At 60.6% G+C, this 57671-nt stretch carries 49 protein-coding genes, 1 tRNA gene and 1 pseudogene (1 of these 51 cut by a window edge); 30 read left to right on the top strand and 21 right to left on the bottom strand.

Annotated features, from left to right (window positions below; all coding sequences use genetic code 11):
- The 7 genes from NKG99_RS00575 to NKG99_RS00545 all read right to left on the bottom strand — a co-directional run.
- Positions 1–689, bottom strand: the 5' portion of a protein-coding gene (locus NKG99_RS00575) for a ThuA domain-containing protein (RefSeq protein ID WP_352863203.1). 97 nt of this gene lie to the left of the window's left edge; the window shows 689 of its 786 coding nt (coding positions 1–689); it begins with the start codon at positions 687–689; its stop codon lies off the left edge, out of view.
- A 76-nt stretch (positions 690–765) separates the two neighbouring features.
- On the bottom strand, positions 766–993 hold the full coding sequence (locus NKG99_RS00570) for a hypothetical protein (protein WP_352863202.1): 228 nt from the start codon (positions 991–993) through the stop codon (positions 766–768).
- A 59-nt stretch (positions 994–1052) separates the two neighbouring features.
- Positions 1053–1637 carry a sarcosine oxidase subunit gamma gene (locus NKG99_RS00565; protein WP_352863200.1) on the bottom strand — a complete coding sequence of 195 codons (585 nt, stop codon included), beginning with the start codon at positions 1635–1637 and terminating at the stop codon, positions 1053–1055.
- A complete protein-coding gene (locus NKG99_RS00560; RefSeq protein WP_352863198.1) occupies positions 1630–4623 on the bottom strand; it encodes a sarcosine oxidase subunit alpha in 2994 nt (997 codons plus the stop codon). The genes NKG99_RS00565 and NKG99_RS00560 overlap by 8 nt, the downstream gene beginning before the upstream one ends.
- On the bottom strand, positions 4620–4931 hold the full coding sequence (locus tag NKG99_RS00555; RefSeq protein WP_352863197.1) for a sarcosine oxidase subunit delta: 312 nt from the start codon (positions 4929–4931) through the stop codon (positions 4620–4622). Before NKG99_RS00555 ends, NKG99_RS00560 begins: the two co-directional genes overlap by 4 nt.
- Before the next feature lie 11 nt (positions 4932–4942).
- Positions 4943–5365 carry a hypothetical protein gene (locus NKG99_RS00550; protein WP_352863195.1) on the bottom strand — a complete coding sequence of 141 codons (423 nt, stop codon included), beginning with the start codon at positions 5363–5365 and terminating at the stop codon, positions 4943–4945.
- A complete protein-coding gene (locus NKG99_RS00545; RefSeq protein ID WP_352863194.1) occupies positions 5365–6618 on the bottom strand; it encodes a sarcosine oxidase subunit beta in 1254 nt (417 codons plus the stop codon). The genes NKG99_RS00550 and NKG99_RS00545 overlap by 1 nt, the downstream gene beginning before the upstream one ends.
- Before the next feature lie 218 nt (positions 6619–6836).
- On the opposite strand from NKG99_RS00545, the gene NKG99_RS00540 reads away from it, so the two are divergent.
- The 5 genes from NKG99_RS00540 to NKG99_RS00520 all read left to right on the top strand — a co-directional run bounded on the left by NKG99_RS00540 (position 6837) and on the right by NKG99_RS00520 (position 9467).
- Positions 6837–7205, top strand: a complete 369-nt coding sequence (locus NKG99_RS00540; RefSeq protein WP_352863192.1) for a YrdB family protein — start codon at positions 6837–6839, stop codon at positions 7203–7205.
- 196 nt (positions 7206–7401) lie between these two features.
- Positions 7402–7788, top strand: a complete 387-nt coding sequence (locus NKG99_RS00535) for an SET domain-containing protein (RefSeq protein ID WP_352863191.1) — start codon at positions 7402–7404, stop codon at positions 7786–7788.
- A gap of 152 nt (positions 7789–7940) precedes the next feature.
- Positions 7941–8213, top strand: a complete 273-nt coding sequence (locus NKG99_RS00530) for a hypothetical protein (protein WP_352863190.1) — start codon at positions 7941–7943, stop codon at positions 8211–8213.
- A gap of 4 nt (positions 8214–8217) precedes the next feature.
- Positions 8218–9075, top strand: coding sequence for a DUF4118 domain-containing protein (locus tag NKG99_RS00525; RefSeq protein WP_352863189.1), 858 nt, complete (start codon positions 8218–8220; stop codon positions 9073–9075).
- Complete coding sequence (locus NKG99_RS00520) at positions 9072–9467, top strand: MAPEG family protein (protein WP_352863187.1); 396 nt, start codon at positions 9072–9074, stop codon at positions 9465–9467. The genes NKG99_RS00525 and NKG99_RS00520 overlap by 4 nt, the downstream gene beginning before the upstream one ends.
- 170 nt (positions 9468–9637) lie before the next feature.
- Here the strand turns inward: NKG99_RS00520 and NKG99_RS00515 are convergent, their stop codons facing one another.
- Together NKG99_RS00515 and NKG99_RS00510 are read right to left on the bottom strand one after the other, a co-directional pair.
- On the bottom strand, positions 9638–10807 hold the full coding sequence (locus tag NKG99_RS00515) for a RelA/SpoT-related domain-containing protein (protein ID WP_352863186.1): 1170 nt from the start codon (positions 10805–10807) through the stop codon (positions 9638–9640).
- A gap of 59 nt (positions 10808–10866) precedes the next feature.
- Positions 10867–11040: pseudogene (locus NKG99_RS00510) on the bottom strand (helix-turn-helix domain-containing protein); the annotation flags it as partial.
- Positions 11041–11223: 183 nt separating this feature from the next.
- Here NKG99_RS00510 and NKG99_RS00505 point away from each other — a divergent pair.
- The 4 genes from NKG99_RS00505 to NKG99_RS00490 are packed head-to-tail and all read left to right on the top strand — an operon-like array spanning position 11224 to position 15413.
- Positions 11224–11763, top strand: coding sequence for a hypothetical protein (locus NKG99_RS00505; RefSeq protein ID WP_352863185.1), 540 nt, complete (start codon positions 11224–11226; stop codon positions 11761–11763).
- Positions 11760–12974 carry a glycosyltransferase family protein gene (locus tag NKG99_RS00500; RefSeq protein WP_352863183.1) on the top strand — a complete coding sequence of 405 codons (1215 nt, stop codon included), beginning with the start codon at positions 11760–11762 and terminating at the stop codon, positions 12972–12974. The genes NKG99_RS00505 and NKG99_RS00500 overlap by 4 nt, the downstream gene beginning before the upstream one ends.
- A 1-nt stretch (position 12975) precedes the next feature.
- Complete coding sequence (locus tag NKG99_RS00495; RefSeq protein ID WP_352863182.1) at positions 12976–14220, top strand: glycosyltransferase; 1245 nt, start codon at positions 12976–12978, stop codon at positions 14218–14220.
- Positions 14217–15413: a glycosyltransferase family protein gene (locus NKG99_RS00490; protein ID WP_352863180.1), complete on the top strand. Its 1197-nt coding sequence runs from the start codon at positions 14217–14219 to the stop codon at positions 15411–15413. The genes NKG99_RS00495 and NKG99_RS00490 overlap by 4 nt, the downstream gene beginning before the upstream one ends.
- 1 nt (position 15414) lies before the next feature.
- On the opposite strand, the gene NKG99_RS00485 is transcribed toward NKG99_RS00490, so the two are convergent.
- Positions 15415–16086: a class I SAM-dependent methyltransferase gene (locus tag NKG99_RS00485; RefSeq protein ID WP_352863479.1), complete on the bottom strand. Its 672-nt coding sequence runs from the start codon at positions 16084–16086 to the stop codon at positions 15415–15417.
- 83 nt (positions 16087–16169) lie between these two features.
- Here NKG99_RS00485 and NKG99_RS00480 point away from each other — a divergent pair, with 83 nt between their 5' ends.
- From NKG99_RS00480 to NKG99_RS00465, 4 genes are all read left to right on the top strand, one after another.
- Entirely contained in the window at positions 16170–16340 is a 171-nt protein-coding gene (locus tag NKG99_RS00480; protein ID WP_352863179.1) for a hypothetical protein, read from the top strand.
- A 17-nt stretch (positions 16341–16357) separates the two neighbouring features.
- Positions 16358–19072 carry an ABC transporter transmembrane domain-containing protein gene (locus NKG99_RS00475; protein WP_352863178.1) on the top strand — a complete coding sequence of 905 codons (2715 nt, stop codon included), beginning with the start codon at positions 16358–16360 and terminating at the stop codon, positions 19070–19072.
- Between the two features lie 83 nt (positions 19073–19155).
- Positions 19156–19605: a cyclic nucleotide-binding domain-containing protein gene (locus NKG99_RS00470; protein ID WP_352863176.1), complete on the top strand. Its 450-nt coding sequence runs from the start codon at positions 19156–19158 to the stop codon at positions 19603–19605.
- A gap of 193 nt (positions 19606–19798) precedes the next feature.
- Positions 19799–20650 (top strand): MBL fold metallo-hydrolase, encoded by an 852-nt coding sequence (locus NKG99_RS00465; protein WP_352863478.1) that lies wholly within the window; start codon positions 19799–19801, stop codon positions 20648–20650.
- Position 20651: 1 nt separating this feature from the next.
- On the opposite strand, the gene NKG99_RS00460 is transcribed toward NKG99_RS00465, so the two are convergent.
- Positions 20652–21413, bottom strand: coding sequence for a polysaccharide deacetylase family protein (locus NKG99_RS00460; protein WP_352863175.1), 762 nt, complete (start codon positions 21411–21413; stop codon positions 20652–20654).
- Positions 21410–22498 (bottom strand): glycosyltransferase family 4 protein, encoded by a 1089-nt coding sequence (locus NKG99_RS00455; protein ID WP_352863174.1) that lies wholly within the window; start codon positions 22496–22498, stop codon positions 21410–21412. Before NKG99_RS00455 ends, NKG99_RS00460 begins: the two co-directional genes overlap by 4 nt.
- A 74-nt stretch (positions 22499–22572) precedes the next feature.
- Between NKG99_RS00455 and NKG99_RS00450 the strand changes: the two genes are divergently transcribed.
- From NKG99_RS00450 to NKG99_RS00415, 8 genes are all read left to right on the top strand, one after another.
- Complete coding sequence (locus tag NKG99_RS00450) at positions 22573–23751, top strand: DUF3095 domain-containing protein (RefSeq protein WP_352863172.1); 1179 nt, start codon at positions 22573–22575, stop codon at positions 23749–23751.
- Positions 23752–23865: 114 nt separating this feature from the next.
- A complete protein-coding gene (locus NKG99_RS00445; RefSeq protein WP_502910869.1) occupies positions 23866–25209 on the top strand; it encodes a nucleotide sugar dehydrogenase in 1344 nt (447 codons plus the stop codon).
- A 258-nt stretch (positions 25210–25467) separates the two neighbouring features.
- On the top strand, positions 25468–26808 hold the full coding sequence (locus tag NKG99_RS00440; protein WP_352863477.1) for an adenylate/guanylate cyclase domain-containing protein: 1341 nt from the start codon (positions 25468–25470) through the stop codon (positions 26806–26808).
- A 160-nt stretch (positions 26809–26968) separates the two neighbouring features.
- Positions 26969–28864 carry an ABC transporter ATP-binding protein gene (locus tag NKG99_RS00435; protein ID WP_352863475.1) on the top strand — a complete coding sequence of 632 codons (1896 nt, stop codon included), beginning with the start codon at positions 26969–26971 and terminating at the stop codon, positions 28862–28864.
- Positions 28861–30759: an ABC transporter substrate-binding protein gene (locus tag NKG99_RS00430; RefSeq protein WP_352863170.1), complete on the top strand. Its 1899-nt coding sequence runs from the start codon at positions 28861–28863 to the stop codon at positions 30757–30759. Before NKG99_RS00435 ends, NKG99_RS00430 begins: the two co-directional genes overlap by 4 nt.
- 2 nt (positions 30760–30761) lie before the next feature.
- Positions 30762–31760, top strand: coding sequence for an ABC transporter permease (locus tag NKG99_RS00425; protein ID WP_352863168.1), 999 nt, complete (start codon positions 30762–30764; stop codon positions 31758–31760).
- Complete coding sequence (locus NKG99_RS00420; protein WP_352863166.1) at positions 31757–32938, top strand: ABC transporter permease; 1182 nt, start codon at positions 31757–31759, stop codon at positions 32936–32938. Before NKG99_RS00425 ends, NKG99_RS00420 begins: the two co-directional genes overlap by 4 nt.
- Positions 32939–33112: 174 nt before the next feature.
- Positions 33113–33592 (top strand): class I SAM-dependent methyltransferase, encoded by a 480-nt coding sequence (locus NKG99_RS00415; protein WP_352863164.1) that lies wholly within the window; start codon positions 33113–33115, stop codon positions 33590–33592.
- A 51-nt stretch (positions 33593–33643) separates the two neighbouring features.
- Here NKG99_RS00415 and NKG99_RS00410 read toward each other — a convergent pair whose 3' ends face one another.
- The gene (locus NKG99_RS00410) at positions 33644–35059 is read right to left on the bottom strand and encodes an adenylate/guanylate cyclase domain-containing protein (RefSeq protein ID WP_352863162.1); all 1416 of its coding nucleotides are present in this window, start codon (positions 35057–35059) and stop codon (positions 33644–33646) included.
- A 195-nt stretch (positions 35060–35254) separates the two neighbouring features.
- Here NKG99_RS00410 and NKG99_RS00405 point away from each other — a divergent pair, with 195 nt between their 5' ends.
- The 3 genes from NKG99_RS00405 to NKG99_RS00395 all read left to right on the top strand — a co-directional run bounded on the left by NKG99_RS00405 (position 35255) and on the right by NKG99_RS00395 (position 38155).
- Positions 35255–36079 carry a hypothetical protein gene (locus tag NKG99_RS00405; protein ID WP_352863161.1) on the top strand — a complete coding sequence of 275 codons (825 nt, stop codon included), beginning with the start codon at positions 35255–35257 and terminating at the stop codon, positions 36077–36079.
- A 74-nt stretch (positions 36080–36153) separates the two neighbouring features.
- Positions 36154–36678 (top strand): GNAT family N-acetyltransferase, encoded by a 525-nt coding sequence (locus NKG99_RS00400; RefSeq protein ID WP_352863160.1) that lies wholly within the window; start codon positions 36154–36156, stop codon positions 36676–36678.
- Positions 36679–36775: 97 nt separating this feature from the next.
- Positions 36776–38155: a hypothetical protein gene (locus NKG99_RS00395; protein ID WP_352863159.1), complete on the top strand. Its 1380-nt coding sequence runs from the start codon at positions 36776–36778 to the stop codon at positions 38153–38155.
- A 22-nt stretch (positions 38156–38177) separates the two neighbouring features.
- Here NKG99_RS00395 and NKG99_RS00390 read toward each other — a convergent pair whose 3' ends face one another.
- The gene (locus NKG99_RS00390) at positions 38178–39950 is read right to left on the bottom strand and encodes an adenylate/guanylate cyclase domain-containing protein (RefSeq protein ID WP_352863157.1); all 1773 of its coding nucleotides are present in this window, start codon (positions 39948–39950) and stop codon (positions 38178–38180) included.
- A 240-nt stretch (positions 39951–40190) separates the two neighbouring features.
- Here NKG99_RS00390 and NKG99_RS00385 point away from each other — a divergent pair, with 240 nt between their 5' ends.
- Both NKG99_RS00385 and NKG99_RS00380 read left to right on the top strand, forming a co-directional pair.
- A complete protein-coding gene (locus tag NKG99_RS00385; protein WP_352863156.1) occupies positions 40191–43490 on the top strand; it encodes an ATP-binding protein in 3300 nt (1099 codons plus the stop codon).
- Between the two features lie 19 nt (positions 43491–43509).
- Positions 43510–44190, top strand: coding sequence for a redoxin domain-containing protein (locus NKG99_RS00380; RefSeq protein WP_352863154.1), 681 nt, complete (start codon positions 43510–43512; stop codon positions 44188–44190).
- 142 nt (positions 44191–44332) lie between these two features.
- Here the strand turns inward: NKG99_RS00380 and NKG99_RS00375 are convergent, their stop codons facing one another.
- From NKG99_RS00375 to NKG99_RS00360, 4 genes are read right to left on the bottom strand one after another with little or no spacing between them, the layout of a single operon-like run.
- Positions 44333–45403 carry an adenylate/guanylate cyclase domain-containing protein gene (locus NKG99_RS00375; RefSeq protein ID WP_352863152.1) on the bottom strand — a complete coding sequence of 357 codons (1071 nt, stop codon included), beginning with the start codon at positions 45401–45403 and terminating at the stop codon, positions 44333–44335.
- A 3-nt stretch (positions 45404–45406) separates the two neighbouring features.
- Positions 45407–45901: a Rab family GTPase gene (locus NKG99_RS00370; RefSeq protein WP_352863151.1), complete on the bottom strand. Its 495-nt coding sequence runs from the start codon at positions 45899–45901 to the stop codon at positions 45407–45409.
- A gap of 6 nt (positions 45902–45907) precedes the next feature.
- Complete coding sequence (locus tag NKG99_RS00365; RefSeq protein ID WP_352863149.1) at positions 45908–48565, bottom strand: OmpA family protein; 2658 nt, start codon at positions 48563–48565, stop codon at positions 45908–45910.
- 7 nt (positions 48566–48572) lie between these two features.
- On the bottom strand, positions 48573–49238 hold the full coding sequence (locus NKG99_RS00360) for a hypothetical protein (RefSeq protein ID WP_352863147.1): 666 nt from the start codon (positions 49236–49238) through the stop codon (positions 48573–48575).
- Positions 49239–49364: 126 nt separating this feature from the next.
- On the opposite strand from NKG99_RS00360, the gene NKG99_RS00355 reads away from it, so the two are divergent.
- The 4 genes from NKG99_RS00355 (at position 49365) to NKG99_RS00340 (ending at position 55495) form a co-directional block, all read left to right on the top strand.
- The gene (locus NKG99_RS00355) at positions 49365–49610 is read left to right on the top strand and encodes an IS66 family transposase (RefSeq protein ID WP_352863146.1); all 246 of its coding nucleotides are present in this window, start codon (positions 49365–49367) and stop codon (positions 49608–49610) included.
- A gap of 178 nt (positions 49611–49788) precedes the next feature.
- Positions 49789–49965 carry a glycosyltransferase gene (locus NKG99_RS00350; protein WP_352863144.1) on the top strand — a complete coding sequence of 59 codons (177 nt, stop codon included), beginning with the start codon at positions 49789–49791 and terminating at the stop codon, positions 49963–49965.
- A 6-nt stretch (positions 49966–49971) separates the two neighbouring features.
- On the top strand, positions 49972–52869 hold the full coding sequence (locus NKG99_RS00345; RefSeq protein ID WP_352863143.1) for a glycosyltransferase: 2898 nt from the start codon (positions 49972–49974) through the stop codon (positions 52867–52869).
- Positions 52870–53269: 400 nt separating this feature from the next.
- The gene (locus NKG99_RS00340; RefSeq protein ID WP_352863142.1) at positions 53270–55495 is read left to right on the top strand and encodes a mechanosensitive ion channel family protein; all 2226 of its coding nucleotides are present in this window, start codon (positions 53270–53272) and stop codon (positions 55493–55495) included.
- Between the two features lie 300 nt (positions 55496–55795).
- Here the strand turns inward: NKG99_RS00340 and NKG99_RS00335 are convergent.
- The 3 genes from NKG99_RS00335 to NKG99_RS00325 form a co-directional block, all read right to left on the bottom strand.
- Positions 55796–55886: transfer RNA gene (locus NKG99_RS00335), tRNA-Ser, on the bottom strand.
- Between the two features lie 337 nt (positions 55887–56223).
- Positions 56224–57291 carry a cyclic nucleotide-gated potassium channel gene (locus tag NKG99_RS00330; protein WP_352863141.1) on the bottom strand — a complete coding sequence of 356 codons (1068 nt, stop codon included), beginning with the start codon at positions 57289–57291 and terminating at the stop codon, positions 56224–56226.
- A gap of 191 nt (positions 57292–57482) precedes the next feature.
- Entirely contained in the window at positions 57483–57647 is a 165-nt protein-coding gene (locus NKG99_RS00325) for a hypothetical protein (protein WP_352863139.1), read from the bottom strand.
- Between the last annotated feature and the right edge of the window lie 24 nt (positions 57648–57671).

Genomic DNA, 57671 nt, shown 5'->3' with positions numbered 1-57671 from the left:
ATGCCGGACCATGCCGGCGCCGGGTTGTGCGCCCAGTGCACCGCATTGCGCAGCACCTGCTGCACGCCCTCATTGTGATAGATCGGATAGGTCTCGTGGCCGGGCGAGAAGTAGAAGATCCTGCCGGCGCCGCGCTGATAGGTCAGCCCGGACCGGAACACCTCGCCGCCCTCGTACCAGGAGACGAACACCGTCTCGAGTGGCTCCGGCACCGCGAACGGTTCGCCATACATTTCCGTCTCGCCGATCTCGAGGCACTCGCCTATGCCTTGCGCGATCGGGTGGCCGCGGTTGATCGCCCAGACGCGCTCGCGCTCGCCCGCCTCGCGCCATTTCAACGAACAGGGCGTGCCCATCAGCCGCTTGAAGATCTTCGAGTAGTGGCCGGAATGGAGCACGATCAGCCCCATGCCTTCCCACACACGCTTCTGCACCCGCTCGACGATCTCGTCCTTGACCTCGCCATGCGCCGCATGGCCCCACCACAACAGAACGTCGGTGGCCGCCAGGCGTTTCTCGCTCAAGCCATGTTCGGGCTCCTGCAAGGTGGCGGTGGTCGCCTCGATGCCCTTGTCTCGGTTCAGCGCAGCGGCAATGGTGCCATGCATCCCCAAGGGATAGAGGTCGCGCACGGCGGCATTGGTCTGCTCGTGGACGTTCTCGCCCCAGACGATTGCTTTTGTCGGCATTTTCATCTCCCAAAGCGCTTTAAATAGCATGTCCAATGGGATTGAGAAGGTCCGGTTCGATCTGGCCCGATGGAAATTACGTCTTGCGCCTCTTGCGCCCGGCAACGGTCTTGGGCTTGCCCGGTCTTGCGGGAGAGCCTGGAATGGCCGTGCTGGTGATCGATATAGGATCGCTGGCCGGGAACGTGTCCTCGAGGCCTTCCTCGAGTTCCTCTTCGGCGCTCGGCGCTTCTTGCCGCTCATGTTCGAGCGAGCGGACGGCCGCGGTTTTCCTGGCTGACTTCGGCGCGGAATTCGTCGGCATCGGCATTCTCCCTCGGCGTGAGGATGCAGAACGAGCCTGCCCTGCAAAACGTTCCGGGTTTAGACCGCTGCGTCGCGCGAGCCCTCGGACAGAAAAGTAAAGACATAGTCCGAGAAGGAACGCCAGCATTCAACCCTGAAGGCGTCCGGCGCCGTGCGCAGCAGCACGATCTCGGTCTTGCCGAGGATGGTTCGCGACGCCGATCCAACCGGGAAGGCATCGAACGACAGGTCCTGCGGGCAGCCCGCATTGATCGTCGCCGCCGCCCCGGTCCCCGTCACGGCGATAGCGACGTTGCGATGCGAGATGCCGACCGCCGAGTGCAAGGCGGAAACCCCGGCACGATCGGCCAGCGGATCCTTGCCCGCCTCATCGATAACCAGCCATTCGTCGGGGCCGAGCCACAAGGCGGTTCGCCCGCCCTTCGAAGCGGACGTCTTCGGCTTTTTCGGCAAGGTCACGCCGAGCGCCTTGGAAAGCGCTGCGAGCGAGGCCTCCGGTGCACGCAATGAAATGCGCTCAGCCGGCGGCAGCACCTCGACCTTGACGCCGGTAGAGGTCGTGCTGCGTCCGGCCAGCGCCGGACGGCGTTCTACCGAAGGCGATGCGGCCGATGCCGTCTTTCTTGCAGCAGCCTTAGCCATTGAGGCGCCCTCCCGTCTCGTCGAAGAACACCATGCCGGTAACCTCCACCTCGATCACCCCGTGCGGCATCGGCACATAGAGCGTGTCGCCCATGCGGTCGCGGCCACCAGCGACCAGCGCCAGCGCGATCGACCGGCCGCAATTTTCCGACCAATAGCTCGAGGTGACATGGCCGATCATCTTCATCGGGATCGCCTGCTTCGGATTTTCGACGATCTGCGCGCCCTCTTCCAGCACCACCTTCGGGTCTTTCGTTTTCAGCCCGACCAACTGCTTGCGGCCCTTGGCGACAAGGTCGGGCCGCGTCAAGCCGCGGATGCCGACGAAGTCCGTCTTCTTCTTGCCGACCGCCCAGTCGAGACCGGCATCGTTCGGCGTCACCGTGCCGTCGGTGTCCTGGCCGACGATGATGTAGCCCTTTTCGGCGCGCAGCACGTGCATGGCCTCGGTACCGTAGGCGGCAGCGCCATGCTTCTGGCCTTCGGCCCAAAGTGCTTCCCAGACGGCCTGGCCGTAGTCGGCCGGCACGTTGACCTCGAAGCCGCGCTCGCCGGTGAACGACATGCGGAACAGCCTGGTCGGCACGCCGCAGATCTTACCTTCGCGCACCGACATATGCGGCAGCCCCTCGTCCGACATGTCGATGCCTTCGACCAAGGGCTCTATAATCTTCCGCGCGCTCGGCCCCTGCACGGCAATGACCGCCCACTGCTCGGTGATCGAGGTCAGCCAGACATTGAGATGCGGGAACTCGGTCTGGAGATAATCCTCCATGTGGTTCATGACGCGCGGCGCGCCACCAGTCGTCGTCGTCACGTGGAAACGATCGGGCGCCAGTCTGCCGACGACGCCGTCATCGTAGATGAAACCGTCCTCGCGCAGCATGATGCCGTAGCGGCAGCGGCCGGGCTCCAGCTTCTCCCATGGGTTGGTGTAGAGCAGTTCCATGAATTTCGCCGCATCCGGACCGACCACTTCGATCTTGCCCAGCGTCGAGGCATCGAACAGGCCGGCCGTCTTGCGCACCGCGACGCATTCGCGGTCGACCGCGGCGTGCATGTCCTCGCCTGCCTTGGGGAAATACCAGGCGCGTTTCCACTGGCCGACATCCTCGAACACCGCGCCTTGCGCCTCTGCCCAGGGATGGATCGCAGTCTTGCGCGTCGGGTCGAACAGCGGACCCCGCGCATGGCTGACGATCGCGCCGAAGGTCACCGGCGTATAGGGCGCCCGGAACGTGGTCAGGCCGACCTCGGGGATCGGCTTGCCCAGTGTCTCGGCGGCAATCGCCAAACCGTGCATATTGGAGGTCTTGCCCTGGTCGGTCGCCATGCCGTTGGTGGTGAAGCGCTTGACGTGCTCGATCGAGCGCATGCCTTCATGCACCGCCTGGCGGATATCCTTGGCTGTGACGTCGTTCTGGAAGTCGACGAACGCCTTCACGGTCGTGTCCGGCCCGGCGCCGGGGGCCGCACCCAGCATGCCGCGCGACCAACTCTCCGAGGCGTCGACCTTCGGCTTCGTACCCTTGGCGGTTTTCGCGCCCGCATCCTTGGCCGCCTTGGCGCCCGCCGCATAGGCCTCGTCGACCGTGGCGGACAGCCCGTCGGTGCCGTTGCAGGCGCCGACAGAGACGCAGTCCTGCGCATAGGTGCCCGGCACGAAGCGCTTGGTCTCGTCGTTGAAAGCCACCTTGCCGCGCGACTGCGAGAACAGATGCACCGACGGCGTCCAGCCGGCCGACATCAGGATCGCATCGACCGGAATGGTGCGTTCGCCGCCGCCATTCTTCGGCTGCACGGTCATCGACGACACCCGCAACTTGCCGCCTGCGCGGATCACCGCGCGGCCGAAATTGACCTCGATGCCGAGCGCCCTCGCCTCGTCGATCACCGGCCCGGTCGGGTTGTCGCGCAAATCGACGATCGCCGCCACGTCGACGCCGGCCTTCTTGAGGTCGATTGCCGCTGCATAGGCGGAATCATTGGCGGTGTAGACGCCGACATTCTTGCCGACCGCGACGCCATAGTGGTTGAGATAGGTGCGCGCCGCTCCTGCCAGCATGATGCCCGGCCGATCATTGTCGGCGAAGACCATGTGGCGCTCGATGGCGCCGGAGGCCAGCACCACGCGCTTGGCCCTCACCTGCCACAGCCGCTCGCGCGCCAGATCGTGGCCGGGAGCCTTCAGATGATCGCTGACTCGCTCGACCAGCCCGACGAAATTCTGCGCATAATAGCCGAACGCCGTCGTGCGCGAGAGCACGCGGACATTGCCCATGGCGGCGAGCTTGGCCACCGCACCTTGAGCCCAGGCAAAGCCGTCCTGGCCTTCGATTTTCGCACCGCTCTCGAACCGCAGGCTGCCGCCGAACTCGGCCTGCTCATCGGCGAGGATGACGCGCACGCCGGTCTCGGCTGCGGCAAGCGCCGCCGCGATGCCGGCGGCACCGCCGCCCAGCACCAGCACCTCGCAATGCGCATAGCGCGACGAATAATGGTCCGGATCCGGCTTGTCCGGGGAAACGCCAAGTCCGGCCGCGGCGCGGATCTTGGGTTCGTACAGGCTCTTCCATGCAGCCTTCGGCCACATGAAGGTCTTGTAGTAGAACCCGGCCGAAAACAGCGGCGAAGCAAGGTCGTTGACCGCGCTGACGTCGAAGGACAGCGACGGCCAGCGGTTCTGCGACTGCGCGTCAAGCCCGTCATAGAGTTCCTGCACCGTAGCCCGCACATTCGGCGTCTTGCGTGCCGCGTCACGCTTGATCTCGACCAGCGCGTTCGGTTCCTCGGCGCCCGCCGACAGGATGCCGCGCGGACGATGGTACTTGAACGAGCGGCCGACAAGATGGACGCCATTGGCGAGCAGGGCCGAAGCCAGCGTGTCGCCCTCGATGCCGGCATAGGACTGGCCATCGAAGCTGAACCGCGCGGTCTTCGCCTGCTTGAAGCGACCGGCGCCGGGAATGCGGAACGCGCCGATCATTTGGCACCCACTTCGTTGGAGTTTTTGGGTAGCTTGGAGGGTTTCGGCTCGCCGGCCTTGTAGGTCATGACGAACTTGTCGGTGACGGTGTCGCGCACGGCGTTGAAGAAACGCGCGCAGCCATGCATGTGCCGCCAGCGCTCATAAATGATGCCCTTGGGGTTCGAGCGGATGAAGAAGAATTTTTCGAAGTCGTCGTCGCTCTCGCCGGCCATGTTGGCCGAGCGCGCTATGTGCGCCTCGCCGGCGTTGCGGAACTCGAGCTCCGGGCGCTCTTCCTCGCAATAGGGGCAACGGATGAGAAGCATTGTCCTGGTTCCTACAATTCGCCGTGGCCGACGCGGGCGCCCGCCGGTTGATCGCAAAGCTTCTGTCCCAACGTCGCGAACGGCGCGACGAGCCGGATGCGCTCTTCCACGCTTGCAGCGGGACGAAACAGATCGCGAGACGCCATGTTGCCAAGGGTGAGTTGCATCGGATCGGTTGTGACGATCACTTGACGTGGCTGGAACGTCTCGTCCTCCTCGAGCCCTTCGGGTCGTCCCTCGAAGAACATCACCACCTTCTGACCGCCGCTCCAGACGCAGGCCAGCGTGCCGTCGTCGACCGAAAACGGCCAGCCGGCCTCGTTGCCGGCGCGACTGATCGGCTGCAGCCGCACCTCGTCCGCCGAAGGAAAATGGAACATGCCCTGTTCCCCCGCCAGCATCAGCGGCATCGCGACAGCCATCTGCGCCATCATCAATGCGCCACCGCCGCCGCCGCCGCCTCGTCGATGAGGCGGCCGGTGCGGAAGCGCTCGATGGTGAAGGGCGCGTTGATCGGATGCGGATCATCCCTGGCGATGGTGTGGGCGAAGACATGGCCCGAGCCCGGCGTTGCCTTGAAGCCACCCGTGCCCCAGCCGCAATTGACATAGAGGCCGGGCACCGGCGTCTTGGCCAGGATCGGCGAACGGTCGGGTGTGACGTCGACGATGCCGCCCCAGGAGCGCAGCATCTTCATGCGCGTGAAGATCGGGAACATCTCGCAGATGGCGTCCAGCGTATGCTGCAATATGTGCAAGCCGCCCGTCTGCGAATAGGAGACGTACTGGTCGGTGCCGGCGCCGATCACCAGCTCGCCCTTGTCGGACTGCGAGATATAGGCGTGCACCGTGTTCGACATCACCACGCAAGGCACCACCGGCTTGACCGGCTCCGACACCAGCGCTTGCAACGGATAGCTCTCCAGCGGCATGCGCACGCCGGCCATGTTCATGATCACCGAGGAATGGCCGGCGGCAACGACGCCGACCTTCCTGGCGCCGATGAAGCCGCGCGTCGTGTCGACGCCCATGACCGCGCCATTGGCGGCGCGCTTGACGCCGGTGACTTCGCAATTCTGGATGATGTGGACGCCCCGCGCCGAGGCGCCGCGCGCATAGCCCCAGGCAACCGCATCGTGCCGCGCCGTGCCGCCGCGCCGCTGCAAGGCCGCACCGACGACCGGATAGCGTGCATCCTTGGAGGTGTTGAGCGGTGGACAGAATTCCTTCGCCTGCTCCGGCGTCATCCATTCATTGTCGATGCCGTTCAGCCGGTTGGCGTGGACGTGGCGCTTCAGCACCTGGACGTCGTGCACGTTGTGGGCGAGCATCATGACGCCGCGGGCCGAATACATGACGTTGTAGTTGAGCTCCTGGCTCAGCCCATCCCACAGCTTCAGCGCGTGGTCGTAAATGCCGGCGCTCTCGTCATAGAGATAGTTGGAGCGGATGATGGTGGTGTTGCGGCCGGTGTTGCCGCCGCCGAGCCAGCCCTTTTCCAGCACCGCGACATTGGTGATGCCGTGCACCGTGGCGAGATAGTAGGCTGTGGCCAGGCCATGGCCGCCGGCGCCGACGATGATGACGTCGTATTCCTTCTTGGGCTCAGGCGAGGACCACTGCTCCTCCCAGCCCTTGTGGCCGCGCATGGCCTCGCGGGCGATGGCGAATACCGAATATTTCTTCAACGTCCCAACCTCGCCCCAGAAAAGGCCTCGCGAATAACGGCCGGGCGTTCATTCGATCCCGGCGCGCGAGGTGTATCACTAGCGAAACGGCGCTTCCACCCTTGCGCTGTTTGCGACGGCGCTTGCCGTTTTGCGCCACGGCGAAAAAGCCGCATGCGATCTGGCAGCTAAGGCCCCGTTCGGTCACACTGCCTGTCGCGAGGCTCTGGAGGATCATTATGGGCAATGCCTGGTGGAATCTGACGTTGCGCTTCCTGCTGGAGCTTGCCGCCTTGCTCGGGCTCGGCATCGCCAGCTGGCGCCTCTCACACGATTGGTGGCGCTGGGTCGCTGCGTTGGCCATACCGCTCGTTGCTGCTGCGCTGTGGGGAACCTTCGCCGTGCTCAATGATCCGAGTCGGTCGGGCCGCGCCCCTGTGCCGGTTCCGGGGGCGGTGCGGCTGGTGCTGGAACTCGTCATCCTGTTCGGCGGCGCGGCTGGGTTCTACCTGGCCGGCCAAACGACCACGGGCATCGTCATGGCCCTGCTGATCGTCATCAGCTACGCATTCTCGCTCGATCGCCTGGCGTGGTTGTTGCGGCGATAATTCGCCCCACTGGCCTCCCTGTTTGGCGAGTGACGAGGAAGGCGCGGCGTATCGATCAACCGCACGTGAAGTCTTTTTGCGGCCAAGACGCATGTTCATAGCCGCAAGGCGGGCGGCCGGTCTTGCTTTTTCCGCTCGATTTGGCAATGCCGTTTCCTGTCGAAACGGGTCTTCTTGCCAAACCGGTCCTGCAAACATGATGCTGATCAGAACCTATGTGGCTGCGAGCGCGATCGAGGGTGTCGGTGTGTTCGCCGCCGAGCCGATCGGGAAAGGCGCTTCGATCTGGCGGCTCGATCCGGATTTCGACCGGCTCATCCCGATGGAAAAATACGAGGCGGCGCCCTCGCATCTCAGGGAACTGCTTGACCGCTATGCCTATCCGAGCCCGGACCGGCCGGGTTTCATGGTCTATGAAGTCGACAATGGGCGCTTCATGAACCATTCCGGCAACCCAAACACGGATTTTTCGAAATATGGCGGGGCAACCGCGACCCGCGATATCGCCGAGGGCGAGGAGATCACCTGCGACTACGGTGAGTTCTTCGAGGATTTCGAGCGGCTGCATTTGGCGACGGCATAGAGATCTGCTGGAGAGTGCGAGGCAAGCTGGCCTCGGCTTGGCCGCCATCATTCGTCTGAAGCGACTGCCTTGCCGCCCTGGCCCATGGGGTGGAAATATTGAGGCAGAGCGAGCATACTGCTCCATGTGTTCCTTTGATGAGGAATATGCCGATGCGTCTCGGGGCAAGAAGCGTTCCGATCGAGTACTATGTTCTCAGGATCGCCGCACCCGCCGCCGGCCGACCCAGCGAAAGCAAGGTCGTCGGCCACTTTGCTGAACGGCCAATTTTTTCCGAGGTCATAGATACCTTCGGCGACCACTATCACTACGTTGGACTTGCGCCACGGCTTGCAGATGGCCGGTTCGATGTCGAAGCGCTCTCGCCAGGTGAATGGATTGTCGAGCCAGGATTGATCTACAGATCAGATAACTGGAGGAGTTGAGCCAATGGCCGGTGCTACATCGAAGCTGCGAGGGAAAATCCCGCCGTTGCCGGATGCCGATTCGCTTTTGGCCTCGGCACCAGAGTCTGCGGCTCTGGTGCGTTACCTTGCCTCCTTGGCAATGACCGCCGTCGCCACGGTCGTGGCAGTTGGTGTCGACAGTCGCGTGGCGATCCCGAACATCTCCCTCGTGTTTGTGGTGCCGGTGATTGTAGCGGCCATTAGCTTAGGCTTAGGCCCCTCCCTCTTTTCGGCAATACTTGGTGCTCTCGCCTACAATTTCTTTCTCACAGAGCCTCGCTACACACTGATCGTCGACGACCCGGCAAACGTCTGGGCGATCGGGCTGCTTTTTGTAGTCGGACTAATCGTGAGTGCCGTTGCATTCACTTCCCAGCGCAGTGCAGCCGATGCGTCGCTCCTGAGAAGGCAGGCAACGGTGCTGCAGGGCTACGGCCGCGACGTCGCGGCCGCTGACAATGCGCAGGCGATCGTCTCGATCACCGCCCGTGCTCTTGCAGCGCTTTTTCAAGTCCCTGTCGTCGTCGTTCTCGTGATGGAGAGCAAGGTGATTTCCGTCGAGAGAGTCGGCAACCTAGAGCCCCTGGACGCGGAAATCGAGGCGGCGCGATCGTCGTTGGCCACGGGGCTGTTCTCGCCCTCTGGCGTTTACCCGGCCTTAGCCTCGCGCTTTGACTTCTGGCCTGTGGTGACAGCTGAAGGCCAGGGTGCCGCCATTGGACTCGCATTCGACCCCGATGAACGTCCGTCGGCGCCTGCCGCGGTCGTCGACATCGTAGGGCGTTTTCTGGCCCTGGCCCTTGACCGTCAGCTGCTGCGGGCCAGCAGCGATATTCGATGACGTTCGAACTCGCAATGCTGGCCGGGGGTTGCGCTCTCGGGCTGTTCCACATTGTCCTGGCATCGCATTCGGCTAGCCTCCAGCGCAGCTACCGCTGGACCGCTAGCGCGCGGGACGCGCCGCAGTCACCGCTCACGGGCGTCGCCGGTCGTCTCTCTCGCGCTTCCGCCAATTTCGGCGAGACCTTCCCCCTGTTCATCGCGGCGGTGGTGCTGGCGCACCTCGCGAATGCCCACGACGGTCGAACGATCTGGGGCAGCGCGCTCTATCTCGGTGCCCGACTCGTCTATCTGCCGCTCTATGCAGCAGGCATCTGTCTGGTGCGCTCACTGGTGTGGAACATCGCCGTCGCAGGCATCGCGCTGCTGATCTGGGCAGCGGCGTTGCCTTGACCCAATCACGACCGTCGACCCGGCCCCTTTGACCGCAACGATCGCCCGGTTCAGCGTCTCCTCTCCGGCAGCATCGAGGCTGGAATTCGGCTCGTCCAACACGACAAGGGCGGGCCAGAGGGAAGCGACGCTTAAGCCAACCATAGCGGGCTTTTCGTAGGGCTTCGGAGCTACCCTGTTGCGGGGCTAGACTTATTCGATAGCACCTTTCCCGTGCAGATGGATTTCAGATCACGAACAAATAAGGAAACATCTCCGAAGTAATTCGGATACATTTCAACAAGCTTTTCGACCTTATCAACCTCGACCAAGACAGCCTTTGCACCAATGCCCCTTAGCTCGATTTTCTGCTCTATCTCTTCCAATGTCCGCGCACCCAACATAAGCGTCCAAAATGGTTGGATGGTCACGCTGTGATCTTTGTGATATTGGATCAAATAGTATCGATATTTTTCCGCTGGCTGTCCGGGATATTCCGAGTAACGGGTAAGATTCTTAATGTCTTCTAGTATGCTGGTCGCACCTATACGCTTGTTGATATCCCGCAATTCTCGCACCCGGTCATTGTGATCCGGAACACCGATATGATCGGGACACTGCTCAACGTGCGCGAATTCCGCGGACATAAGCTGGAAAAGGCGTAACCAATCCTGCTCGCCCTTTCCGTGCTTCAAATCCTGGCCCAGGAATAGCCCGACAGCCTCAACTGCGGTCGCCCATGAGTGCTGAAGTTTGGTCCGAACTTGCAATTCGATGCGTCGTCCCTCGAAAGCCTCAGTGTCGGCATCCCTAGGTCGGTACTGGAAAACAATATGGTGACTTCGATAGCCGTCCGGCTTCGGCTCATCGATATAGTTGAATTCTCGCGAGTGGATCTCATGAGGGAACTTGTCTCGCATCGATGCGAGAAGCGAGCGAACACCTTTGATGTCGGCCATGATCGCTCGGCAACCGCCGATGTCGTTCATGGTGTCCAATTTGGTGGTGGACTCTCGAAGCTTCCGACGAATGGATGCCATACGCTTCGGACGGGATGCCATGTCGCCCTTCAGTCGCAGGGCTCTCATGTGGTGACCGACAGAGAACCGAACGCTCCGCATGGGCAGAAAGTGCGAGTCGCGCCAGCTATTGGCGATCGAGAAGATTTCAAGTGCGTCCACGTACTGGCCGGCAGTGATGTCTCGTCCGAACTGAATAGGTTTTGCCAGCCGGTCGCCTGCCTTGCGAACGGCTCTCATGCTGTAGGCAAGGCGCGGGTACTCAGTCATTGGACCCATGAAGTCAAGGTAATCCGCCTCATTCTGTACTGGCGGGACTACCGCAAGGGAATCAAATCTCATGGGTCGTATCCCTTTGGGTAAGCGAAGTACAACATACGGTTATATTCCTGGGTTGCGGCGACCATGCCGGCGCGCCCTTCGGCCTTATAGCGCTCGACCCAACGCGCCACGATCTTGGCCGACACGCCGTAGACGCGCGCCGCATGGGCTTGGGAAAAAGCGCCTTCTATCACCGAAAGCGCCATCTCCTCTCGACGCAAAGGCGTGAGACGGGCATTCTTGTGGATGTTCATTCGGATCCTCCGGTGAGTGCTGCAGCTTGGTAACTCCAGTCTCCTCGGTCCGATCCGAACGGACAACCCTCTGAAAGCTCACATCTAGAGCACGGCCAGAGGCCATAGCGATCGCCAAGCAACTGGTCTTGCATACGCCCTCCCGCGGGCGGTGCGTTGTAAGCGCTGGCATCCACTCGATTCTTGCTGAAATTCCAGCTAGCTTGGGGAAAGATGGCTCAGTTCTGGTCGGTGAATCACAATCAGACCGCCCGTCAAGAGATTGATGGGCAGCACCTTTGGTCCCCCAAGACCGAGAGCAATGGCGCGCGAAATGAGTTCTACAACAAGATGGGCCATGCGACGCCCGGCGACCGATCAATTGGCTATATGGGCCGGGATAGCGGAAATCGCCTTCACCGCTCCGAAACCAATGGAGTTCGGAGACACCGGAACTTATTGGAATCAAGAGGGATGATTTCTGCCGATCTTTTGGATACCACTTTGCCCTTCGATCCATCCCAAAACAACAACAGCGAGTCTCGGCCCGCTCCCGCCGAGGCGATATTCGCCGATCCATCAAGTTTCGGACTCAGGCAATCAGAAAGCCTATCCGACAGGCATTCCACAGAAGTAATACAGATTGAAAATCGCGGCCTCATTTTTCAAAACCAGGATGGTTTCGAAGCCGGAGCGTCGCTCACGGTCCTCAAGGCGAGAATTCTAAGAGACGTTCAACAATGACCCAGCACGCAGAAAACGCTCGAATTCTCATGTACAGCCACGACACGTTCGGGCTCGGCCACTTGCAGCGCTGCCGGACTATCGCGCATTCGCTGGTCGAGGATTTCCGCGGACTTCAGGTGCTTATCATTTCGGGTGCGACAATCGCTGGCGCCTTCGACTACCGCGCCCGTGTCGACTTCGTGAAGATCCCCAGCGTCATCAAGTTGCGCAACGGCGAGTACACCTCGCTGGAAAAGGACATCGATCTGCATGAGACCCTAAGGATGCGCCAGTCGATCATCCGGCACACTGCCGAGACCTTCCGGCCGGATATCTTCATCGTCGACAAGGAACCGCTAGGCCTGCGCGGTGAGATCGAGGACACGCTGTCCTACCTCAAGACGCGGGGCACAACGCTGGTGCTCGGCCTGCGCGAGGTGATGGATGCGCCGCACCTGCTCGAAGCAGAATGGGCACGCAGGGATGTGATGCGCAAGATAGGCCTGTTCTACGACAAGGTCTGGGTCTATGGCCCGCCGGATTTCTATGATCCGTTGACCGGCTTGGATGTGCCGCCGGCTGTCAGGGCAAAGATGAAGTTCGTCGGCTTCCTGCAACGGAGCCTGCAAAAGAACGAGTTGCCCGGCCACCGGCCCGAGGGCGACTATATCCTCGTTACCACCGGTGGCGGCGGTGATGGCGCCGAACTGATCCACGACGTCATCGATGCCTACCAGCAGGACCCGCAATTGCAGCACAGGGCGCTGATCGTGCTTGGACCTTACATGCCGGCGCGCAAGCGCAACAAACTGCTCAAAAAGGGGTCCAAGATCCCCTACATCAAGATCATCGAGTTCGACAACCGCATGGAGGACCTGATTGCCGGCGCCAAGGCGGTGGTGGCGATGGGCGGTTACAACACCTATTGCGAGATACTGTCTTTCGACAAGCCGGCGCTGATCGTGCCGCGCGTCAAGCCCCGCGAGGAACAACTGATCCGAGCACGGCGCGCAGCCGAACTCGGCCTCATCGAGATGCTCTTGCCGGAAGAAGCCGAGGATTCCCAGCGGTTTGCCGATGCACTGAAGGTGCTGCCGGACCGGGCCCGCCCATCGCAGAGCAATCCGCATCTGACGCTGGAAGGGTTGCCTCATATTTCCGAAATCGTCGCGGAACTGCTCGACCGGCGGGCCGGCCATCACCTTTCGGTCATTGAAGGCATGAACTGACTTGCAAAATCGCAAGATCGTCGTGGTTCTGAAGGGCTATCCGCGGCTGTCGGAAACCTTTATCGCACAGGAACTGCTCGGTCTGGAGCGTGCGGGGTTCGACCTGATACTCTTCGCGCTCAGGCGGCCGACCGACGCAAAACGCCACCCCGTGCATGACGAGATCAAAGCGCCCGTCCATTATCTGCCGGAATATCTGCATGAAGAGCCGCTGCGCGTGCTTCGCTCGCTGTTTGCTTGTCTGCCGCGGCCGGGCTTCTGGCGCGCTCTCGGATCGCTGGCGGCCGATCTCCCCCGCGACTTTACGCGCAATCGCGCGCGCCGCTTCGGGCAAGCGCTCGTGCTGGCGGCCGAATGGCCGGAAGACGCGGGCTGGCTGCATGCACATTTCGCGCACACGCCGGCATCGGTGACGCGCTATGCCAGCCAGCTTCGTGGCCTGCCCTGGAGCTGCTCGGCCCATGCCAAGGACATCTGGACTTCGGCGGACTGGGATTTGGCTGGCAAGCTTGCCTCGGCGCGCTGGACGGTCACTTGCACGAAAACCGGCTTCGACCGTCTGAAAAAACTCGCTAACGGCAACTCGTCCGTGCATCTGAGCTATCATGGGCTCGACCTTCATCGCTTCGGCATTTCCGGCGAAGCGCGAAAACAGCATGACGGCTCGGCGCCGGACGAACCGGTTATCGTTCTGAGTGTCGGGCGCGCCGTTGAAAAGAAAGGTTACGATACCTTGCTGGAGGCCCTTGCCCTCTTGCCTGGTGATTTGGCGTGGCGTTTCGAGCATATCGGCGGCGGCGAGGAACTGGAACGGCTCAAGGCGCTGGCGCAAAAGCTCGGACTGGATGGTCGCGTCTCTTGGAAAGGCGCGCTTGCGCAGGAGGAGGTGCTTTTGCAGTACCGCTGCGCCGACATCTTCGCCCTGGCCTGCAGGATCACCGCAAATGGCGATCGGGACGGTCTGCCGAATGTTCTGGTGGAGGCGGCTAGCCAGCGGCTTGCCTGCGTGTCGACCGATATTTCTGGCGTGCCGGAGCTTATATCGCCGGATGAAACCGGGCTGCTGGTTCCGACGGATAGCCCAATTGCCCTGGCACAGGCGCTGGAGCGCCTGATCCGTGATCCCGTGCTGCGCGCCCGCCTCGGCGACGCCGCGGAGCGGCACGTGCGCGGCAATTTCGATCATATTGCGAGCATTGGACAGCTCAAGGAACTGTTCGAGCGCGAGTGGCGGGCCGCCGATTGAAGCGACTGCGCGCCTTCCTCTATGTCCAGCACCTGCTCGGCATCGGCCATCTCGCGCGCTCCAGCCGGGTCGCGGCGGCTCTGGTCGATGACGGGTTTGACGTAACCGTCGTGACCGGCGGAGCGCCGGTCGCGGGATTTCCGGGACCGGGGGTAAAATCTGTAACCCTGCCGCCTGTCACCTCCGGTGATGAAGGATTTTCGGGACTTGTCGACCTGCTGGGCAAACCGATCGACGATGATTTCAAGAAACGGCGTTCAGAGATGCTGCTGCAGGCATTCCGGGACTGCAGGCCTGATATCGTCATTGTCGAGGCGTTTCCATTTGGACGCCGGCAGATGCGTTTCGAACTCTTGCCGCTCATCGAGGCCATCGACGCGGCGTCGCCCAGACCGCTGCTGGCGACGTCCGTCCGTGATATCCTTCAGGAGCGCGTCAAGCCGGGCCGAAACCAGGAAACGGTCGATTTGATCAACAGGCATTTCGACCTTGTTATGGTCCACGGCGATCCGGCTTTCGCAACCATCGACAAGACATTTCCACTGGCCGGGGCGATCAGGGCCGAGGTCGTCTACACAGGGCTCGTTGCCGCGCCGCCATCGCCCGCGGCGTCCGAGCGCTTCGACATTCTGGTGTCGGTTGGCGGCGGAGCTGCCGGAAAGAGGCTTGTCAGTTCCACCGTCGCAGCGGCACGGAATGCCGACAACGGTTGGAAATGGTGTTTGATCACCGGCCCAAACCTGCCCAAGGACGAGTTTGACGCGATCGCCGGCTATGCCACGCCGGGCCTGTCCATCTTCCGGTTCCGCGAGGATTTCGCCAGCCTGCTGACCGGCGCCCGCCTGTCAGTGTCGCAGGCGGGTTACAACACCGTCTGCGATGTCCTGCGCGCGGGTTGTCGCTCCCTGCTCGTCCCATTTGCAGCTGGCGGGGAAACAGAACAAACGGTTCGCGCCCTAATGCTCGAAGAACTCGGTCTTGCAACGGTGCTGATGGAAAAGGACCTAACGCCTGAAGGCTTGGCGCAAGCCATCGAAGAGGCGCTTGTGGCACCGACACCATCCGCGCATCGTCTCGATCTGGAAGGCGCGCGTCATTCGGCGCAAATCCTGCGCGAGCGGTATCGAACATGGTCCCTAAAAATGGAGCCCGGTTTCGGAAAAGCTCCTGATCAAACAGACGACGAATCCTAGTCTAAACAGCTCCAATCAGCATGAAGCGCGTATAATTTTTTGTCGGCAGTTCGCCGGAGAACCGCACCTCCCGTAGCGCCGCCATTGCTTCGAAGGCTGCCAGTGAAGCCACGCAGTTGATGTGCGTCGGCTCGCTGAAATAATCGTTCGATTGCAGCAGAACATTCGTGCCCCGCGGAAGCAGAGCAAGCCAGGCGCGCAGATCGGCTATGTGTTCGCAGCTCGTATTGACCGTCAGGTCGGGCCGCCCGGCCGCATAGTCTAGTGCGTACATATCCGCCGTCAGCGCCCGGAACCGGTCGCCGGCTTCCCGGTTGAGGGTCACGGCGACCGGCGCGACTTCGGGATCGATGTCGATGCTATCCACCGCCGCGATATCGAAGCGGGCGTCGTTGAAAAGCATTGCCGGCAATACGCCGTACCAACCACCCAGAACCCATATGCGCCCGAACCGGCCGCCGCAGCTTTCGAACAGCCTGTCGAGCGCCCACACCTTGCAGGCGACCTGTTTGTGGTTGAAGGCGTTGCCTATATCGGCGTTCGGATGCTTGGCGATGACGCGCGCCAGCCCCGCCACGAGAGGGCGGTCGACATAGGCAGCAATTCCCCGCGTGAGGTCCAAGGCTTGATCGTGCCAGTCCATGCCGGCATTGCGTGGTTGCGTGACATCCATCATATTCGTCTTGTATGGTGGGATGTCGGGCGACACAACGCAATCTTGCCCCCCGCAAGGCCGTTTGATCCGCGGATTTGATTATGCTGTTAGCCGCTTCGCCATTGCCCGGTGCCGGAGAGAGCCGGTTGCATCTATGGGGACCATCGGTGTCCTTCGTGCACCGCAGCTTCGAGCTTGTCATTGGCGACGAAGAAATTGCCTATACGCCATGCGCCAGCAGCCGCTTTTTTATCCCGCATCCTTCCAACTGAAGGATCCACAGTCGCATATGGAACCCAGCCTAGCCCGCTATATCTGGACCCACACCAAGAAGCAGCAGCTTTGGATATTGATGATCGTCGTGCTTTCGATGATCCCGTATTTCATGTCCTTCGACCTGCCGAAGCTGATCGTCAACGGCCCGATTCAAGGCAAGGGCTTCGAGCAACCGGGCGCGACCCTGCCATTCATGAGGCTACACTATAACCTGCCGTTCATTGGCGAGGTCCTGTTCTTCTCCGGTTTTCAGCTAGGCCGCAAGGCGACGCTGTTTGCTCTGAGCGTTGTGTTTCTCTTGCTGGTTGTCATCAACGGCCTGTTTAAACTCTACATCAACACCTACAAGGGCCGTCTTGGTGAACGCATGCTGCGGCGTCTCCGCTTCGATCTGGTCGATCGTGTGCTGCGGTTCCCGCCGGTTTATTTCAAGCGGGTGAAATCCGCCGAAGTGGCGACCATGGTGAAGGACGAGGTGGAGCCGCTGGGCGGCTTTATCGGCGATGCGTTCCTGCAGCCGGTACTGCTCGGCGGCCAGGCGCTGACGGCCATGCTCTTCATCATGGTCCAGAACGTCTGGCTCGGAATGATAGCGGTCGTGATCGTGGTGATCCAGATCGTCCTCATCCCGCGAATGCGGCGGCGGCTGATCGTGCTCGGGCGCCAACGGCAATTGACGGCGCGCGCACTTTCGGGGCGGGTTGGCGAAATCGTCGACGGCATCGGCGCGGTTCACGTCCACGATACATCAAACTATGAGCGCGCCGACATAGCTGCCCGGCTCGGGCTCATCTTCAAGATCCGCTTCGATCTTTACCAATGGAAATTCATGGTAAAGTTCCTCAACAATTTTCTCGCGCAGCTCACGCCCTTTCTGTTCTACATGATCGGCGGGTACCTGGTCATTCAGGGCCGGCTGGACGTCGGCCAGCTCGTGGCCGTGATCGGCGCCTACAAGGACCTGCCCGGACCGATGAAGGAACTTATCGACTGGGATCAGGATCGGCAGGATGTCCAGGTCAAATATCAGCAGGTCGTTGAACAGTTCACCGTGGAGGGTCTCATTGCGCCTAGAATCGGGGCGTTGGCGATCGACGATCCAGATCCGATGACCAACCCCCTGTCGGCGATCGGTCTGTCCATAGCAGACGATGGCGGTGCGATGCTTCTCAACCGTGTCTCCCTCCAGGTCAAGCCGGGTGAGACGGTGGCGCTGGTCAGTACCGCGACAGGTGGAGCCGAAGCGCTTGCAGAAGCCTTCGCGCGGCTGAGCTGGCCCGACAGCGGAAGGATCGCTTCGGGCACCGACGACCTGCTTGAACTCCCCGAAGCAGTGACCGGACGGCGCATGTCCTACGCCTCGTCGGATGTTTTCCTGTTCCAGGCAAGCCTCCGCGATAACCTGCTCTACGGGTTGAAGCATGCGCCGCTGACACCGGTGACTTATGACGGTGCCGCGGCAGACCAGCACCGCTGGAACATCGACGAGGCGCGCCGGTCGGGCAATCCGGATTTTGATATTCACAGCGACTGGATCAACTATGCTTCCGCCGGCGCCACCGGCCCGCACGACCTCTTTGAAGCCGTGCGCCGGGTGCTCGACGCGGTTGTTCTGTCGCGCGACATTCTGGATCTTGGCTTGCGCTCTTCGGCCGACCTCAAGCGTCACACGGAACTTGCCAGGCGGATCGTCGAACTGCGTGCGGCGCTGCGAACCCGGCTGGAACAGGAAGGGCTGAGCGGACTGGTGGTTCCTTTCGAACCGGGCGCCTACAACAAGGAAGCGACGATCGGCCAGAACCTGCTCTTCGGCGCTGCCGCCGGCCCCGAACTGGCCGACAGGGCCCTGGCGGCCAACCCCTATTTTGCTTCTGTGCTGAAGCAAGCCGGCCTCGACCGCACGCTCTACGAAATGGGCATGGAAATCGCCCAACAGGCGATCGAGCTGTTTGCCGACTTGCCACCCGATCACCAGTTCTTCCAGCAGCTTGCCTTCATGAGCGCCGAGGAGATACCGGCCTACGAAACCTTGCTGCAACGGCTCAAGAACCGTCCCTATGAGGCGGTTTCGGAGAACGACCGCGCCATGATCGTTAGCTTGAGCTTTGCCTATATCGAGCCCCGGCACCGCTTCGGCCTGCTGAGCGATGAGCTGATGAGCAAGATCGTCGCTGCCCGCAACCGGTTCTATGAAAACCTGCCGCCCGAGCTGCATAACGCGATCGAACGGTATGATCCTGCCAAATACATTGCCGCGGCTACCGTCATGGATAATGTCCTGTTCGGGCGTGTGGGCAACAACCATCCCGACGCGCCGGACCGCATACGCTCCATCCTCTATGACATTCTTGACGAGCTGGGGCTTTATGGCGAACTTCTCGATGTCGGCCTGGATTTCAACGTCGGCGCCGGCGGCAGGCGGCTGACCGGTGGACAGCGACAGAAGCTCGATGTTGCCCGAGCCCTGCTCAAGCGTCCCGATTTTCTCATTCTCAACCGGCCGCTATCGGCGCTCGACCAACGCATGCAGGATAGGGTGCTGCGAAACGTGCTCGAGGAAGCCAGGAGCGACGGCCATTCGCCGGCAATTGTGTGGGTCGTGACGAATCCGTCAATGGCGATGATGTTCGATCGCGTTATCGTCTTCGACTCGGGTCAATTGGTGGAAGACGGAACACACGAGACACTTTTGGCAGAGAACGGTATCTTCAAGGAACTGGTGTCGTAGAGTGACGTCCCGGAGACGGAATTAATTCCATCCGGGCGCCCGTTGCTCTAGTCTGGCAAACGCGAATTTTGAGGTTTGCGACAATGCTGCTCAAGGATGAAGTTGGAATGCTGCAACGCGTTCCCTTGTTTTCTGGCATCGAGTTGACAAAGCTCAAACTGCTTGCGTTCACATCCGATCGCGTGAGCTACAGCGCCGGCCAGATCCTTTTCCGGCAGGGCGACGAGGGAGATGCCGCCTATGTCATCCTTTCAGGCAGCGCGGATATTCTGGTCGATTCCGACAGCGGACCGATAAAAGTTGCCGAAATGGCCCCAAATTCGATTGTTGGCGAGATCGCCATACTGTGCAACAGCTCCCGCACTGCAACCGTCAGAGCGGCAAGTGAGCTGGAAGCCTTAAGAATCCGCAAGGATCATTTCCTGAGGCTTATGAAGGAGTCTCCGGAAATGACCATTGAGATATTGAGGGTTCTTGCCGATCGCCTAAGCCATACCACTGCGGATCTGATCGACGCACGAAGCGCCAAATAGCGAATGACGTGCGGTCGATCCTCCCCGTCGTGACAGCACCGGCCTCTTGCTGAGAAGGTCACTGGAGGAAACCTGTCTCGCCTCTTGGTTGGACGCAAATTCCGGACGGAAAACCGGTTCACACTTTTCCTGGAATTGCTCTAGCAGCAGTTGTTTGGCTACGATGAGCGACGGGAACCGCGAAGGGGCTACCATGGACGACGTTTTCCTGGTCAGGTTTTGGGGTGTGCGCGGCAGCATTCCGGTATCGGGGCCAGAATTCTCTCGCTATGGCGGCAACACAAGCTGCATTGAGTTGCGATGCGGTAAGCATACGCTTCTGTTCGACGCGGGCTCTGGCCTGCGGCCTGCCGGCGGCGCGCTTCGGACGTCGGGCGTGACCGATTTCGACCTCTTTTTCACCCATTGCCACTACGATCACATTATCGGGCTGCCGTTCTTTGCGCCGATCTACGACCGGAGCGTCAAGGTTACGCTTTGGTCCGGGCATCTTGCAGGACGCATGACGACCCGGCAGATGGTCGATGAGTTCATGCGGCCGCCGTGGTTTCCGGTGAAACTGGAGGTCTGCAAGGCAAGCCTCGACTGCCGCGATTTCGTATCCGGAGACGTGCTTCGGCCGCGCGAAGGGGTGGTGGTCCGAACCGGCAGTCTTGTTCACCCAGGCGGCTGCATCGGCTACCGGGTCGAATGGGGAGGCCGCGTCGTGGCGGTGATCACAGACACTGAGCACGAGCCGGACAAACTCGATCGCGCGGTGCTCGGCCTGATCGAAGATGCCGACCTCGTCATCTACGACTGCACCTACACCGAGGAGGAAATGGAACGCCGCCGCGGTAACGGGCACTCGACATGGCAACAGGGCGTCAAGCTCTGTGAGGCGGCCGGTGCGCGAGGGCTTGCGCTGTTTCACCACGATGCGACACGCACCGACAAGGAACTGGATGAGATCGAGAAACTGGCCAAAGACAGGTTTGCCGGCGCTTTTGCCGCGCGGGATGGCCAGACGCTCGAATTTCCAGTCTCATTGCACAAAAAGCGCTGAGCTATTTTTCCTCTACCGCGCTGCGCCCGATCAATGTCCTGATTGGAAGCCATGCGCAGGAGTCAGTCTGTGCGGTGACTGTGAACAGCCGTTCGAGGAAAAGCCAGGCCGATTCATCATGTACGAGATGGTGGGTGAGCAGGCCGACCGGTTCGTCGTCGAATGCATGCTGCAAGTGCGCGATGATAGCCTGGACCAATAGGCCATGATCGCGGCAGCCGCGCGTGCCATGCCAATCCATGATGTCGACATTGCTGTTGATGACCGCCAGTGAAGCCGGCTTCGGCAGCCCATAGACCGACAATGCCGCAAATCCTATCGATCCAAGGTCGGATACCAGGCCGGCGTCGATCCTGTTCCAGGGGGGGACCAGCATCGGAACGGTGCGCGCGCCGTGCAGGCCGGTTACGTGCGACAGCCCGCCAGCCAGTTCATCGAGCACCGCCTCGCGTGGCCGATGGGCGCCGAGTTCCTGCTTTTTGTGACCCTCGGGCGCATGATTTCGGTGCACCCAGCCATGGATGGCGACCCTGGCATGCGGCGCCTCGTCAAGCCGGGCGACAAGCTTCTCATCAGTGAGGGCCGGAATGACGGCCAGAGTGACCGGAACCGCGAATTCACCGGTGAGGTCGAGCAACCGATCAAGCGCGGGTGTCGGATCCACGGCATCATCGTCGCGCAGCCAGAACTCTGTCTTACGACCCGCCCGTTGCCGGCCCGCCAGCTCTTCCACCAAGGGCTGCCAGATCCGATCGGATGTCATGAAACGGAGACCTTCGGAAGAAGCTCGGCCAGACGCGCCGCTGCAACGCCGAGGGAACGCTCTTCAAGGATGAAACGTCTGGCTTCCGCGGCCATGATGGTTCTTTCGTCGTTACGGACCAGAAGCCTTTCAATGGCGGAAGCGAACGCCGCCACATCGCGCGGCGGGGTGAGAAACCCGGTCTGGCCATCTCGCACGACTTCCGGCACGCCGGCGATGTCCTGAGCCACCACCGGAAGGCCGGCGGCCTGTGCTTCAAGATAGGCAACGCCATAGGCCTCGCCATGACCCGGCCAGACGTAAATTCCTCCACCATAGAGGACATCCGGCACGGCGGCTGGCTCAATCGCGCCAAGCCATTCGATACGGTCGGCGGGCAAGCCGGCGAATTGCGCCTTGACCTCGTCACGGGCGGGCCCGTCGCCGACGACCGACATGGTCCAGGGCAGGTGGCCGATCACACCGAGCGCTTGCGCCAGCATGCGATAGCTTTCGACTTTGTCGCCCGGGCGCATCATGGCAACGGTAACGAGGCGCGTCGGACAACCTCGTGCCGGCATTTCGCGGAATGCCGATGTGTCGATAAAGGGCGACAGCATATCAAGAGCGACGTCCGGTATCGCATCTGCCAGTCCCTGACGGTCCCTTTGCGTGAAGCAGATGTTCAGCGCCGCCTGTTCGACGGCGCGCACCACCAACTCTTGCGTATCGGCCCACAAACCGGCATTGCGCCGGCTCGAATAGGAAGCTTCCGCCGTCACATATGGGACAGCAAAGGTCGACGCCAGCTCAGGCCCGATCACGTCGGGCGCTTTGTAATAGGGATGATAGCAGAACCATAGATCGGGCTTGCCGTCACGATTCCAAAGCCTGGTCAGCCGCGCGGCTTCCCCTCGGGCCTCTATCTTGAGCGCATCGAAACTTTTCGGCTCCGGTTCGCGTAGATAGAAGCGCAATTCGGATGCCAGTTCGACGCTGTGTCCTCCATGCTCCAGCGCCTTGACTAGCGTGCGTGCCATCTGGCGGTCGCCGGAGGCAACGGAATGATTGGGTGACTTCAGCGGCGCGTAGAAGGCAATTCGCATCGCTCGACCCTATCATCGGAAAGCATGCGCAAGTCAATTTAAAGGCATGATCGACTTCACCTTCAAGCAGTGGAATGTGCTATCTGATGCTCATGGAAACAGCTGCCGCGTCCGACCCGTTTGTCGCTTCTCTGCCGGTCTTCGCAAAGTTCGAAAGCGTTGCCGATATCGACAACTATCGGCCTCTCCCCGATGGCTGGGCGCTGGCCACCGCCGACATCGTCGGCTCGACCAAGGCGATCGAGGCTGGGCACTATAAAACCGTCAATATGGCCGGCGCCAGCGTCATTTCGGCGCTGCTCAATGCGCTGGGCCGGCAAGATCTGCCCTTTGTCTTCGGCGGCGACGGCGCGCTCGTCGCGTTTCCCGGCTCGGCGCTGGAGATCACCCGCAACGCGCTGGCGGCTGTCCAGAGATGGGTGGCGGACGAACTGGGCCTAACCCTGCGTGCCGCGATCGTGCCGATAAAGGATATTCGAGCGCAAGGCCTCGACGTTCGCGTGGCGAGATTCCAGGCCTCCGATGCGGTCTTCTATGCCATGTTCGCCGGCGGTGGCGGCAGTTGGGCGGAAGCCGAGATGAAAGCGGGGCGCTACCGCATCGATCCTGCGCCGGCAGGCGCTCGGCCGGACCTGACCGGCCTCTCCTGCCGCTGGAACCCGATCGAAACCCGGCATGGCGAAATCGTCTCGATCATAGCCATACCGGGGGTGTCGCGCGACCTGCGCGGTTTTCAGTTTCTGGCATCCGACATCATCGCCCTTGCCGGCAGGCAGGAACGCGATGGCCACCCGGTGCCGGTGAACGGGCCGGGCTACAGCTTGCTGCCCGCCGGCCTGGATATCGAGGCGCGGGCCACGGCGCCGGCAGGACGGCGGTGGCTGTCGAAGGTGTGGATAGTGTTCCTGATGACGCTTACGGCCGTCGCCGATAGATATGGCTGGACGATCGGCGGTTTCGATCCGAAGATCTACAAGCGCGACGTAGCCAGCAATTCGGATTTCCGGAAATTCGACGACGGTTTGAAGATGACCATCGACGTTGACACGGATTTGCTGCAACGGATCGAGAACCGGCTGAAACAGGCGGAAGAGGCGGGCATCTGCAACTATGGCCTGCACCGCCAGAAATCGGCCTTGATGACATGCCTCGTCGCCTCGCCTCTGCAGCGCGATCACGTTCATTTCATAGATGGTGCCGCCGGCGGCTATGCGATGGCTGCCGCAAGCTTGAGGGCAAAGTTGCCGGTCTGATGACGGCTTGCGAGAATCCATTTTCCGCAATATGCCTCGGCCATGGTTCCTGGGACCATGGTAAGCCGCGCCATGGGAGCGGCCAGCCTATCCGAATTAACGGGAAAGCAGATTTTGGACGCTTCACGATCGGCATATGACCGTCTGCTGAACCGTATCTCGACACACGCCGCGCAAGTCGGCGTGATCGGATTGGGCTATGTCGGGTTGCCGCTGGCAATTGCGGTCGCACGCGCCGGCTTCCCGGTTTTCGGTTTCGACATTGAAGCCCAGAAGGTCGAGAGCCTGAACAACGGCCAATCCTACATTGAGGCGGTGACGTCGACAGCCGTTGCCGGCCACGTGGCGAGTGGACGGTTCCGCGCCACCGCGGATTTTGCCGAATTGTCCATCTGCGATATCATCATCATCTGCGTTCCGACACCGCTGACGAAAAACCGTGAGCCGGACCTCTCCTTTGTCAGGAACACCGCAGGCACCATCGCAAAGCATCTGCGTCTCGGCCACCTCATCGTGCTGGAATCTACTACCTATCCCGGTACCACCGACGACGTGGTCAAGCCCATACTGGAAGAAACCGGCTTGCAGTCGAAGATAGACTTCTTCCTCGGCTTCTCGCCCGAACGCGAGGATCCCGGCAATCGCAACTTTGAAGTCGCGACGATCCCCAAGGTCGTGGCGGGTGACGGCATTGAAGCGGCGACGCTCGTGCAGGCTTTCTACCAAGGCGTGGTCAAAACCGTCGTTCCGGTTTCCACCATGGCGACCGCCGAGGCAGTCAAGCTGACGGAAAACATCTTCCGTTCGGTCAACATAGCCCTCGTCAACGAATTGAAGATCGTGCTCGGCGCGATGGGCATCGACATCTGGGAGGTGATCGAGGCGGCCAAGAGCAAGCCCTTCGGCTACATGCCTTTCTATCCTGGCCCCGGATTGGGCGGGCACTGCGTTCCGATCGATCCCTTCTACCTGACGTGGAAGGCGCGCGAATACGAACTGCCGACCCGCTTCATCGAGCTGGCGGCGGAGATAAACACTGCCATGCCGCGTCATGTGGTCGATGAACTGGCGAAAGCGCTGGACCGGCGCTGCGGCAAGGCGCTCAGCCGCTCGCGCATTCTCATCATCGGGCTCGCCTATAAGAAGAATGTGCCCGACATACGCGAAAGCCCCTCATTGCGGCTCATTGAACTCATCGAGGAATGGGGCGGCAAGGCGGAATTCCACGATCCGCATGTTGCCGAGATACCGACCACACGGGAGCATATGGCGATCAAGGGGCGCCGCTCGGTCGAATTGACCGAGGCGGCCTTGAAGGATTTCGATGCTGTCGTCGTTGCAACCGACCATGACGCGATCGACTATCGGACAATCGCTGATCACGCCGTTCTGATTGTCGATACACGCAATGTTTTTGGCCGTCTCGGGCTCCTCCGAGAGACGGTGGTGAAGGCCTGACGGCGTTCCCAGCCGGCGAATTTTCTGCCCGATGTCAGGATCGTGATTGCACTCCGCCCGCAGCTTCGCCACATAACGCCACAAGACATGAATGCAGTTGAACCTGTTCCTTGGTTGCAAGGACAGTTATTGGGGATTTCGCCGTTCTGCCGCCGAAGCCTGCCTCGTTTGACTTTGGGGTATCTTTGGGTCGCTGGCGGACTGTGTTATGGCGGATCGAAGGATAACGGCTCCGTCTTCGACGGGTTTCGAGGTGGTATGAGCACGGCGCAAGCAGAAATTTCCACAATTCTCATGGATAAGGTTGCCGATTGGCTGACACAGTCGGCGCTGGCGGGCAACGAGCTGGAAACCTTGGTAAAGGGGTTTTGCGAACGGCTGGCTGCTGCCGGCCTGCCGCTGAAGCGGGTGCATTTGAGCTTTTCGATGCTTCATCCGCTTTATGACGCGCTTGGCTTCACCTGGCTTCGCGGCCAAGGCATGGAAGTGGAAGGCTTCCGCAAAAAGGACGGCGTTCATTCTGACAGATTCCTGACCAGCCCATACTACCATCTGCTCAGCAACAAGCTCGACCATCTGCGGCGTCGGCTCGACCCTTCGGTCCCGTCGGAATTTCCTGTTTTCGATGAGCTCAGGCTTATGGGCGTGACCGATTACATGGCTTTCGTCCATCCTTTCAACGGCAATACCAGTCAGGGCATGATCGGGTCATGGTCCACCGATAGTGCTTCAGGTTTCACCGACAGCATGATTTCGGCGCTGCTGCGTATCCAAAACCATCTCGCCATCGCAACCAAAATGGCGGTGCTCACCAAGCTGGCCGACAACATGATGACCACTTATCTCGGCGGCGACGCCGGCAGACGCGTGCTGGACGGCCAGATCAAGCGCGGCGAGGGCGACACAATCCGGGCCGCACTGGTCATGGCCGATATGCGCGGGTCGACAAGGCTTGCCGAAACTTCCGGCCGCGAAATCTACATCGATACGCTGAACCAGTTTTTCGATGCCATTGCTGCGCCCTTCAATCGCAATGGCGGGCAGATCATGAGTTTCATAGGGGATGGCTTCATTGCCGTCTACCCTTGCGAAAGGCATCGCTCGCAGTCCGAAATCGCCTGCCAGTCTGCTCTGGCGGCAGCGCACAAGGCCACTGCGCGCATGGTGGATCTCAATCTGCGAAGGAAGGAAAAGGGGTTTTCCGACATAAAATTTGGCATCGGCCTGCATGTCGGCAACGTGATGTTCGGCAATGTCGGGCTTACCGACCGGCTCACATTCTCTGTCTTCGGCTCGGCTGTAAACGAGGTCCAGCGCCTCCAGACCCTGACCAAGAAATATCCGCACCGCGTTCTCGCCAGCAAAGACTTCGCCAGCTATTGCGGCGCCAACAGCTGGCTGACGCTCGGCAACGAGGAACTGGCGGGGATCAAGCAGAAGCTGACGGTGCTTTCACCCGATCTGTCGGGCGCTCTCGCACTCGATGAAGACGGTGCGCTGGAGTCGATTTACGACCGGAGATCGGAGGCCGAGCAGGTCATGCTGCTTCATCGCGATGCCGCACGGCTGTCGGCGGGCGACCCGAGGAAGCTCCAGTAGCGCGCCCCAATCTGATCCGAACGCCTTTGGTAAGCAGTCCGGTCGCCGGATTCGCCACTGGCGACCGTTTCGAATCCAAGTTGCTCTAGGCTGGCAATGCGCTAGTCTCGCTTTCTGGGTCTGCCGCCCGGTAGGCCGGCAGGAGTGGGCTGGTGTGAGAATGAATTCGGGCGTTGATCTACTTCGGGTCGAAGACGTTGGCATCTCTTTTGCCATTATCGGAGGACCGTTGCATGCCGTCAGGCGGGCAAATCTTCGCGTCCTTCCCGGCAAGGTTACCGCGCTTGTGGGCGAGTCCGGTTCCGGAAAATCGGTTCTTAGCCAGGCAGTAATGGGCATTTTGCCGAACACAGCCCATGTTCGTGGCCGTATCCTATTTTCCGATCCTGAAAAGCCCGGCACGACGCAGGATATCCTGCAGATGCCGCGTGATGGACCCGAGATCCGGGCGTTGAGAGGCAGCCGCATCGGCAAGATCTTTCAGGAGCCCATGACATCGCTGTCGCCGCTGCACACGATCGGCAACCAGGTCAGCGAATCCCTGCAGATTCATACGCCCACGGCTCGGGCAGAGCGCAAGGCGCGGACCGAGGAAATGCTCAGCCTTGTCGGCTTTCCCAATCCCAAGCGCGCCTATGACATGTATCCGTTTGAACTTTCGGGAGGATTGCGTCAGCGCGCCATGATCGCCATGGCGCTTATCTGCCGGCCCGCCTTGTTGATCGCCGACGAGCCGACGACGGCGTTGGACGTCACCATCCAGGCGCAAATCCTGCAATTGCTGCGCGAGCTTCAGACGAAGCTGAACATGGCGATGCTGCTGATCACGCACGACCTTGGCGTGGTCGCCAACGTCGCCGACGAGGTGGTGGTCATGTACCATGGCGAGATCATGGAAGCGGGACCTGTGGAGGCGATATTCCGCCGGCCGGGCCACCCTTACCTGAGGGGCCTGATGGCAGCCGTACCGCATTTCGACCTGAAGCCCGGCGAAAGGCTAAAGGCACTCCGCGAGGTGCCGGTGAATGTCGGGAACCTGCTCGGCAAGCAGACGGCGCCGGCATCGAAGGGGCCGGACGACCTCCTGCTGTCGGTCAGGGATCTGACAAAGACCTTCACGATCCGCAAGTCCGGGTGGTTCGGCGGAGATCATCAAACCTCTGTTCGCGCCGTGGACGGCGTGAGCTTTGATATCAGGCGGGGTGAGTGCCTGGGTCTTGTCGGCGAAAGCGGCTCCGGCAAAACCACCGTCAGCAAGATCCTCATGCGGGCTGTCACCCCTAGCAGCGGCTCTGTGATCTTCAATGGCCGCGATGGTCCGATCGACATCTTGGAAGCCGAGGGAGACGCCCTGCGCATGCTGCGCGCGAAAATCCAGATGGTCTTCCAGGATCCGGTTTCGTCGCTTTCACCCCGCATGACGGTGGAGAACATTTTGAGCGAGCCGCTGGAAATCCATCGACGTGGCAATGCCGCGTCCCGACTAGCCACGGTCAAGAGCCTGATGCAGGCAATCGGGCTCGACCCGCGCTTCATAAAGCGTTATCCGCATAGTTTCTCCGGCGGGCAGCGTCAGCGTATCGGCATCGCGCGCGCGTTGGCACTGGGGCCTGAACTACTGATCTGCGACGAGCCGGTTTCGGCACTCGATGTCTCTGTCCAGGCGCAGATCCTGAACCTTCTGAAGGACCTGCAGAAGGAACTGGGCCTGACCTACCTGTTCATATCCCACAACCTGGCGGTCGTGGACTACATGGCAGACCGCATCGCGGTGATGTGCGGCGGGCGTATCGTCGAGCTCGCGCCGCGCGAAATTCTGCTTAGGAAACCGGTCCACCCCTACACGCGCTCACTGGTCGCCGCAGTACCTTTCCCCGATCTCGACAGGCCGATGGATTTCAAGACGCTGACACTCAGCGGCGCTTCCGACGCCAGCGCATGGGCACCGCAATTCCGCGACGAGGGCGACGAGGACGTGCTGTCGCCGCTCGATCTTGGCGGCGGCCACCTCGTGCTGGCCCGACGTTCGGCCGATGTCAGCGAGCTACGCCATTGATCAGCCGTCGCACCGTCCTTGGACTCATGGCTTCGGCATTTCTGCCGGGCACGTTGTGCGCCGGCGATCTGGAGCCGGAATTTCTTGAGCCGCAGCTGAAGGCCAGGGCGCTGCCGGCACTCGCCGAACGCCTGCCCAAGCGCCCGCGCGCGTTGAATCTCGCTTCGATGGGCCGGCAGCCCGGCCAATATGGCGGCACGCTGCGCACGATCATCGGCAGCCAGAAAGATATCCGGATGATGACGATCTACGGCTACGCTCGCCTGGTCGGCTATGACGAAAAGCTTAACCTGCAAGCCGACATTCTCGAAAGTTTCGATGTAGCGGATGATCGTGTCTTCACTTTTAAGATGCGGGAAGGACATAAATGGTCTGACGGCAGCCTGTTGACGTCGGAGGATTTTCGCTATTGCTGGGAAGATGTCTGGCTGAACGATGAGCTTTCGCAAGGCGGGCTCGCCCCGGCCCTGATGGCGGACGGCAAGCCGCCACGCTTCGAGATCGTCGATCCGTTGACGGTCCGCTACAGTTGGGATGCACCCAATCCCGACTTCCTGCCCAAGCTCGCCGCTGCTTCGCCCCTATCGCTTGTTCTGCCGGCCGCCTATCTCAAGCAGTTCCACAAGAAATACCAGGATCCATTCCGGCTCGCCGGCCTAATGAAGGAGAACCGGGCCCAGAAATGGACGCTCTTGCATATCCGCATGTCGCGGCAGTATCGCCCGGAGAACCCGGAACTGCCGACGCTCGATCCCTGGCAGAACCGGACCAAGCCGCCGGCTGAGCAGTTCGTCTTCGAGCGGAACCCGTTCTTTCATCGAATAGACGAGAATGGCCGGCAACTGCCCTATGTCGACCGGATTGTCATGAGTGTCAGCTCGTCGGCGATCATTTCCGCCAAGACCGGTGCGGGCGAGAGCGACCTGCAAGGCATGGGAATTGACTTCACCGATTACTCCTTCCTGAAGGATGCGGAGAAGCGCTACCCGGTGAAGATGCATCTCTGGAAACGCACACAAGGTTCGCGGCTGGCGCTGCTGCCCAATCTGAATTGTGCCGACCAGGTGTGGCGTGGCCTTTTTCGTGACGTGCGCGTGCGCCGCGCACTTTCGCTCGCTGTGGACAGACGCGAGATCAATTTGGCTGTGTTCTACGGATTGGCGCAGGAAAGTGCCGATACGGTCCTGCCGGAGAGCCCGCTCTACCGGCCGGAATTCGCGAAAGCCTGGGTCGCCCATGATCCCGACCAGGCCAATGCCCTGCTTGACGAGGTCGGGCTTCAGGCGCGTGACGATGACGGCCTGCGGATACTTCCCGACGGACGCCCGGCGCAGCTCGTAGTGGAAACGGCCGGCGAAAGCACGCTGGAAACCGACGCGCTCGAGCTCATCACCGATCACTGGCGCAAGATCGGCATCGCCCTGTTCATCCGGACTTCGCAGCGCGATATCTTCCGCAGCCGCGCGCTTGGTGGCCAGATCATGATGTCGATGTGGTCGGGCATCGACAATGGCGTGCCGACCGCCGACATGAACCCCTCCCAACTGGCCCCCACCGTCGATGACCAGCTGCAATGGCCGCTCTGGGGTGCTCATTACTTGTCCCGTGGCAAGGTCGGCGAAGCGCCCGATCTTCCGCCCGTGGTCGAGTTGATGGCTTTACTCAAGCGCTGGAACGCATCGACCGAAGCCACGGAGCGCGCCGAGATCTGGAATTCAATGCTGTCGATCTATACCGATCAGGTATTTTCGATCGGCACGGTAAACGGAACGCATCAGCCGGTTCTGGCATCCTCGCGGCTGCGCAATCTGCCTGACAAGGCGCTCTACGGCTACGACCCGACCGCCTATTTCGGTGTCTATATGCCGGATACATTCTGGCTTGGAGAGTCCTGAGCGTGCTTCGATATTTTGTCTGGCGCATTGCCGTGATGGTTCCAACGCTGCTGGTCATATCGGCACTGGTGTTCACGATCATCGAACTTCCCCCAGGCGACTATTTCGACAGCTATGTTGCCGAGCTTCGGGCTCAGGGCGAAGCGGTGGATTCCGATCGCATCGAGATGATGCGCAAGGAATATGGTTTCGACAAGCCACCGGTCATTCGCTACTTCTACTGGGTCGGCGGGATGCTGCACGGCGATTTCGGCTATTCCTTCGAATATGAGCTGCCGGTTCGCGACGTCGTCGGGGACAGAATGTGGCTGACGGTGCTGGTTTCCTTCGTCACGATCATCTTTACCTGGCTCATCGCCTTTCCGATCGGCATGTACTCCGCCACGCATCAATACAGCTGGAGCGACTACGGCCTGACTTTCTTCGGCCTTCTCGGCCTTGCGATTCCGAACTTCATGCTGGCGCTGATCCTGATGTATTTCGCCAACATCTGGTTCGGCACGTCTATCGGCCATCTCATGGACCAGCAATATCTCGGCGAGCCGATGAGCTGGGCCAAGGCGAAGTCGATCCTCGCCCATCTCTGGATTCCGGTCTTGATCATCGGCACCGGGGGCACGGCAAGCATGATCCGGCGGCTGCGCGCCAATCTGCTCGATGAGCTACATAAGCAATATGTCGTGACCGCGCGCGCCAAAGGCCTTCATCCCTTCAGGGCGCTGGTCAAATATCCGCTGCGCATGGCGCTCAATTTCTTCATTTCAGATATCGGCTCTATCCTGCCGGCCATCATCTCCGGCGCCGAAATCACCGCGATAGTGCTGTCTTTGGAGACGACCGGACCGATGCTGATCAAGGCGCTGCAAAGCCAGGACATGTATCTGGCAGGGTCGTTCCTGATGTTCCTCGCCTTCCTGACGGTCATCGGCGTCCTGATTTCCGACCTGGCGCTGGCGCTACTTGATCCGCGAATTCGTTTGCAAGGCGGCAGCACCAAATGAACACGCAATCGCCGCTGCCCGCTCCGGGCGCCCCACTGCAACACTACGTTTCCATCGCGCCCTTTGACCTGCAGTCGGTCGAGGAGATGACGCCGGAGCAGTCGAAGGTCTTTCAGGCGTCGCAGCTGCGGCTGATGTGGTGGAAATTCCGTCGGCACAGGCTTGCCCTTGTATCCGGCATATTCCTGGCAGCGCTTTATTTCGGGATACTGATCTGCGAGTTCCTGGCGCCCTACGATCTGCACACGCGCAACATGGACTACATCTATTCGCCGCCGCAGCGGGTGCACCTGTTCCACAACGGCCAGTTCGTCGGGCCGTTCGTCTATGGCCGCCAGATGACGCTGGATATGGACACGCTCAAGCGGAACTACATCGAGAAACAGGATGATGTTCAGCGGATCCGTTTCTTCTGCAAGGGCGACAAGTACCGGTTCTGGGGCCTGATCGAAGGTGACAGGCATTTTGTCTGCCCCGCCGAAACCGGTCAGCTCTTTCTGGCCGGCACCGACAGGCTGGGGCGCGATGTGCTCTCGCGCATCATCTATGGCGCACGCATTTCACTGACAATCGGCCTTGTCGGCATCAGTTTCAGCTTCCTGCTCGGCATTGTCATCGGCGGACTGGCTGGCTATCACGGCGGTATCTTCGACCTGATCGTTCAACGGATAATCGAAGTTCTGCAATCGATCCCCAGTATTCCGCTATGGCTGGCTCTGGCGGCGATCATGCCGATAACCTGGAGTCCAATCCTGATCTATTTCGGCATCACCGTCATCCTCGGGCTGCTCGACTGGACCGGACTGGCGCGGGCCGTGCGTTCGAAGCTTCTAGCCTTGCGCGAGGAGGATTACGTTCTGGCCGCGCAATTGATGGGCGCCAGAAGCAGCCGCATTATACGGCGGCATCTCATTCCCGGCTTCATGTCGCATCTGATCGCGACGGCGACGATCTCCATACCCGGCATGATCCTGGGCGAGACGGCGCTGAGCTTCCTCGGGCTCGGCCTGAGGGCACCGATAACCAGCTGGGGCATCCTGCTCACCGAGGCGCGCAGCGTCAGCGTGATCGCGTTCTATCCATGGCTGCTTTTGCCGATGCTCCCCGTCGTTCTCGTCATCTTGGCGTTCAACTTCCTCGGCGACGGGTTGCGGGACGCCGCGGACCCCTACAAGTGACATCGCTATTCCGCCGCGCGCTGCGCCGCCAAGTCCACTCGGTACGATCCTCGTTGGCAGCCTGTTCGGTTGTTGCAGTGCCCATAGTGGGCCTCTATATGCGACGAGGCTCGATCGGGGTTTAATCGCGGGCATTGCCGATCTTTTGAGCTGGTTCAGGACACACAAACGCATATGAGTCGCCTCGACAGTTTCATCCGGAGGATGACCGCACAGCGCGACATACTCGATCATGTCTGCGCCGAGGTGGCGAAGATGGAGGGGCCCGTGCTCGAGCTCGGCCTTGGCAATGGCCGGACGTTCCATCATCTGCGCGAGCGCCTGCCCGGACGCCGGATCGTGGCGTTTGACCGCGCACTTGCCGCACACGCCAGCTCAATTCCCGAAGCTGAAAACCTCGTGCTCGGCGAAATACGCGAGACGGCGAGCAGGTTCATTGGCATCGAGGCCGCTCTCGTTCATGCCGACATCGGCACCGGCTACGAAGATCGTGATGCAGTGACCTCTACCTGGCTTCCCGATCTGACCGCGCGCCTGCTTCGCGTCGGCGGCATCGCGGTCAGCGGCACGCCGCTCGATCACCCACAGTTGCAGCGCCTCGCGCCGCCGCCTTCGGTTCCCGCCGATCGCTATTTTATCTGTAGGCGCGTGTGAGGGCCCGGGAGGACCCAGGTCTTCAGGGGCCAAATCTTCAGGGCCAGGCCTTCAGGGGATCGTGTATACTGCTATCTCCCGGTCAATGCCGCGCAGCGAGACCTCGTGGGGCACGGGCGTCAGCGCGTTCCTGTGTAAGAGATCGGCGGTGAGATTGTCATCGACCACCGCACGAGTGGCGAAGATTGCCTGTGCGTTGGCAAGGTTCTGGACCCGCGAAGCAATATTGACCGTCTGGCCGAAATAGTCCTGTCGCTCGTTCATGGACACGGCGATGCAGGGGCCGGCATGGACGCCGATCTTGAGCAGCAGGTCCTCGCGCCCGCTCTTCTCGTTGAGCGCCCGCATGGCATCGCGCATCCTGAGGGCCGCAGCAATCGCACGATCAGGCGTCGCGAAGGTCGCCATCACCGCATCACCGATCGTCTTGACCACCGCGCCTGCCTCCGCCGCGACGATCTCGTGCAGAACCTGGAAATGTGCGCGCACGAGATCGAAGGCCGCAAGGTCGCCCACCCGCTCGTAAAGCGCGGTCGAACCGCGCAGGTCGGTGAACAGGAAGGTCAGGCTGGTGATCTTCAGGCGCTGGTTGATGTCGAGCGTATCCGTGCGATAGAGATCGCGGAACGTCTGGTTGGTTAGCAGGCGCTTGGCGGTGAGGAATGGCCGGCGTTTGCCCAGGAAATCATGCAAGGCCTGGCCGGCGATGAAGACCGTCGGCAGCACGCGGGTGTCGGTCCTATTTTCCAGGGAAATGCGCAGCGGGCCGGGTTGCATCTCCAGCGTCTGGTTCTGGACATGGTCGCGGTCGAAGACCAAAGAGAGGCTTCGGCGCTCCTTTGTCGGTTCGCCCTTCACGTCGATGAACTGCGCTGAATGGGTGACCGGCTCGAAGACGATGATGAATTCGGACGGAAGCTGTATGGGCAGAAGCGCCTTTTCACCGGGCGCAAGCTCGATATCTTCCAGCGAAAACGCTTCCAATTTTTTCGCGAAATCCTCATCCGGGACATCGACGCCGGACGCCCAGTAGATCTGGCGGAAATATTCCACCATCGGCAGTTCGTGTGGATTGTGGGCGGCAATCCTGCGTATGCGGGGACTGACGGTGAATGTCACCTCGACCATCTCGTCGAGGGTCGGCGAATAGCCCTCGGAGCACAGCGCGCAGGTGTATTCGTCCTTCTGCAGGGTTTTCAGCGTGGCGTTGGTGTCGAGCACGCCGCCACAGCCGGGGCACAGAACGTTCCAGGAAACGTCGAAAATGCCCACCCGGGCCGCGTGGAGAAAGGCGCTTATGGCGCGCTCCTCGTCGAGGCCATGCTTGCTGGCGAACGCTGGCGCATTGATGCGGCAAAGTTCGCGGTCTTTGCCCTCCGCGACGGTTCGCTTGATTGCGTCGATTACCAGTGGATCGACATCGGTCGATTGCCGCAGAAGCGAGAACAGATCCTGAGCTTCGTTCATCGGGCTGGCTCCGAAAAATGCGCCTCCCAGGCGTGTTGATCGGACCGCTCTTTTGTCCGAGTGTTTCATTTTACTTCGAAACGGATCATTCGAATAGACAGCCTGGTGATGGTTCAATTTCCATTCGGTGGATTTTCACTTGCCGCAAGCGGCACTATGATGGTCGATAGGCATTCACCTTTGGGGCTCTCTCCGATGCCGGCACCCAACAACCCGCCATTTCCCGCGGCCCTGCGCCTTTTCTCTGTGGTGGTCATCATCGTCCTGATCATAGGCGCCGGCCTGTTTTTCGCGCCTGTGCTGGTCAAGCCGGGCTGGCCTTGGGCCGTCACGCCGTTCAATGCTCGCTTCCTCGGCGGCTTCTACACCGCCGAAATGGTCGTGATGGCGGCGCTGCTGTTTTGGAACCGCTGGTCGCCCGGCAGGCTCGTGCTCGTCATGGCCTTCATCTTCACCGCCATCGTGTCGGTGGCTTCGTTCGTCAATCTCGGCTATTTCAACTTTGGGCGCAAAGCGCCCTGGCTCTGGTTTTTGGTCTATCTGGGCTCGGTCGCGGTATCCGGGATGTTCCTGTGGCGGGCCAGGGCCCGTCCTTCTGCAAAAGGCGTGACCTTAAGCTCCGCGTGGCGCGGCTACATGCCGGTGGAATCGGTGATCCTTGGGGTCTATGGCGTCGGCCTGTTGCTGTTTCCCCTAACGTTCAGCAGCATCTGGCCATGGCCGGTCGATGCCTTCCACGCTCAGCTCTACAGTGCCATCTTCCTCGCCGGTGCGGGCGGCATATATCTCGTCTGGAGAAGCGCGCCGCGCGAGGAACTGCTGGTGCTCGGCCTGGCGCAGTTTCTGGTTGGCCTGCTTGCTATCGTTGGACTCGTCATCACCGACGCTGCGGTGCATCGGATCGACTGGACGGCGACCGGGACATTGTGCTGGCTCGCCCTTTTCGGCTGGATCGGCATCAGTGGCGTCTTCAAACTCTACGCCGCCTCCCGGTATTTTAGCTCGCAATCGGCATCATAGGTTGCAAAGACGGCTGGATTTTCAGGTGCCGTCCGGTGCATCGTGCCGGGCCGATTGCCTTCGCCGGGAACGCCATGACCAACACGACCTCGCCATCTTCCGAGAAAATCCGGCCGCAGCTCCGATCCGTCCGGCCAAGCGATGCGGAGGCGCTTTGTGCTATCTTCAACATGCCGGGCTTCCGCTGGGGCACGTTCAGGATGCCCTTCGAGATGGTGGAGCAGGTGGAGCGGCGCATCGCCAAGTCCGGCCAGGAAACCACCTGGATCGTTGCGGAGTTGGACGGCAAGATCGTCGGTCATGGCAGTCTGGTCGTGCAGGGTTCGCCGCGCCGTTCGCATATCGGCGAGATCAATATCGGCCTTGACGATGCCTTTGTCGGCAAGGGCATCGGCTCTGCCATACTTGGGGCGCTGCTTGACGTGGCCGACAATTGGCGCGCCCTGAAGCGGGTCGAATTGACCGTCTATGCCGACAACGAACCGGCCATCCGTCTCTACAAAAGCCACGGGTTCGAGGTCGAAGGCCGGCATGTGAAGGCCGGTTTTACCGACGGGCAGTACCGCGACCTCCTGAGTATGGCCCGGCTGCGGTTCTAAGATCCGCTGTTTTGCCTTAGGTGTTCAGCCGACCCAACAATTCGTGCCGGATCCGCTCGCACTTGGCGTTTGCCCCGCAAGCGGCTAGACGGGACCGATGACCGCCGTCTTTGATCCAACCCCTGCGCCTCCGGTGGAAATTCTGGCTGTGCTGTCGCTGCTCTGCCCGGAAGTCGTGCGTGACATCGAGCAGAACTGGAATGCTCCGGTCTCCGACTACGCCCGCCATCTGTGGCGGCCGGTGGCAAGGCCTGCATCGGGCCCGGCGATCGCTGCCCGCTCGATCCTGCGCGAAGTCCTGCATCAACGCCTCGGTGTAATTATGCAGCCTGAGGAGATCGGCAAGGCCCTCGAAGAGTTCGAGCACAGACCGGTAATTCAGTCCGGCCTGCACTGCCTGCTTCTGATGGACCGGATCACCTTCGATGCCCTTCTGTTTGCCTGGCTCGGCGCGGTCGAAAACGAGCTGTCTGCCTTCGTCGGCTTCATGGGAACGACGATGACCATGGAGACAATTGGCCGGGAAGGGCCCGGATGGCTCGAGGTCGGCGACGACAAGGTCAACCTGTTTGGCATGGGGCGCCACAAACTGTGCCGCAAGAGCGTCTGCGCGGCCGGTCCCGTCTCCCTCAACAAGCGCGCGCTCGAAGCGGTGGGCGATGAAACGGATGCCCGCCGTTGGCTAGGTACACTGCTTGCCAGTCAGGACAAGGTCTTTGGAACCGCCGCCGATGCCATGACAGCCCTCAACGAGGATCTGGTCGCCAATTGGGATCGTTCCGGCATGGCCCTGCCGGTTTTCATCGATGATCGGCTCGCCGCTTCTGCCATGGCGCGGCATCTGGAATATGAAGGCAGCCTTCTTTCCAGGCTGCTCATCGAACCCGCAAGGCGCCACCGTCTCGAACATGCCTTGCAAGAGGCCGCATCAGGCCCATTCGGCAGATTCCTGCCCAATGCCACGGACTATTTCTGGGGCATCCGCGAGGAGCGCGTGCGCAAGCTCGTTCTTGAGAACGGGCACCTGATCGAGCCTGACAGGCCGCATGGTCTTTCCATCCCGTTCGAGCGGCCGCATCTCAAGCAGGCACTGCTGGACGGCGTGCTGCTGCCGAACTTGTTCTTGACCTTCCTCGTTCTTGCCATATTGCCGCGGGTGCGGGTTGTCGGCGGCCTGAGACAGATTGGCTATGTAGCGCTTTTCCACTCGATCCTGCTGGCTGCGTTGGAAAAAACCGCGCCGGAAGAGCGTGATCTGGCTGCGGAGCTGCAGGTAAGGGAAAATGCCTGGGGCACCCGGGTCATCGATGAAAAGATCTCGGTCCGCGAGCAGCTTGCCGGCCTGCCGGAAGGGGCGCTCTTCGCGGACCTGCTCCGGCAATACCGTTCACGGACATTTGCCGAGACCACCAACAACCTGAAACTGGTTCGCGAAAACGCGCGATGGCGCAAGATCGGCCAAGCCTACAGCGTCTGATCCGGCCGCATGGCCTTACCTGTCATTGCACGATGCCGGCCTTGCGGAGCCCGTCGACCATGAGTTCGAAATCGGCAGGGTTCTTGTAAGGCAAGACTTTGCGACGGTATTCCAGCGAATAGCCAGGATTGACGCGAAGCACATCCTGCCATGCCGCGCGGGCCTCGGCGAGACGGCCCAGATGGCCGTAGCTGGCAGCCAGAAGCGCGCGCGAGACGTCGGTGACGGCGTTGCGCGCCAGCCGTTGCAGCAAGAGGTCAACGGCCTCGTCGAACCTTCCCAGTTGAAACAACGCCAAAGCCTGGAAGTGCAGAAGCACATCCGGAAAGTATGGGTTCAGGGTCTTTCCCCGGGCGAAACTCTCAAGGGCCCCCTCGGGTCTGCCCGAGTAATACAGCGCCTCGCCGCGGGCGACGTGCGCTTCGGCGAAGTTCGGATTGAGGACCAGTGCGCGCTCGACCTCGTCGATGGCCTCATCGTGCCGTCGTGTGTACAGCTTGGCTATCGCCAGCGCCCAGTGCGCCCAGGGATCGCTGTCATCCAGCGTTACCGCTCGCGTTGCGGCCTCCTCCGCTTGCGCCATCGATTCAGGCGGTGACGCACCCCACCTGTTCAGGTAATCGATTCCGTGCGTGAGGGCGAGGAAAGCGTAGGCAGAGGCAAACTTCGGGTCCAGTTCGGTGGCGCGTTGCAAGAGGTCGCGGGCCGCGACATTCGTCTCCTTCGTCAGCCGGTGCCACAGCTCCCTGCCCCGCAGGAAACAGTCATACGCCTCCGTGTTGCGCGGGTGCTCCGGCGCCAGCCGCTGACGGTCATCCTCAGTCAGATTGAGCGCCAGCGCACCGACGATCTGCTGCGTCACGTCGTCCTGCACCGCGAATATGTCGGTCAGGTCGCGATCAAACCGCTCCGCCCAAAGATGGCCGCCCGTGGTTGCATCGATGAGCTGCGCGGTGATGCGCACCCTGTTCCCCGACTTGCGTACGCTGCCCTCGAGTACATGCCGCACGCCGAGCTTCGTGCCCACCTCCTGCACATGGACGTTCTGGCCCTTGAACGTGAACGATGAATTGCGTGCGATGACGAAGAGTTGCGACAGTTTGGACAGGGCCGTGATGATGTCTTCAGAGATGCCGTCGGCGAAGTAGTCCTGTTCGGCGTCACCGCTCATATTGGCGAACGGCAGGACGGCGATCGACAGCTTCGGCGGCACTGCCGTAGCCGGCCGGCTCGTCGCGGTTTCCGAGATCGCGGCCGCCTTGGTCCCGGCGCTGCCGACTTGCAGCGAATAGACCCGGATCGGCTCGGCGATGTTCTTGAGCTGTGTGCTGCCGAGATCGCTGACCGAGAGGTCGAGCCTCGCCTTGACCTGGCGATAGGCATCCTCGGACAGGCAGATGGCGCCGGGCGCCGCGACTCCCTCCAAACGCGAGGCGATGTTGACGCCGTCGCCCATCAGGTCGCCGTCGCTTTCTTCGACCACATCTCCCAGATGGATGCCGATCCTGAACTCGATACGGCGGTCCTGCGGCACGCCGGCGTTGCGCTCAACCATGCCATTCTGAACCTCTATGGCGCAGCGCACGGCATCCACCACACTGCGGAACTCAACCAGCGCCCCATCGCCGGTGCGCTTGATCACCCGGCCGTGGTGCACCGCGATGATCGGATCGATCAGGTCGCTGCGCAGTGTCCGCAACCTCGCCAAAGTACGATCTTCATCCGCGCTCGCGAGCCGGCTGTATCCGACCACATCCGCAGCCAGGATTGCGGCTAGCTTACGATTCTCGCTCAAGGGTTCGTCTCCTCATCTCCACGATAGCAGGAAGACCGAAGCAAGAGGGAACTTTCGCAACCGACAGCCACGCAGCAAACCGAATTGGCTGTGCGCTGCCACAGGACCCACCCGACCGCCGGATGCCCATTTGCGCTGCCGCTTGCCGGTCGACGGCTATCGGTTCATGCTTGTGAATATCCTGGCCGTGAAGTGCGTAGGGAGATCACGCCGTCACGGCCCCTAGTGAGGTCTGGTTGGATGGACTGCTCAGGCTGCGGTTTCAAGGTTGAGGGCGGTTACGCTTTCTGTCCGAGGTGCGGCAAGCGCCAGCCCGTGCCATGCGCCAGTTGCGGCTATCCCTGCGCACCTGATTTCGAGTTCTGTCCGAAATGTGGGGCAAGCGTCGGTGCGCCCGCAAAAGCCGTCGAACGGCCTGCTCCGACACCAAGCCGAACCATTGTGCCGCCTTCTCGAACTCCGTCGCTGCTTGCGAACATCGAAAGCGATGAAGGGCTGCATCCTGTCTCCGACGCCGATCGCAGGACGGTAACGGTCCTCTTCGCCGACCTTTGCGGCTTCACGACACTCAGCGAGCAGCTCGACCCCGAGGTCATGCAAACGCTGCAGAACGAACTGTTCAAGGAACTGACGGCGGCCGTGCGAAACTTTGGTGGTTTCGTCGACAAATTCATCGGCGATGCACTGCTCGCTTTGTTCGGTGCGCCGGTCGCGCATGAGGACGATCCGGAACGTGCGCTTCGCGCCGCTCTCGACATGATCGCCCGGACGGCGCGGCTCGGCGAAAGCGCCTCCCACTCCGGCGCGCCTCTGTTACTCCACATCGGCATAAACACTGGTCCGGTCGTCACTGGCGGATTGGGCATCGGCACCGCCAAATCCTATTCGGTGACCGGCGACACGGTGAATACGGCGCAACGCCTGCAATCGCTGGCCGCACCGGGTGAGGTGCTGGTAGGCGAGCTCACTCACAGGCTGACCCGGCATGCCTTCTCATACGAGTCGCTGGGCGATGTCGTGCTTCGCGGCAAGGCTGGCAGTGTGCTCGTCCATCGACTGGATGCACCGCTTGCAGCGCCGCGAGCAGCGCGTGGGCTCGAGGCGCTCGGCCTCAGCGCGCCGATGATAGGTCGTGCTGCGGAGCTCCATAGAATGCTGGCGAGCCTTGACCAGGCTTGCGGCGGCTCGGCCCAACTTGTCCGCCTCGTCGGAGAAGCCGGTATCGGGAAATCGCGGCTGGTGAAGGAGTTCGTCGCCCGCGTCGGCGACGAGGATCGTTTTCGCAACGTCGCCGTGCGGCAGGCCACGTGCTCACCGCTGGGCGAACAATCATTTGGCGCCCTAGGCGCAGTGGTGCGCAGCGCTGCCGGGATGATGCAAAACGACGATGGGGACGAAATGCGGGCGAAGCTCGCAGGCTTGCTTGCCGATCTCGGCCTGCAGGGCGAGGAGGCGAAGCGGCTGATGCCTTTGCTCTACCATGTGCTTGGCCTTGGCGACCCCGATGCCACCTTGCAGCATGTCGAACCCGAGCAGCTACGGCGGCAAATTCTCTACGCGGTCCGCACAATCATCGAACGGCGGCTTGCGTTGTCGCCGCTGTTGATTGTCGTCGAAGACCTGCACTGGGCCGACGCCGTGTCGCTCGAGGCACTGCGTTTCGTGATGGACAGGTTGGAACGCACGCGGTTGATGGTGCTGGTCACGCATCGCCCGGCGCCGGACAACAGCCAACTCGACTCAAGTCGGGTCAGTCACACAGCGCTCAGGCTTTCGCCGCTCAACAGCGATGAAGGTCGCAGCCTGCTGGCGGCGCTTTTCGGCGAGAGCTGGGTAAGCTCCGCGGGAGGGCTCGTCGATCAGATCCTCGAGCGAGCGGGCGGCAACCCTCTTTTTTTGGAGGAGATCGTTCGCGGCCTTATCGATCGCGGTGTACTGATGCGCGAGGGCCAGCGATGGCGGACTGTGGCAGGCGAAGTCGCAACCGGCATTCCCGCCACTATCCAGGCAATGTTGCTTGCTCGCGTCGACCGGCTGCCACAAGGGGTGCGCCGGTTGGCCCAGGAAGCCGCGGTAATCGGCCCGCGCTTCGATGCCACGCTTCTGAAAACCGTGACAGCCGACCCCGCCCGGCTAGAAGCCGGCTGCGAACTGCTTTGCGATGCGGAAATCATCGAGGAAGTTGCCGGATCAGGCTCGGTCTCGTCGCAAAGCTACCGCTTTACGCAAACATTGCTGCAGGACGTGATCTACCAGAATCTGCTCCTGCAACGCCGGACCGAAATCCACGGGCGGATAGGTGCTGCCTTGGAGCAACTGTGCGGCGATAATCCGGAACGGCTAGAGGATTTGACCGTGCTCGGTCATCATTTCGCACAGAGCGCCGAGCGGGAGAAGGGCGCGCATTACCTGCAGGCGGCCGGCGATCGCGCTCGCATGATATACGCCAACGACGATGCCCTTCGTTTCTACGAGCGAGCACTGACTGCGTTGGAGGCGACCGGGCAAACACCGCTCAAGCTGACAATTGCCGAGCGCATTGCCGATTTGAGCGGCTCCGCAGGCCGCCGCGAGATCGCGCACCATCACTACGAGGCGGTGTTGCAGGCATACCGCGAGTCGGCCAATCGCGTCGCGTCGGCGCGAGTTTTGCGTAAGATCGGTCGGCTGCTCTGGGACGTCGGCAAGCGGGAGAAGGCAGAATCCCGCTATGCTGAAGCGGCAGCGCTCCTCGATGGAGCGGATGCCCCGGTCGAGCAGGCGCATCTCTGGCAAGAACGTGGCCGACAGGCTTTCCGTAGCGGAGATCACGCTCTCGCGGCAAAATGGGCAGACGCGGCGTTGGATTGCGTACGCATTCTGACAACGGAGCATGTCTCCGAGGTGGGGCGTGAGGCCACTCTTGTGACCGCCGAGGCACTCAATACCAAGGCTGTCGCGCTGGCTCGCCTTGGGCGAAACAGTGAAGCCGTGCGTCAGGTCGAACACAGCATTGAATTGGCCGAAGCCGCCGGTCTGCTGGGCGCGGCCTGCCGCGGCTACACCAATCTCGGCGTGCTTTACACGACCATCGATCCGGCACGGGCGATGGAGGTCTGTCGGCGCGGTCTTGAAGTCGCGCGCCATATTGGTGATTTGGGCTTCCAGGCGCGCCTTCTCGCCAATCTGGCGGTCGCTTGTTGTACTTTCACGGATCGCTGTCCAACAGAGGGCGTGCCTGCTGCCGAGAAAGCCATCGAGATCGACCGGGCACTCGATCAGCGAGAGCATCTGCCGGTGCCGTTGATTGTGCTTGGGCAGATCCACCAGTGCAACGGCCGTCCGGAACTGGCCGTTGGCTTGTTCCACGAAGCACTGGACGTAGCCCGCGAAACGGGCGAACCCCAACTGCTGTTTCCGTGCTATGATGGTCTGGCAACGCTTAATCTCGACCTCAACAATCTTGCCGAGGCCGAACGCTACTTTTCCTTGGCGCAGGGTATATGCGCCCAGCACGGGCTCGACCCGGAAGCGCTTGTGGTGCTGCCTTTTCTCGATTAGCCGGGGTTGGAGATTGGAAATGTCCGCGCCTAGTGACTTGGTACCGCTTCAACCGGGCGACCGTGCACCGAACTTGGTACTCGACGCCATTACCCAGGAAGGCAAGATCGCGCTTGACGACTTTCGCGGGCAAAAACCGGTGCTGGTCGGTCTGTTTCGAGGTCTGCATTGTGCGTTTTGCCGGCGCCATATCGCCGCTCAGGCGCGGCTTGATCCGGAGCTGCGCGAAAGGGGTGTGGAGAGCCTGACGGTGGTCAACACGCCGATCGAACGGGCGCGTCTCTATTTCCGCTACCACCCGATGCCAAATCTGCTTGCGGCCTCAGATCCTGAACGCGCTTCACATCGTGCTTTTGGACTGCCAAATCTCGAATTCACCCAAAACGAGACGAACTGGCCGTACAAGGTCTCGATGGCAGTGGCAAAGGATATGCGGGTCGACTTACCAGGCGAGTTGCCCGGTCCCATGGATCCTTTTGCGGCCAGCGAATTCCTCGGCAAGAAGGACAATTACGAAGTGACCGAAGCCGACCAGCAGATGATGGCAACGGGACACGGACAACTGATTGGCCAATTCCTGCTGGACCGGCAGGGGATCGTCCGCTGGAGCTTCACGGAGGTTCCAGAGGGTGGGCGATACATGTTTGGGGCGCCAAACCCGCAGGAACTGATGTCAGCCGTGTCCCAAGTCGCCCAATAGACCGTCGGAAGACTGCAAATGATCCGCATTGCTGCCATTCGCGATGCGGACAATGAAGGGCACCATCGGGTCAAAACTTCGCGTAATAATAGCTTGCGGCTTGAGATGCGTGGGCTCCAGGGTCGGCACTGCCATGCGGCAATCAGGCCGTCAGCCGCCACATCCGCACACGGCCTGTACCACGCAATTCCGTTTCCTCGAGTGGGTCGCAAGCAAAATTTGGTCCAAGCAGTTGGCGAGTTGCATCCGAAATACGGATTTCATCGGGCTCCGCGGACGTTTGAATACGTGAGGCGAGATTAACGGTGTCGCCCCACAGGTCATAGGCAAACCGCCTCTTGCCTATGACGCCCGCGACGATTGGTCCTGAGTGAATTCCAATTCTGAGTCTCAGCGGTTCTCCCGCGAAGCTTTCGCGCTTAACCGCCTTGCGCAGCTCAAGTGCATAGCGCGCGAGGGCCTTTGCATGATCGGATCGCGCGGTGGGCAGGCCAGCGACCACCATCACACAATCGCCGATTGTCTTGATCTTTTCGCAGCCGTATCGTTCCGAGAGCCGATCCGCCGCCTTGAAGAAGTAGTTTAAAATTGCGAGCGTCGTCACGGCTCCGACGCTCCGCGCTCGTTCCGTGAAACCGACGATGTCGGCAAAAAGCACACTCACTTCCGCGTGGTTGTCAGCAATTTTTTTGTGCGCTTTCAACCGCTCCGCGATCGACGCCGGAAGAATGTTGAGGAGCAGGGTTTCGGCGCGCTGGTATTCACGCGCCAATCCCTCCTGGCTCTTCCTCAACGCCTCGTTCGTCGTTTGTAATTTCTCGTTGAGTTGACGCTCCCTCTCTTGCAGGAGTGTCATTTCATAAGCCTTTTGTTGAAGCCGCTGCCTATTGTCGCGTTCGGCAGTGGCGTCGAGAAAGAGCAGCCACACGCAGGCATTGTCAGCAAAAAAATGAAGGTCCGCGACACGCCCGCTGGGCAGCTCGACCATGGCAATGTGAAACGGAAGCTCCGGGCAAGGCAGCAAACCTTCCATAAATTCAAGCTGCTCGGCAACAGCTTTGCCAATGCGAAGCGATGTGAGTCCGTAATGTTCAACATTTCCGCCCTTGGCAGCTATGCAAAGCTGGGCGTCGATTTTCAGATATGCGACAGAGTGCCCATTGTAGAAGAAATTGAAAATCCAACTTCGGACTTCTCTTGGCAATCCATGCATGGTCTATCTGGTTACCATCAAAGCAAGTTGACGAAATGCATCATCAACATTCTCACCCGAGAGCGCACTTGTTAGATAGATTTGCCATCCACGCTGCCTCAGTTCGCTAATCTCACTATCCGATATTGCCCACCGATCGGCCAGATCGGATTTGTTGATCAGCAATACGAACGGCATAGCGCCGAATTCGGCCTCGGCCCGTTCGCGCAGCGTGAGCGCCACGGCAAGAGTAGCAGCGCGGGTTCCATCGACGACAAGCATAAGCCCGGTTGCGCCTCGAACATAGCTGACGCGGAATGAGCCGATATCGTCTTCGCCGGCCAAGTCCCACAAAATCAGATCCACGGTTTTGTCCGGGAGAGCGACATTCTTCTTGTCGATTTTCACTCCCACCGTGGTCAAGTAGGTTTCTGAAAAGATGCTTTGCACAAACCTGCGAACCAGGCTCGTCTTTCCGACAGAGAACCCGCCCAGCATACAGATCTTTTTTTGCAACATCTTGCCCTAATCCAGGTTTACCGTAACCGAAACCCGGCGATTGGTGGAGCTACCGGTTTGACTATTTTCAGGCACAGCCGGCTCAAAGGTGCCCGCGCCCCGAACCAGCAGCAGTTCCGGGGCGACGCCGCGCTTCTTGAGAAGCGCACGAACTGTCTCGGCGCGGGCGGCGCTGATCGACGCGTTGGCCGTCTCACGGCCCGTGGCGTCCGAATGGCCGGTCAACATGAACCGCGCTGTCACGCCTGACTTGCGGGCATCTTGGGCGAATTCCTTTATTTGATCCGCCAACCTGTCGAGAACCGGCGTCTGCTCTGGTCCCGGCACAACTTTGCCGGAAGAGAAGAAAATATCGGTCGTCTGGATGGCCTGCCTCAAATGATTGAGTTCCGCAAGGTCCAGTTCACGCAGCTGCGAGACATCCAGAACCACTCCGTCCGCCGAAAGCTGTTCGGCGGCGGCCTGCGCCCGGTTGATCCAGGCGGCAGGAGCCTCACCTTCGGCAACGATGCGGCCCTGGATGATCGAAAGCCGAACCGATTTCGGCGGGGTCAGTGACGCTGTCAGCCGCTTCACAACGAATTTCGGATCAAGGCTCTGATAGAATTGCCACTGTGAATGAACGCGGGCAGGATCGACCCCAGTTCCGGACAGCAGAGCTTGCGGGTCGGCGGCAAGCGGGTCTCTCAGGCCGGAAATGTAGAAATGTCCGCCCCTCGCCGTTTGTTGGGCGACGATGATCCCCGGTTGGGCCTCAAGTCGCGACACATAATACTGCCAGTGCTCCGCCGCGCGTGCTTCGGGACTCACATCACGAACCTTGGAGATGTCGAATTCCGGTCCGCCTGCCGAAAGCTGCCGGGCCGCCGCGCGCGCCCGATCTATCCAGGTGTCGGGAGCCTCACCCTCGGCAATGATGCGACTATCGACGATCGAAAATCGTACTGTGTCCGGCGGATACAGCGACGCCGTCAGCCGCTTCAAAACGAACTCCGGTTCAAGGCTTTGATAGAATTGCCACTGCGAATGAACCCGGGCGGGATCGACCTGCGTTCCGGACAGCAGAGCTTGCGGGTCGGCGGCAAGCGGGTCTCTCAGGCCGGCAATATAGAATTGGCCATCGCGTATCTTTTGTTCGGCAACGGTGATGCCCGGCTGGGTCCCCAGTCGCGACACATAGGCCTGCCAGCGCTCCACCGCGCGTGCTTCGGGGCTCACATCACGAACCTTGGAGATATCGAATACCGGCCCGCCTGCCGAAAGCTCTCGGGCCGCTGCGCGCGCCCGATCTATCCAGGTGTCGGGAGCCTCACCCTCGGCAACGATGCGATCATCAACGATCGAAAATCGTACTGTATCCAGCGGAGCCAGCGACGCCGTCAGCCGCTTCAACACGAACTCCGGTTCAAGGCTCTGATAGAATTGCCACTGCGAATGAACGCGGGCGGGATCGACCTGCGTTCCGGACAACAGCGACTGCGGGTCGGCGGCAAGCGGGTCTCTCAGGCCGGCAATATAGAATTGGCCGCCGCGTATCTTTTGTTCTGCAACGATGATGCCCGGCTGGGTCTCCAGTCGCGACACATAGGCGTGCCAGCGCTGCCCGGATTGCCAGGAAAGAAAGAACCAACCGCCTGCCGGAATCAAAACCAGCAGGGCTGCAGCCACCACCAGCCACGGAAATCCCTGGTTCGATTCCTCCTGCTTCAGCTCGACGCAGGTCTGCAACTGCGCCTCTACGCCGGCCAACTGCGAACTGTCGCCGTCAAACTGCTCTAAAGCCTGTGAGCATTCCGCATGGATGCGAAGCAATACATCGCGAACTATTTCGTGCAATTCCTCCGGCGGATTTCCTCGGATCACCGAAACCAGGGTGGCAAACGGTCCAACTTCCGACCAGAGACGAAGGTCGCCAAAACGGATTGTGTCCAGGCCGCTCTGTTCTTTCTCGTTGAATGAGTCTTTCACAAAATCTTGAATTGCGCTCAACATAGAAGAAATCAGTTGAGGGTCTTCGCTCGTTGCATTATCGGCAGTTACATGCGCTATCAAAAGCCCGGAATTACGGTTGATGAGAAAGACATGCTCTACACGATAGATAAGAGAATGCTTCAGAACAACTTCAGAGAAGCTGGCCCCAGTTCTCCATGATTCAAATCTCCACTTGAGCCCGTGCCAGGTAAATATATGTCTTAAAGTCTCGTTCAGCGACTGAAAGGTCTGGTCGATCTTTTCCCCGATCGACTTGCGAATTGCCGGCAGAAACACCGGGTACAATATATCCGTCAGCGTGCGCGGGCTCTTCTGGATGGACCGTTGCACAGCCCTTTCGACAGCGGGCGCAAGCGCCTCACCGAGCTGCGCATGAGACGCTCGCGCGGCCGCACTGGGAAGAACGCCGCCCACGGCTGCCGCGAGCTGCTCGGGTTCGTCCAGCAGGTGCGTAACTCGTGAAAGCTCCGAAATTTCGCGGCTGACCAGCAACTGGCGCAGCGTTTCCATGCGAGGATCGGCGGTTGGAACTCCGTCGAAACGCGCACGATAGTCCGGATCGACGTTCCGGGCAATTTCGATCAAAAGACGGGCCAGAGCCTCGCGATCAATCTCTGTATCGTTCGAGGCAGTTCTTTGCGGAAGGCTGACTGGGTCGACGGTTGACGTCAAGGTCCCATCAACTCACTTTCCAGTTACGTTCCGAGTTGCTCTTGCTGCCGACAGGATCCTGATTCAGACATTTTGCGACCTCGACGAACAGACCCGCCAAAAGATTTCGGTCGGTCTTGACGTTGCTGAGATCAGCAAACATTTTCTCTATCAGCATCTGAACGCCTTCATTTTTCTGCTTGATTTCCTCACGCAGTAAATGATCGTTTCGATTTATCCGGTCCGAAACGTCGCGTTCAAGCGCACTCAATTGATCCGACAACGCGCGCACCTGCTTTTCAAGTGCCTGGTTTTGCTCGCGAAGATTCCGGTCAATCTCCTTGTCGGCATCGGCTCGTGAATCTTTTTCGTTCCGCAATTGCGCCGCAAGCGAATCGACCTGCTTCTTTGCATTTGACTCGTACATGTCAAGATTACGCTTGGCTTCCGATTCGACATCCTTGAAGCGCTGCAACACCCGTTCTTCAAGCTTGGAAAAGCGGCGGTCATAGTCCTGCATCTGGTTGCCGAACAGCAGATCACGTATCTTGTCGACACCTACAGCGTCGCCGGAGGCCCCGCTCTCGCGAGCCTGGCCCGCCATGAAGGCCAGCCCGTTTCCGTCTGCATTACTTGTCAGATTTGCGTCCGCTTTATTTGCCGAAGAAGCGGTACTCGAAGATTCCTTGGCCATCCCTATTCCCTTCATTTGAACAGATGCCACAGTGCTAATTTAGCAACTGGTAAACATGTCAGTAAAATACCCGGCTCGCAAGCCGGAATCTTTTCGGCTTAAGCCGGTTCGCGCGTAAATTTGAACATGCGGCTCGACCTCGACAATCTGCCCAGCAAACAGGCCCGTCGGCGGCATCTTGTGCGTAACATGGCGGCCGTTGTCGAGCACCGCGACGGTGAGATCGAGCGCCTTAAATCCATCATCAGGCAACTGCAGCGCTCTCAGTTCGGCCGCGGTTCCGAGTGGGTCGATCCGGACCAGCTTGCGCTCGCGTCTTCGCCCGCGATCATCCTTTTGCCGATGGCCGCAGCTCTAAGCCGTCGGGCATGAGCGCTTGCCATTCAAGCCAGTCTTCAAGTCTTTTTCTTGCCTCTAATTCGCCCCGATCTTGACAGGGCGGTGCTGCCATCCGATGCCGTTATCCGGTTTTGACATTCGCAGACTCTCGCCGAAGAAAACGAAAGCTCGATGATCCAGAATAATGCTACCGCAAGGCGGTGTGGTACCAATGTTCAATGTCGAGCAAAACATCGGCGCAACGCATGCCGGCATTCGCCGGCAGACCTACCAGATGCTGGATATAGTCGTGGTGGACGATGGGTCGAACGGATCGGCGTCGATTGTGACGGCCTACGCCGACAAAGATCAACGCATCTTGTTCTACCTTCGAACCAGGCATGGGTAAGACAACGTGGCGCATAATCCATTGGTTTCAATCGTAGTTCCTGCGCACAACGCGGAGGTAACGCTGACGCGCGCACTCGATTGCCTTCTCGATCAGGAAATCGTGGATTGGGAGGCGATCATCGTCGACGACGCCTCCACGGACCGCACCCCCGCGACCATCGCCCGTTATGTGGAACAAGATGCCCGATTTCGGACGTTGAGTTCTCGCGCGAAGAGTCCCGCCGGCGCGCGCAATAACGGGATTTCGACGGCGCGCGGTCACTGGCTGATGTTCCTGGATGCCGACGATTGGGTCGATGCCAGCTTCCTTACGAAAATGCTGGACGCACTGAAAGCCGCTCCCGATGCAGTGGCCGCCTATTGCGGTTCTCGGCGCGTGATGCCCGATGGTGCACTCACCCCGTCGAGCATCGCCCCCGAGGTCGCGATCCAGCCCTTCGAAACATTCGCCCGCCGGTGTGCCATCGCCACTCACGCGCTGCTGGTCGACCGGGAGACAATCGTCGAGTTGGGCGGTTTCGATGTGTCGCTGCGCACCTGCGAGGACTGGGATCTGTGGCAGCGCGTCGCACGTCTCGGCAAGAATTGGGTGATGGTCGACGAGCCGCTCGCCTTCTATCGAGCCAGCCCCAACGCCCTCACCCGCAATTCGACGCAGATGCTGGCAGACGCGGAAATCGTGATCGCCCGCGGCTTTTCTCCTGATCCCGGGGTCAAACACCCAGGATCGGCTCACGCCAATGGAGCGATCGAGGCGATCGGCCGCACCGCTTCCGAAGCACTCGCGTGGTTCGCCTTGTGGAACGCTGCGTCGGATTGCGGCAGCGGCGGCGGCTCGATCAACCCGCAATCCCTACGCGCGCTCCCGGCAGCACGTAAGTGGGCGCGTGAGATCGCCAAGGTGGCCTTCGATGGCCTGATGGTAGGAAGCCTATCGGTGCCAGCGCAATTGGCTGCCCGGTGGGACAGGTTCGGCGGCGCCCTCACCGAGTTGATCATCGAACTCGGCAACGTCTGGGACGATCCGGTCGCGGGTCGTCGCGTCCAGTATCATCTCGAGCAAATGCTTCTCGATGCCGACGATCTTGCCGCACCGCGTAGGCTGGCGCGGATACTCGGAATTCGCGTCGACGCTCGAAATCCAACCTCGACCGAGCTTCCGGAAGGAATCGATCAAATCTATGCCTACCTGATGATGGATGGCCAGATCGAAGCTGTCGTGCAGTTCGGCGTACTCGGGACAGTGACAAGGGATCATTGGATTGAACTGATCGCACTGCAAAAGGACGCCAGTGCCGATACGCCAAACACGCTTGCAGCCGAGGCATTGTTGTCCGCAGCCGAACGTCGGCCCGATCTGGACAGCCACTTCGGCAAACTCGCCCAATTGGCAGCTGAAGCGCGGGAGCTGGTTCGGTCAAGCGCCGAACCAGCACCACCTCCTGCAACGCCGCACCGAGCACGGACCGCGGACAGGAATGATCGCACGGCGTTCTGGAACAGCTATTTCGCGACCGAGGACCCGTGGAACTACGGCTCGCTCTATGAGCAGGAAAAATATCAGCGGCAGCTCCAAATCCTGCCTGCTGGTCCCATCGGACGGGCGCTCGAACTGGCCTGCGCGGAGGGCCACTTCACGCGGCAGCTGGCGCCGCGTGTGGGCCATTTGACCGCAACTGACATCTCCGCCATAGCCATCGAGCGGGCCCGTGCGCGATGCAGCGATCAGCCGAACATTGAATTCGGCGTACTGGATTTCTCCGCCGACGCGCTGCCGGATGAGATGGATTTGATCTTCTGTTCGGAGGTGCTCTACTACCTGGATGATCTCGCCGAGTTGCGGCGCATCGCCAAAAAATTCGCTGAGGCGTTGGCGCCTGGCGGCAGTTTCATCAGCGCACACGCATTCGTGCTGCGTGACAATGTTGAAAGGACGGGCTTCGACTGGAACACATTCGGTGCGCAAGCGATCTCGGAGACGCTGGCAGCGACCGAAGGCCTCGTCCTTGAGCAATCGATCCAGACCGAGCTCTACCGCATAGACCGCTTCCGCCGCCCGTCACCGGACGATGTGGCGACGGAACCGATGATAGATCATGTGCCGATCCGCGCACCCATTGGAATCGGGGTCGCGCGAAATATCGTCTGGGGCGGGGCGCGGGCCTTGCGCCGCGACGTCGCACGCAACGAGCGGCGCCAGCATATCCCTGTACTCATGTATCATGGCGTTGCCGATGAAGGTCCGGACGCGCTCGCCCGTTTTCGGCTCACGCCCGCCGCATTCGCGAGCCAGATGGCATGGCTGCGCGCCAATGGCTTTCACGCCATTGGGTCCGAGCAACTGGAACAGTTCATCGCCAACCGTCAGCCTTTCGTTGGCCGCCCGGTGGTCATCACCTTCGACGACGGCTTCCAGAACTTTGCCGACCATGCCTGGCCGATCTTGCGCGCCAACGACCTGACCGCGGAAGTGTTCCTGGTGACGGATCTGGTGGGCGAAAGTGCAAAATGGGACGCCGATATCGGTCCGCCGACGCGGCTTATGGACGCCGGGACGGTGCGACGCCTCTCCGCCGAGGGTGCGTTCTTCGGAAGCCATCTGGCGACGCATCGCGCCATCGATGGTCTTTCGAGCTGTGACCTGGCCGCCGAGCTCCTGCGCTCTCGTATGTTCATCGAACGGTGGACGGGTCGGCCGACCACGGCGTTCGCGGCACCCTTCTCTGTCACTGACCGACGGCTAGGGCGGCTGGCCAAGGAATGCGGCTATCGGATTGGCTTCGGCGGCAGATCTGGGCCGGCGGATCTCGATTGCGATCCGATCGACCTTCCGCGCATCGAGATTCGCGGGGATCGCTCGCTCGATGACTTTGTCGCCACTGTCGAGGCCGTGCTCGATTAAACGGTGAACTTTGTCAGCGTCATTATTTCCGCTAACAATGCGCAAGATCGACGGACGCTTCGCAGCGTGACCCCGCGGCCCTATGGAGCGCTCGAGATATGTTGTTGACGATGGCTCATGCGACCAGACTGCGGCGATCGCCCGATGTCACGCGGATCGGAATGGCCTGCCCCGGCGGCTAAATAAACGCTGCCAAGTTACCCGGCGCAAACGGTCTGGCTCGGAACGATGACTTCTTGCACCGCAACATCGGTTTCTTCAAGGTAAGACAACAACGGACATAGATGTCGTTCCTCGCCGATTTGACCGGAAAGTTAACAGCACGATGGCACTTATAATTCGTCGACTGGTACCCAGGAACCTGGCACGCCCGACACAACGTCTCCGACATCTGAGCGCGATGTTTGTCCTGGTTGCCGGGCCGCTCGTCTTTGGGATCGCCCTCTTGTTGGCTGGTCAGGCACAGGCGCAGGCGCCGGCGACGGTCCCGCCTGAAAGGGTCAAACAACTGTTCGAGCTTCTCGACGATCCATCAGTGAAGGCCTGGGTGGCCGAACAACGAAATCAGGACGCCGGATCGACGGGCGCGCCTGCCGGGGCAGGAGCTTCGCCGACCGACGTATCGTCCGGCGCCGTGGCCGCACCAGGCCAGATGAATACGATGGCATCCTCGACGCTCGATCGGATCGGGCACCATATCGAACGAATCGTGCGAACTTTACCCCTGCTGCCAGGTCAGTTCGCGCGCGTTCGCGCAGAGACGATGCAGGACATGTCCAGCAAGGGATCCGCAAGCGTATTTATGCTGATTGCGATGTTCATTGCTGCCGGCCTGACGCTCACTTGGGCAACGTATAAAGTCACACGTCCATTTCGTCTTTGGATCATCGCGCAGCCGAAGGATACGCCAATCGGGCGCGCCAAGAAGATTGGCGGTCGCGCGCTATATTCCAGCATGCTGATTGTCTCTTTCGCATTGGGCAGCGCCGGCGCGTTCATGTTGTTCGACTGGCCAATGCTTATCCGCGAGATTGTATTGACATTCCTGATGGCGGCCGTCGTTACATGGGGTGTGCGCATGTACGTCATCGCCATGCTCGTCCCTTCCTTCATGAACGTCGAGAACGCCGTCGAGGTTCGGGGTTTGCCGATCACCAACGAAGTGGCGGACCATTGGTCCTATTGGCTACCCCGGATCGTCGGCGTCTTTGCGTTTTTCGGCGCCGCGTTTATTCTCTTGCCGGGTCTCGGCATCGATCAGGACGGAATGATGGTCCTGTCACTGGGCGCCGATTTCGTGCTGCTGTCGCTGTTGCTGCTTGCCATCTGGCGTCGGCCAAGAACGCACCGAGACAGTGCGCGCCACAGCGGTCACACAGAAGCGACATGGTTGTTGACGGCTTATTTCGTCGTCCTGTTCCTGCAGCGCGTCGCCGGGCTTTATATATACTTCTGGTTTACCTTCGCCGCATTCTTCCTGCCTTTGGCAATCGTGCTGACACAGCGCGGGGTTAATTTCGTCTTGCGGCCAGGTTCGGAAGATGTCGGCCGGCCTACAATCCCGGCGGTGACGATCGCTGTCATCGATCGCGGAATCCGGATGATTTTGATCCTGGCGGCGGCTTACTTTCTCGCGCGTGTCTGGGGTCTGAACATGCAATCCATGCGCGACAGCGATACGACGACGATGTTCATCTTGCGAGGCTTGATCAATGTCGTGGTCATTGCCCTCGCAGCCGATTTCGGCTGGTCGATCATCAAGGCCTTGATCGAACGAAAGCTGGGCATCGAAATACCGCACCCAGTCATCAGCGACGAAGACGTCCCGATCCTCGATCCGCAGCAGGCGCGGCTGCACACGCTCTTGCCGATCCTCCAGAACATGCTGCTCGCATTGATCGTGGTGATGGCGGTGCTGATGATGCTCGCTTCTATGGGTATCCAGATCGGCCCGCTGATCGCTGGCGCCGGCGTCGTCGGCGTCGCGGTGGGCTTTGGCGCACAAACCGTCGTCAAGGACGTCATTTCAGGCGTGTTTTTTCTGCTCGATGATGCGTTTCGTGTCGGCGAATATATTTCCTCGGGCAATTACAAGGGTACCGTGGAAAGCTTTTCGCTGCGCTCGGTGAAGCTGCGCCATCATCGAGGTCCGCTGTTCACGATACCTTTCGGTGAACTCGGGGCAGTCCAGAACCAGAGTCGTGACTGGGTTATCGACAAATTCAACATCACCGTTGGCTATGACACCGATATCGACTTCGCCCGCAAGCTCATCAAGCGCATCGGCCTCGAACTGGCGGAAGATCCCGAGTTCAAACACTGGGTGCTCGACCCAATCAAGATGCAGGGCGTACAGGAGTTCGGCGAGTACGGCATCGTATTGAGGGTCAAGGCCACAACCCGACCCGGAGGCGCCTTCGGTATGAAACGCAAATTCTATGTGCGGCTGCGCCAAGTCTTCAAGGAGCAGGGCATCGAACTCCCGCTTCCGACCGTCCAGGTCCAGGGGCTACAGAATCCACATGGGGCAGAGAATGCGCCGTTGGAGATCACACCCGCGTTAAAAATGGCCGTCGCGCAGTCGCACACTATTCGTCGGAGAAAAAAAGCCAGCACAACGGAATAGGAAAGCCCTGAAACCCTGCCGGTCACAGCGCGGCTTTCCGCAGGGCAAAAAATCTGTGACTTGGGTAAACGATAATTCAATTCAGTGTGTAGGAACCACAGTGAACTAGATGAACCGGATCGTTGTTTTTCTGTGAAAAAACTGCGCCGAACCACTCCAGGCCAGTCAGAATCGAACAAAACAGCGGTGTTTCGGGAGCATTTTGGCGCCGAATCGCGCGGCGATGGCAGCGGGATATCCTGCTATCAGCCTGTTTTAATGAAGTAATTTTGGGAAGTCCGCCTTCGAAGCAGACAAGAATGGCGGAGAGGATGGGATTCGAACCCACGAGAAGCTTTTGACCTCTACTCCCTTAGCAGGGGAGCGCCTTCGACCACTCGGCCACCTCTCCGTTGCGCCGCTGGATAAAGAAAAGCGCCGGCACAATCAACAAGCCCGCGCCATTATATAGAAAAATAACAACGCACCGGACCGCGGCGTTTCCATGGATGCGGCGGTTCCGCGGCAATTCCCTGGCAGATGACTCGGGGCCTTGCCATGATTCTGTCGGTCGATCGCCTGAAGCAGTTTGTCGATGCTCGCCCTGCTGATGGGATAGCCGAATTAATTGAATTGCGATGTTTGGCGACCACCGACTTGCCGCGCGTGGCCGATAGAGCCGCCCCATCATTGACAGGCAGTTGGGCAGCCTTGAATCGCGCCCTGCTCCTGACGAACGCTTAGTACGGTCAACCCTTAGGTGCCGCGCCGCGCCGCTCGAGCGCGGTCTTGCGGATGATTTCCGCGATCTCCGGGCTGCTGCTGCACAGCATCTGGAAATCCGCCGAGTGCAGCGACAGGAGTGAGACCGCCGTTGTGGCGCTGACGGTCGCCGAGCGCGGTTCGCCGCTGATCAGCGCCATCTCGCCGAAGAAGGCGCCAGGACCAAGCTCCACCGGGTGTGGCGTCGCGACGCTGACACGCCCCTCCACGACGAAGAACATCTGATCACCGGCCTCGCCATTGCGGCAGATCACAGCGCCCGCCGGCACGATACGAGGTCTTAACGCGCGCACGATCTCGACCAGCACGGCCGGGCCGAGCTTCTGAAACAACGGCACGGCGGCGATCAATTGCCAATTACGGACGAAATCCTCGCGACGGACTTCTTGATAAAAGCCGGTGGCAAGAATGCCAGCCCAGAGCGCGAAGATGCCGATGCCACTCATCATGACCGCCCCGGCAAGGACGCGGCCGGCGAAGCTTTCCGGAATAGCGTCGCCATAGCCCGTGGTGGACAGCGTGACCACCGCCCACCACATTGCCTGGGGGATGCTGCCGAACTTTTGCGGTTGGACGTCGCGCTCGATGACAAAGGCTGCGAGCGCAACACCGAACAGAACGATGCCGAATACCGTGGTGACCCCGATCAGGTTGCGCGCTTCGTTGGTCAGGATCCTGCCCAGCAGCGGGAAGAAAGTCGAGTCGCGCAGCGGTTTCAGCAGCCAGACAGCACAGTAGAGGCTCCGGTCCGGCGTGCCGACGAGCAGAAATGCGGCGAGTGGAACCAAAACCGCGAGCACATCAATGGCGATAGCCGGCGTCCTGTCCCGAACGTCTTTCGCCCGGCGCTTGAGCAGCGTCTCGGCCAGTTCCAGGAGATAGACGGCCCAAATGACCGCGAGCACGGCAGCCAGAGCCAGTCTGCTTCGTCCGGACATGTCTGGTGTCGTGAGCATGGCCACCGCCCCAAGCCCAGTCGCAGCCAGCAGCGCGTTGAGCGGCGCGTAAATTCTTACGAAAGGCAGTACCGACATTCTATGCCCACGAGTGGATGCTATTCCTCCAGAATAGGATGCCTTCAAGGCAAGCGCAAAGGTGCTTACTTTCGCTGCGATGTTCATCACCAACGGTGAAACTCAGATGTCCGGGAAAGTGAACAGACAGGCCACAACCCAGAATGACCCGATCCGGCAATTGCGCGATGGTCAGCCTTCCGCGGATCGGGCTAGGTCGACGACGATTGGTCGACGGCGTAGCCGTCAAGCGAGATGAATTGCTTATCCAGCGGTCTTGCGGAACCTTCCACCAAGTTGGGATCGGTTGCCGCCAGCTCGAACTGGTCGGCGCCAAGAAGAGCAATACGCGCGCTGCCGGTCGCGTCCGGCGCCATTCTTCCATTTCGGTTGTGGACAGC

It is taken from the genome of Mesorhizobium sp. M1409, from assembly GCF_040317535.1.
Taxonomy (GTDB): domain Bacteria; phylum Pseudomonadota; class Alphaproteobacteria; order Rhizobiales; family Rhizobiaceae; genus Mesorhizobium.
The sequence above is the reverse complement of the archived record's forward strand: the minus strand, read 5'-3'. Positions and strand labels throughout refer to the sequence as shown.

Bases quoted from the DNA above. Each gene is read 5' to 3' on its own strand.
- NKG99_RS00375 (WP_352863152.1), bottom strand. From the start codon at position 45,403: ATGCATGGATTGCCAAGAGAAGTCCGAAGTTGGATTTTCAATTTCTTC.
- NKG99_RS00520 (WP_352863187.1), top strand. From the start codon at position 9,072: ATGACGTTCGAACTCGCAATGCTGGCCGGGGGTTGCGCTCTCGGGCTG.
- NKG99_RS00565 (WP_352863200.1), bottom strand. From the start codon at position 1,637: ATGGCTAAGGCTGCTGCAAGAAAGACGGCATCGGCCGCATCGCCTTCG.
- NKG99_RS00370 (WP_352863151.1), bottom strand. From the start codon at position 45,901: ATGTTGCAAAAAAAGATCTGTATGCTGGGCGGGTTCTCTGTCGGAAAG.
- NKG99_RS00440 (WP_352863477.1), top strand. From the start codon at position 25,468: ATGAGCACGGCGCAAGCAGAAATTTCCACAATTCTCATGGATAAGGTT.
- NKG99_RS00460 (WP_352863175.1), bottom strand. From the start codon at position 21,413: ATGACATCCGATCGGATCTGGCAGCCCTTGGTGGAAGAGCTGGCGGGC.
- NKG99_RS00355 (WP_352863146.1), top strand. From the start codon at position 49,365: ATGCGGCTCGACCTCGACAATCTGCCCAGCAAACAGGCCCGTCGGCGG.
- NKG99_RS00530 (WP_352863190.1), top strand. From the start codon at position 7,941: ATGCGTCTCGGGGCAAGAAGCGTTCCGATCGAGTACTATGTTCTCAGG.
- NKG99_RS00475 (WP_352863178.1), top strand. From the start codon at position 16,358: ATGGAACCCAGCCTAGCCCGCTATATCTGGACCCACACCAAGAAGCAG.
- NKG99_RS00420 (WP_352863166.1), top strand. From the start codon at position 31,757: ATGAACACGCAATCGCCGCTGCCCGCTCCGGGCGCCCCACTGCAACAC.
- NKG99_RS00550 (WP_352863195.1), bottom strand. From the start codon at position 5,365: ATGATGGCGCAGATGGCTGTCGCGATGCCGCTGATGCTGGCGGGGGAA.
- NKG99_RS00470 (WP_352863176.1), top strand. From the start codon at position 19,156: ATGCTGCTCAAGGATGAAGTTGGAATGCTGCAACGCGTTCCCTTGTTT.
- NKG99_RS00350 (WP_352863144.1), top strand. From the start codon at position 49,789: ATGTTCAATGTCGAGCAAAACATCGGCGCAACGCATGCCGGCATTCGC.
- NKG99_RS00385 (WP_352863156.1), top strand. From the start codon at position 40,191: ATGGACTGCTCAGGCTGCGGTTTCAAGGTTGAGGGCGGTTACGCTTTC.
- NKG99_RS00480 (WP_352863179.1), top strand. From the start codon at position 16,170: ATGCTGTTAGCCGCTTCGCCATTGCCCGGTGCCGGAGAGAGCCGGTTG.
- NKG99_RS00450 (WP_352863172.1), top strand. From the start codon at position 22,573: ATGTGCTATCTGATGCTCATGGAAACAGCTGCCGCGTCCGACCCGTTT.
- NKG99_RS00570 (WP_352863202.1), bottom strand. From the start codon at position 993: ATGCCGACGAATTCCGCGCCGAAGTCAGCCAGGAAAACCGCGGCCGTC.
- NKG99_RS00380 (WP_352863154.1), top strand. From the start codon at position 43,510: ATGTCCGCGCCTAGTGACTTGGTACCGCTTCAACCGGGCGACCGTGCA.
- NKG99_RS00515 (WP_352863186.1), bottom strand. From the start codon at position 10,807: ATGAGATTTGATTCCCTTGCGGTAGTCCCGCCAGTACAGAATGAGGCG.
- NKG99_RS00330 (WP_352863141.1), bottom strand. From the start codon at position 57,291: ATGTCGGTACTGCCTTTCGTAAGAATTTACGCGCCGCTCAACGCGCTG.
- NKG99_RS00455 (WP_352863174.1), bottom strand. From the start codon at position 22,498: ATGCGAATTGCCTTCTACGCGCCGCTGAAGTCACCCAATCATTCCGTT.
- NKG99_RS00360 (WP_352863147.1), bottom strand. From the start codon at position 49,238: ATGGCCAAGGAATCTTCGAGTACCGCTTCTTCGGCAAATAAAGCGGAC.
- NKG99_RS00485 (WP_352863479.1), bottom strand. From the start codon at position 16,086: ATGGATGTCACGCAACCACGCAATGCCGGCATGGACTGGCACGATCAA.
- NKG99_RS00465 (WP_352863478.1), top strand. From the start codon at position 19,799: ATGGACGACGTTTTCCTGGTCAGGTTTTGGGGTGTGCGCGGCAGCATT.
- NKG99_RS00535 (WP_352863191.1), top strand. From the start codon at position 7,402: ATGATGCTGATCAGAACCTATGTGGCTGCGAGCGCGATCGAGGGTGTC.
- NKG99_RS00540 (WP_352863192.1), top strand. From the start codon at position 6,837: ATGGGCAATGCCTGGTGGAATCTGACGTTGCGCTTCCTGCTGGAGCTT.
- NKG99_RS00555 (WP_352863197.1), bottom strand. From the start codon at position 4,931: ATGCTTCTCATCCGTTGCCCCTATTGCGAGGAAGAGCGCCCGGAGCTC.
- NKG99_RS00395 (WP_352863159.1), top strand. From the start codon at position 36,776: ATGACCGCCGTCTTTGATCCAACCCCTGCGCCTCCGGTGGAAATTCTG.
- NKG99_RS00405 (WP_352863161.1), top strand. From the start codon at position 35,255: ATGCCGGCACCCAACAACCCGCCATTTCCCGCGGCCCTGCGCCTTTTC.
- NKG99_RS00415 (WP_352863164.1), top strand. From the start codon at position 33,113: ATGAGTCGCCTCGACAGTTTCATCCGGAGGATGACCGCACAGCGCGAC.
- NKG99_RS00560 (WP_352863198.1), bottom strand. From the start codon at position 4,623: ATGATCGGCGCGTTCCGCATTCCCGGCGCCGGTCGCTTCAAGCAGGCG.
- NKG99_RS00500 (WP_352863183.1), top strand. From the start codon at position 11,760: ATGACCCAGCACGCAGAAAACGCTCGAATTCTCATGTACAGCCACGAC.
- NKG99_RS00525 (WP_352863189.1), top strand. From the start codon at position 8,218: ATGGCCGGTGCTACATCGAAGCTGCGAGGGAAAATCCCGCCGTTGCCG.
- NKG99_RS00325 (WP_352863139.1), bottom strand. From the start codon at position 57,647: ATGGCGCCGGACGCGACCGGCAGCGCGCGTATTGCTCTTCTTGGCGCC.
- NKG99_RS00410 (WP_352863162.1), bottom strand. From the start codon at position 35,059: ATGAACGAAGCTCAGGATCTGTTCTCGCTTCTGCGGCAATCGACCGAT.
- NKG99_RS00400 (WP_352863160.1), top strand. From the start codon at position 36,154: ATGACCAACACGACCTCGCCATCTTCCGAGAAAATCCGGCCGCAGCTC.
- NKG99_RS00435 (WP_352863475.1), top strand. From the start codon at position 26,969: ATGAATTCGGGCGTTGATCTACTTCGGGTCGAAGACGTTGGCATCTCT.
- NKG99_RS00340 (WP_352863142.1), top strand. From the start codon at position 53,270: ATGTTTGTCCTGGTTGCCGGGCCGCTCGTCTTTGGGATCGCCCTCTTG.